Source organism: Butyrivibrio sp. INlla21, assembly GCF_900116875.1.
Classification (GTDB): domain Bacteria; phylum Bacillota; class Clostridia; order Lachnospirales; family Lachnospiraceae; genus Butyrivibrio.
Genome location: NZ_FPCC01000004.1, coordinates 173015 through 219307, shown reverse-complemented (window position 1 = coordinate 219307; position 46293 = coordinate 173015). Strand labels below are relative to the sequence as shown.

Below are 46293 nucleotides of genomic sequence, written 5' to 3'. Positions count from 1 at the left end.
TGGTCCTATGTCAAGATTTAGTACAAATTAAAATGAGAGGATTCGCCTGCTAAGCAGCAGACAAATCACTTACCCTTTCGTACAGCTTTTCATACTCATCAGGAGACATGTAGTCACAGTGGCTATGAATTCTGACGGTATTATAAAAGGTCTCTATGTATTCAAATACTAGAGAATAAGCATGACGATAGTCTTTAATTGTAAACCTGTTAAGCCATTCCCTTTTAATCAAGGAGTGGAATGATTCGATGCAGGCATTATCGTAAGGATAGCCCTTATGGGAATAGCTATTAGTCATCTTTTTGGTGGCCTCTCTCCAGGCCTCTGACACGTATTGACTGCCACGGTCAGTATGTATGATTAAAGGCTGGTCAGTTGATCTGCGAGCCTTGGCTTTGTTAATTGTTTCAATAACAGTAGATACTTCCATGGAGTCAGCTAGAGTCCATGCAATTATCTTTCTAGCATATAAGTCCATGACACAGTTGAGATAAACGAATCCATCCTGTGTCCAAATGTAAGTTATATCAGTGCACCAGACAGCGTTAGGACGATCTGGGTTAAATTGTTCATCAAGGATGTTATGAAGCTGCTTGCTGAAATCTGAGTCTTTGGTAGTAGCAATCCAAGGTTTAGTCCATTGGGCTCTGATACCCATTTCACGCATGTATTTACCTACTGTGCGTTCGGAGATGGTCTCACCAGAAGCGCGAAGTTCTTTGGTTATTTTAGGGGCTCCGTAGTTCTGTTTAGATTTATCATATATTTTCTGGATTTCCTTCTTAACAGCGTTTTTACGCTGCTTTGTGGGAGAAACTTTCCTGTTAAGGAAAGCTCGGTATCCAGAGCGAGACACGCCTAACAATTTCAGCATTCCAGAAGTAGAGACTTGGCGCTTAGAAACTTTAGATGCCTCCACTTTGGCAGAAACTTCGGTATAAATGGCTTCTGTCAGTCTTTCCCCAGAATGCTGATGGCTTTTTTTAACACATCAAGGGCGTCCTGAGCATCCCTAAGCTCACGTTTTAGACGAGCAATTTCCTTTTGCTCATCAGAACTATAGTTACCGGAACCTCTGACAGGTATATCACCGTCATTGTTCTTGAATTGGGATTGCCACCTAGCTAAAGTGCTGACACCTATTCCCAGGTTCTTAGCACATTCAGCTTGAGTTAAATCAGGATGTTCGTTGCAATAGTTGACAGCATCCAACTTAAATTGCTTAGTGTGTTGTTTGTTTTTTCTTGGCATAATGAGCTCCTCCATATTGGTTATTATATATTACCTGAAGGGGAATATCTCATTTTGCTTTGTACTATTTAGATGCTACCACCACACCGCAGATGATTGAGAAGGATACAATTCAATCAATGTTTTTGATGGAACTATCGAAGTCAGAATTACCTTTTGTATTTAAAGGTGGTACATCGCTTTCGAAGGGGTATGGTTTGATAGACAGATTTTCTGAAGACCTTGATTTGTCTATGAATGTGAAGCCTACAGAATCTGACAAGAGACAATCCAAATCTACGATAACAGAAATAGCAAATGGGCTTGGTTTGCAGTTGGATAATCCGGAAGATATTCAGTCTAGGCACAGCTATAATAAGTATGTGTACGATTATGAATCATTGTTCAGCGAGATTCCATTAGAACTGATAGTTGAAACCAGTTTTTATCAGACAGTGTATCCTGTAGAAAAGCATGAGATTAAAAGCTTTGTAGGGGATTTTTGTAAAAATAATGGAATTACGTTGCCTATACCGTTTGAGGCGGCAAGCGTTGAAATGAATCTTCAATCCCTGGAAAGAACATTTATAGATAAAGTATTTGCTATCTGTGATTATAGAATACAAGATATGCAGGATAGAGATTCAAGACATCTATATGATATAGCTAAGATACTTCCACAAATAAAAATCAATAAAGCATTGGATGATCTTATTGATGAAGTAAGAAATGACAGAATGCTATCTAAGAATAATCCATCAGCACAGTTGGAGTACAATATTCCTAAGATGCTTCATGAAATAATTGATAGTAGATTCTATGAGTCGGATTATAACAATATTACTAAAAGGCTTCTCTATGAAAATGTTTCTTATGATGAGGCCATTAGTAAAGGCATTGCAGTTATAGCAGATATGGATATCTTTGAGTATAAGAAGTAAAGAGGAAGAATGATTTATAAATGGACATAAATGAAATACTAACCGAATTCGTAAACCATGCAAAAGACATATTAAAAGAAAACCTGACAGGCATTTACCTTCACGGCTCAGCAGTTATGGGCTGTTACAATCCGAAAAAGAGCGACCTGGATCTTATAATTGTCGTAAATAATCCAATGACTGATCCGGAGAAAAAAGAAATCATGGATACGGTCGTTGATCTTAATGAGAAAGGCCCTGCGAAAGGCATTGAGATGAGCATTGTAAAAAAGGAAGTCTGTAAGCCCTTTGTTTATCCGACACCTTTTGAGCTCCATTTCTCTGTGATGCATCTTGGATGGTACAAGGACAATCCGGATGATTATATTAGGAAGATGAACGGAGCAGATTCGGACCTCGCGGCGCACTTTACGATTATAAAGAAAAGAGGCAAATGCCTATGCGGCGAGCCGATAGATGAGGTGTTTGCTGAAGTTCCGAAGGCCGATTACATGGATTCTATAAAAGACGATATCGCAGAGGCCGAGGACGATATCCTAGACAATACGATGTACATAACGCTCAATCTTGCCAGAGTCCTTGCTTATATTAAAGAGGAGAAAGTCCTTTCCAAAAAAGAGGGCGGCGAGTGGGCGCTTAACGTTATTCCAAAGGAATATCACAATCAGATAAAAGAAGCTATGCGTGAGTACGAGACCGGAGAAAACGGAGCCTACGATGCAGAGCTTGCCAAGCGCTATGCGGAATATATGTTAAAAGAAATTGGTTAAAACATACCGTAAAAAAGCCGGTGGCGAATAAACCCCTTTTATTTTTTCATAATCACAAAAATTAATATCTTATTTTTCCAAATTGGCTATTGTGTGATTACATGTTTTTGCTTTAGAATTACAAATGTATTAAGGGAGCTGTTAAAAAAACACATGTATAACAGCTGGAAAAATTCATAGTTTTGGAAGGAGATATTGAAAATGAGTGAAAACAATTTTGAGGGAAACAACGAGAACAATGTTAACGGCGTTGAAAATCAGTACAACGCGCCTCAGTATCAGGGACAGGCACCTGTAGTTGATAACGGAGGATTTCTTTGGGGACTTCTTGGATGCTGTATTCCTATCGTTGGTCTTATTCTTTTCCTTGTTTGGAAGGATACAAAGCCCAAGACTGCTAAGGCAGCCGGAATCGGTGCACTTGTTTGCGTAGGTATTTATATCGTTTATGTAATTATTGTTGCTATCTTCGGTATAGGTATAGCAACCATGGGATGATGAGAATCTGAATATGATTGAATGGATGTATCGTTGGTTACCAAGAATATTCGGTTGTCACTGTCGAAGCGACAGATCCTTTTATTATAAAGGACATCAGTTTCCGATATGTGCCAGATGTACAGGTGAACTGATCGGTGTTTTATCAAGTGTAATCTTGTTCTGGTTTTGGAAACCGTCGGTACTTATATCTTTTATCATGATGATACCGCTTATCGCGGATGGTTTTATCCAGCGCTTAACTAGTTATGAAAGCACAAACCTAAGACGAGTGATTACAGGGGTTTTGTTTGGAATAGGAATTATGGCGTTGCTTGCGCATTCTACTATTTTTGCTTTTAAGTTTGGATATGATTATGGCTTATCATTAAAAACAAGATAATACTGATTAAATTTTTACCCGCTTCTTGGATTATTTCCGATAAGCGGGTAAAATTATTTTATAAACATGACATATAGCTGTCATGTTATCTAAGTTATGATGTTTACGGAGAGTAGGAAATATGAAGATTGACAGGCTGATCGGAATATTATCGATACTTTTGCAAAAAGAGATGACGACTGCTCCGGAGCTCGCAGAGCACTTTGAAGTCTCAAGAAGAACGATAAACAGGGATATAGAAGCTCTGTGCAAGGCCGGGGTACCCATACAGACAACGCAAGGCACCGGCGGCGGAATCAGCATAATGAGCGGATATCGCATGGATAGGACAATTCTTACATCCAAAGATATGCAGATGATTCTTGCGGGGCTTAGGAGTCTTGATAGTGTGAGCGGCAGCAAGTACTACGGGCAGCTTATGGAGAAGCTTCAGACCGGTTCTTCCGAGTTTATCAGCGGAAAAGATTCTATGCTTATCGATCTTTCTTCGTGGTACAAGACATCACTTGCTCCGAAGATAGCAACGATTCAGGATGCTATCGAAAACAGGCACCTTTTGTCTTTTGAGTACTATGCGCCTTCGGGTGAGAGTAAGCGCACGATCGAGCCTTACTATGTCGTGTTTAAGTGGAGCAGCTGGTACGTTTACGGTTTTTGCAGGAAACGAAAAGACTACAGGCTTTTTAAACTAAACCGTATGGACAAAGTGAAGCAGACAGATAAGTCTTTTGTCTGCAGAAACGCCCCGTTACCCGATCTTGAGACCGAGAACATCTATCCTATGGAGATCAAGGTGAAAGCTCTTTTTACCCCCGATGTGAAGTGGCGACTTGTAGAGGAGTTCGGCCCAGGGTGCTTTGAAGAGACAAAGGATGGGAAGCTGTTGTTTACGGCAGATTACACCGACGCGGACTATTTTACCGATTGGATAATGACATTCGGGGACAAGGCGGAAGTGCTGGAGCCTGTCGAGGTACGAAAGAGAATCCGTGACATCGTCATCGCGATGAAGAAAATGTATGACTGAAAGCAGGAGGAGACACAATGAACAAAGACGAGATGATCAAGGCAATCAACTGTACATTCGAGGAACTAAAGGCTGCGCTTGAGGGAGATGATCTGGATAAGATAAAAGAGCTTACGCTTGAGCTTCATGCGATGGTGCACCCGGCGTTAGTTTCGGGTAGAAGTGAGAAGACGGTTGCGGACATTGTACTGGACTATGTTCTTTCCGGTAATCAGAATGAGATCGTCCAGAGAGAAACGTGGGATACGGATCTTCACTACGCGGGAAGTAAGACGGTTCCCATGTGCTGGCAGCTATGGCATACCTACAGGATTGAGGACCTTGTCAGTAATATACTTATGGAGAACGGCAATCAGATATTTAATGACGAGTGGCAGAAGAAGATAGGTTCATCCATAACTGACACCGGTAATGCGCTTGAACCCGATGAACTAACCGAATGGGCCAAGAACATAAATGCAAAAGAACTTAAGAATTACATGATAGAAGTAGGAAAGAACACACGCCGTATTTTGGCAGGACTATCTCTTGAGCAAATTAAGAACATGGTTCCCGAAGAGCGGGTTATGAGAATCCTTGAAGAGGGTGGTGTGACAACCGATTTCCGCTCTGTATGGCTCCTTGTATTCTGGGGAAGACTCACTATCGGAGGAATGATCTTAACACCTATGACATCGCACCATATGATGCATCTTCCTACCAGTATAGATAAGATTTGTAACAAGGAGTGACCTATGCATTTTGTTGATGCAAAAGGAATACTGACTTCAAACAACGGCCTTAACGGGATGAACATCTACAGGGGATGTACACACGGCTGTATATATTGCGATTCAAGGAGCAAGTGCTATCAGTTTACGCATGATTTTGAGGATATCGAAGTTAAGCGGAACGCACCGGAGCTCCTTGAAAAGGCGCTTAGATCCAAGCGAAAGAAGTGCATGATAGGAACGGGAGCGATGTCTGATCCGTACATGCACTGCGAAGAGCAGCTTGAGCTCACAAGGAAGTGCCTTGAGATCATAGCACGTTATGAGTTCGGCCTTGCGATACAGACCAAGTCTGACAGGATACTGCGCGATATAGATATTCTTGATGAGATAAACAAAAAAGCCAAGTGCGTTGTTCAGATGACTCTTACAACCTATGACGATGAGCTGTGCAAGATCATAGAGCCGAATGTCTGCAACACCAAACGCCGCATAGAGGTTCTTGATGAATTGCAGAAAAGAGGAATCCCGACCGTGGTTTGGATGACGCCTATCCTGCCTTTCATAAACGATACGGAAGAGAATATCATGCCGATACTGTCGGAATGCGCCCGCGTGGGCGTGAAGGGCATCATAATATTCGGCATGGGACTTACGCTTAGAGAAGGCGACCGCGAATATTACTACGCGGCTCTCGATAAGCATTTCCCGGGGATGAAGAAGCGGTATATAGAGCGCTACGGTAATGCCTATGAGCTTCAGAGCCCAAATGAGAAAGCTCTTATGACCGTATTCAACAGATTCTGCGCTGAGCACGGAATAATAGCAGATCCCTATAAGTGCTTCGGATATCTTAATGAGCTTCCCGACAAATACGAGCAGATATCTTTCATAAATTAATCAAATTGCTTCTGTAACACTCCTGTGCTACCATTGAAATAGAGGTAATTTGTATGCGAAATGATGTTAATGAATCAAGCCATCTTATTGGAGATGACGGAGTACACGAAAACGTCAAGATCACACAGGCCAAGCTGTTCATAGCGCTTTGCAGGATCATTACAGTGGCGCTTGCGATTCTTGGCTTTTTGGCGTTGTTTGTCGGAGCAAGGTAGGGATTGGTATGTACAACATCAAGAAGCGAATCTATGAAGTACTAGAAGTATCAAGTGTAGGTGACAAATCAAGTAGGGCCTATGACGTTATGATCACGGCAGCCGTCATTGTAGGTCTTCTTCCCATGACAATGAAAGGGGAGAATATGTACACCCGCATAATAGAGCTTTTTACTAGTCTTATCTTTTTTACGGACTATTGTGCGAGAGTCTATACGGCCGATTACAAGATGGGCTTTAAGAGCGTAAGGACTTATTTTGCTTACATCCTAACGCCTCTTGCGATCATGGATATTTTGTCCATCTTACCTGTTATAGCACTGTTTGTGCCTGTTTCCGGCTTTATCCGCCTTCTTAAGCTCTTTAGATTCTTTAGAATATTCAAACTAATCCGTTATTCAAAGACAATGATAATAATCGCCAATGTGCTCAGAAAGGTTAAGAAGCAGCTCTTTGCGGTCCTTATCCTGATCGTCATATATATCTTTGTATCCGCCATGCTGGTATTTCAGCTTGAGCCGGATCTTTTTAACACGTTCTTTGATGCCCTTTATTGGGCTACTATATCTATTACGACTATCGGATACGGTGATATCTCGCCCGTAACTCCGATAGGACGTATGATTACCATGATCTCTGCGCTTATGGGAATGGCTGTCATTGCGCTTCCCACAGGTATCATCACTGCTTCCTACATGAATGAGATCACCAGGAAAAAATCCAAATACGAGCTATAAAAAAGATGTGCGATTTTATAAAAAGTTAATGATTTGCCGATAAGATTTAGAATAAATTTACGAACAAAATGGTAAGATGTATATATAACGTTTTTAATTGTCAGATAATTATTCCCGGCATGTTTTTCTTTGGTGCGTCAAGGAGGCTGAGTAATGAAGAAGATCAACAATTTGAAGATTTACGTTAAGATGAGTCTTGTAATTGGTCTTGTTATTCTTATCGGACTTGGAGCTATTTACGGCATAATCAATACAACAACAAGATCTATTATGAGAAAACAGACAGAGGTAAGGCTGGCTGAGCTTACCGAGAGCCGTGCGATCATAATTGATAAGCACCTGACGGAATTGCAAAGACTCTGTAATACCTATGCAAGAGACCCTAAGGTCGTTTACCTCATGGAGCACGTAGACGACGCGGAGGCACAGCAGGATGCACAGAAGACTTTGGAGAGTCTTGTCACGACCAGATCCGACATAGAGAGTATGTACGTAGCCGATGATGCAACCAAAGTTTACACTCATACCGATACATCATTTGTCGGACAGATAGCCAATGCCGATTTGGCAGGATTCACTCAGATCATTGATACTCTGGGCGGACAGTTTGTCGCAGGTATTGTTCTTTCGCCGGCAACCAATACAAACGTTGCGATGGCTTTTTCAAATGTTTATAATGCTGCGGGCAAAGCCATTGGTTTTGTCGGAGGCTGCGTTTATGTTGAAGAGCTTCAGGATCTTATCGTCGGACTTAGTGCTGAGGGACTTGATGAGGCGCAGATGTATCTGCTTAGCAGTGGAGACCCCAATACCGAATCGCCTCCGGCTTATGTATTTGCACCCGATCCGGCACTCCTCGGAGTAGCGATCGAAGATCCAAATCACCTTGCCGCAATTGAAAAAATGCAGGAAACCCCCGAAGGATTCTTTATGTTTAACAGAGCGGGAACAGGCAAGATGATTATGTCATACAGAAGTATCCCCGCATTCGGATTCTGCTTCATAGTAGAAGATCCCGAAAGTGATTTCATGAGCGATATAAATGCTCTTAGTAATAAGATTCTTATTCTGACTATTATCGTGTTCATCCTTTCACTTGTAGGAGTCATCCTTGTATCCAAAGCAATATCCAAGGATATCGAGGGCGTTACACACGTTATCAAGGATCTCGGAACACTTGATATTACCAAGCAGGCCGCACTTGCCAAATACGACGGACGTAAAGATGAGGTCGGACTTATTGCGAACGCAACCAAGAACCTTTCGGGAGCGGTTGAATCGACGATCAGATCGCTTCGTACACTGTCCGGAAATCTGCAGTCGGGTTCCGGCAAGCTTCGTGAGAATTCGGAGTCCACGCTTGAATCCATCGGTCAGGTTGATGTAGCGGTTCACGATATTGCTCAGGGCGCAACCAATCAGTCTATCGAGACCAAGAACGCTACCGATTCCGTAAAAGAGATCGGAGTTATGGTTGAGGAGACCAAGGAAAAGACAATGCAGCTTAAAGAGGCTTCTCAGTCCATGCAGGATTCCTCCAAGAAAGCCGGAGAGATTCTCAGAGAACTTGGCGAAGTCAACGAAAAGACCAAGCTGGCTGTAGATGCGATGTACGAGCAGACGGCGGAGACAAGCCATTCCGCAGACCAGATTGCAAAGGCTTCCGAGCTTATTGCATCTATCGCAACCCAGACCAATCTTTTGTCACTGAATGCTTCTATTGAGGCTGCAAGAGCAGGAGATGCGGGACGAGGATTTGCGGTTGTTGCCGGTGAGATCGGTTCACTTGCTTCACAGACCGCGGATACAACGAAAGAGATCAACGATATCATCCAGCAGCTTATTGATAACTCCAAGAGATCGATCGAGGCTATGGATGACGTTAAGAAGATAATTGACAGACAGAACGAATATGTTCAGCAGACCAAAGAGATATTCGGATCTGTTGAGGGTGAGATCATCAATAACCTCGAAAGTATCGATGAGATCTCGTCAACGGTTCAGAGACTTGATGATATCAGAAGCTCCGTTGTCGGTGTTGTTGAATCACTGTCGTCCATCGCAGAGACCAATGCGGCAACGACTCAGGAGACAAGTGCTTCAACATCTGTTGTAAGCAACATGATGGAAGAAGTATCTTCAATTGCTACTCAGATTTCCGATATCGCCAACGACGTACAGAAGGATATCGATGTATTTAAGATCTCGGAATAAACAGAATATAGGTTAACTTGATTTATTAAGAAGTTGGGAGGCGGTAATGTTGTTTTCGTTACCGCCTCTTTATATCCATGAGGGGATTTATCTTAGTGAAGGGACATTTAAGTAAGAGCAAACAACTTCAAATAGAGTTTATTCGCTGGGTAGTAATATGCGTGGCAGTTAATATCATTGCCCTTAGAATCACGGCTTTTTTTAATCTTCCGATATATCTTGATACTATCGGAACTATTTGTATGGCGTTTGTGTGGGGACAATTACCTGCAATTTTGATAGCTGTCCTGACATATCTTAGGTACTGTTATCTGGCATTCACCGGAGAGCATTGCCATATCATGAATGCTTCATTTAATGATACGGGGCAGCAGATCGATGAAAAGTATATCCCGAGGATAGTGCAGGAAATAACCTATACCGACAAGATAGAGGGGGATATTCCCAATGTGCAGATAGAGGGGTATAGGAAGGCATATTCAAAAGCAATTCCGGTTATCAACGGAATGAGGATCAAGCTTAGAACAATGAGTCTTCCCACTGCCAATCTTATATGGCACTGTGCTTACATACTCCTGTTTTCATCAGATGACAGACTTCCGGAGGGAAGCGGATATACGGAGCATTGCTGTATCCGTCTTGACGGTGAAGATGCTACGGAAAATAACCTTGCGGACAATGAACTGAGTGTGCACAGAGGAGAAGAATTTAAGGGATGGGATGAATGGAAGAAGCTGAATAAAAAGGGATTTGAATGCACTTTGTCATTTATGAGAAGACGCAACAAGATCACGTTGGAGACCGAAAACTTCGGAATAAATATCAGGTGTACGACAAATGTTCCCAAAGGGAAAGAAGATGTGTATCTGGCGATTACGGGGGATCAATGTGTAATAACAGATATCAGAATTTTGTGATATTATTATATATATAATCGTTTATTGCCAAGGAGATCATATGCAAAAGAAACGTATTATGGTTATCGGGGAAAAAGAGACCTTTCTGGTTAAAGTACTCGTACAAAAGATAAATGAATCCGGAATGACCGGCGTTTTTGAACCTTTTGATGTCAACGCCATCGGAATGGACTGGGAAGGTAAAGACAGTGTAATGAGTGTCGTTTCACTTAAGCCGGAGGGATATCTTTTAAAAACAATAGATAAAAGAGAGCTTCTTGATAAGCTCGAAGAGTTCTTTATAATGAGTAGATAAGAAAAAAGAAAAATGTTGGGTCGGGGGAACACTTGAAAGCATTAAACATAAAAGTTTTTATTTTTCTTGTTATTTCGCTGCTTCTGCTATCCGTGCCATTTATAGAACATAAAGACAAGGATACGGAGGATAACTTTAGCGCGAGCTTTGATAATGTCGCGGTATATTACGGAAAGAGAGCTTTTGGCAACGAGATCTGTATGTGCAAAAGCTATGATCTTGATAATGCAGAATCGGGAAAAGATACCGAAAATGACAAGTGGTATCTCTTTTTGCCGTATTCCACGGACACGGTGGGAAGCTATAAATGTAAGCTTCCAAAGGGCACCAATCTGGAAATTGACGGACATATTTATCGTTCGGATTTTGAGATTCCCATTTCGTTACAAGATGCTAAGGTAAGGCTATTGGATCGTCGCAAAAATGTGTTGTGCGAGGGTCTTCTTTCGGTGAGCGTTGCAGATGGCTTAAACTCTGTTTTTCTTACAACCTCAGATGAGGATTCGGAGGCTGTTTTTACTGATAGGTATGCGCTCATAAATGCCGTGATGATAACGACGGATACAAGAGGGCAGCAGGATAAGATGATACACTGCGTTACCGGCGGAAGAGGTGGTTCGACCTGGGCTTCTTGTCCCAAGAGACCTCTTAGGATCAATTTATCCGATGATATTGGATTATTCGGTATGTCGCCGTCTTCCAAATATGCGCTTATAGCTAATTATATGGATCCTTCGAATCTTAAGGATGCTATTGTTTACAAGGCAGCAGATATGATAGGGATGAAGTATTCACCGCAGTTTAGGCATGTGAACCTTTATGTGAACGGGGAATATGCCGGGCTCTATCTCCTTTCCACAAGGATCAACACAAGAGGCGGAAGCGTTGATTTTGAGCATAATCTTGATGATGCCAATAAGATCGCCAACAGTGTACTTCTGACGGATGTGCCAAAGTCTGAGATTCTGGATGAAAAGACAAGGTATGAGATCAAGTACAGTATTCTTGATAAAGATCCCGAGGATATCACGGGCAGTTACCTTATGGAGTTTGATCTTGAGGGAAGACCTCAGGAAGAGCAGTACGTAAACAGCTGGTTTAATACCGAGAATAAGACCGTTGTGATAAATTCGCCGCAGTATGCGTCAAAAGAGGAGACTTTTTATATCGCGGATTATGTGAGGCAGGTCGAAAAGGCTGTGTACAGCGAGGATGGGATCAATCACGATACGGGGCTTTCTTACAAAGATTATCTCGATGTGGAGAGCTGGAGTACCATGTGTCTTATGCAGGATTTCTTTGCTCTGCAGGATTATTCGGACGGAAGCCTTTTTATGTACAAGCTTGCCGGCGATGACAAGATTTACGGCGGACCGATCTGGGACTATGACAAGTCCATGACTGATGATTTTTATTCGGATAAAAGATTTGCCTATAACGATAGTATCGAGCTTGGCGGCTGGTACGGACAGCTCAGTAAATTTACAGATGTCTCCGAAACTTCGAAAGCAGTTTACAGAGACAAGCTTTCACCTGCTCTGGAGGACATTATAGACGATTATCTTCCGAAGGAAATGTCAGCCATTGCTCTTTCTATGAAAATGGATGACATAAGATGGGCCCGTGATGAGGGCGATGAAGAAGATAGAGCCTGGGAAGTGTATACGTGGCTGATGAACAGAAAATTATTTTTTGACAACGTACTGTCAAAGTAATGCTATAATGTATGGTATGGGTAAAAAGCCACTTGGTTTTATAAGAAATAAACTTAATAAATCTAATGTTATTCTCTCACTTACAATTCTTTTTGTGATACTTGTAATTGTCGTGGGTCTTGTTGTGTTTAGGTTCAATATTCTTAAGTACAACGTTCAGACTGATGACAAGGAGTATGACAAGTACTACGTTATGATCACGGATAACTATAAGTCTGACTTCTGGCAGGAGATATATAAGGGGGCTTTTGAAGCAGCCCAGGAGCAAAATATCTATGTGGATCTTTTGGGAGACAATCTTCCCACGCAGTATTCCTGTGAACAGCTTATGAAAATAGCGATAGCGTCCAAGGTTGACGGTATCATGGTCTACGCAAACGAATCGGATAAGATGACGGAACTTATAAACAACGCTGAGGAAGACGGAATCCCTGTAGTTACGCTGTACAGCGATAATACACATTCCAACAGACTTAGCTTTGTCGGTGTCGGAAGCTACAATATCGGACGAGAATACGGCAAGCAGATCGTCAATATCATGAAGAATAAGGACAATAATGAGTATGACGAAGACGGCACGGTCAAGGGAGTTGCCACGACCGATATAGCCATTTTGGTCAATTCCGATGATCAAGAGACCGGACATAATGTCCTTATATCTGCCATAAAAGATGCTATTGAACAAGGAAAACCCGAAGGAACCGATTTTTCTTTTTCCATAATAACAATAGACAATACCAATGCATTCTCGGTTGAGGAGTCGATAAGAGATATTTTCCTTGCGGATGATATCCCGGATGTTATAGTGTGCCTTAATGAGCTCAACACGGTCTGTGCATATCAGGCACTGGTTGACTTTAATAAGGTCGGTGAGGCCGATATCCTCGGCTATTATGATGCTGACGCCATAATCAGAGAGATTGAAAAAGGCACTGTCTATGCGACTATCGAGATTGATACTACGCAGCTTGGCCGGTACTGCATAGAAGCGCTTTCCGATTTCTATGCCTTTGGCAATACCAACCAGTACTATACTGCGGACGTTACCCTTATAAACAGGGAAAATGTCGAGCGCTATCTTAAGATGAAGGAGGCGCAGCAGGATGAATAGATTTCTTGATAAGCCTCTTCAGTATAAGATCATAAGCGTTTGTGTGCTCGCCAATATCATTATCTTTGTGGTAAACATCTTTTTGCTACTTGGTATCAACAGTATGTCGGTTGAGATGGAGATGGTTTACCAGGACAACCGTAATCTTAACGAGCTGTCGACTTCACTTACAAAAGTTCAGGATTCGATGACTGAGTATCTAAGCGCCAAGACAACGGATTCACTAACGGGCTATTACAATAATGCTCAGCAATTTGTGATGATGACTGACAGGCTTGACGACAAGATCACCGAGTTTTCGTTCGGAAGAATGGAGAGAAACATCAAGTATATGTCCCAGAACTATCTTGATGAGGTATCAAAGACCATTGAAGCAAAGCGCGGACGTAACGTTGAGGAGTACCGTACATATTATGAGAACGCGACAGAGATGTATGAGTATATCAATAATTACATTACACGTCTTAACCTTGAGCTTTTTGTAAATAACTCCAAGCATTATTCGGAACTTAATACGGCGTTCAGACACTATGAGTTTATAAGCTTTATCGTTATCACTTTGGTCATGGCCGGCAATATTCTTATAATCACAAGCTTTGTGAGCACCATGATCATGCCGCTCAGACGCCTTGCCGATTCAGCCAACGGCGTTGCGGAAGGAAACTTCGATACGGAGCTTCCCGAGCTTACTTATAACGATGAGATCGGAACGGTGCTTAATGCCTTTAATAAGATGGTCATCAGTATCAAGCAGTATATCGAAAAACTTCGCGAGAGTATGGAGAAAGAGAGATATATGCAGGAAAAAGAGCTGATGATGGAATCCCATCTTAAGGATGCGCAGCTTAAATATCTGCAGGCGCAGATCAATCCGCATTTTCTTTTTAACACGCTCAATGCCGGAGCCCAGCTTGCCATGATGGAGGGCGCCGATAAGACCTATGAATATGTTCAGACGGTAGCTGACTTTTTCAGATATAACGTAAACGGCAAGAAGACCGAAGCTACCATAAGAGAAGAGGTTACGCTTGTAGATAACTACATAAGAATCCTCAATGTTCGTTTTTCGGGCGACATAGGTTATGATAAACAGGTGGATGAAAGACTTCTCGATGTTTCGATGCCCAATATGATCTTGCAGCCGATCGTTGAAAATGCCGTAAACCACGGTATCAGAGAGATGGGTGATAAGGGTAAGATCACGCTCAGGGTATACAGAGAGGACAATAGCGTTTGCATCAGCATATTTGATAACGGAAAAGGTATCAGTCAAGAGGATATCGATAAGATAATGAGCGGACGCTGGCAGCACAAGGAGCATCAGTACGACAATAACGGAATCGGAATGGATAATGTTATTTCAAGGCTTCGTCTCTTCACCGATAACAGTAACTCGTTTAATATAGAGAGTAAGGGTGAAAATCAGGGCTGCGAAGTCATAATACGACTTCCTTATATAGAGACACAATGACTACCGCTTCAAGGAGCTGTGTTATAAATTCAAGATACGGAGTTATTCAATGTACAGGATAATGATCGCCGATGACGAGGGTATCGTTATCGATTCAATGAAATTCATAATTGAGAAGGAATTCGGAAGTGACTGCGAGGTACAGTTTGCCAAGACCGGAAGAAGCGTAATAGAGCTTGCCGAGAGATTCAGACCGGATATTGCCGTAATGGACATTCATATGCCCGGTATCAACGGTATCGAAGCAATTAGAGAGATCAAGCGCTTTTCCGCAGGAACAGTTTTTATTGTCATGTCCGCATATGATAAATTCGATTATGCCAAAGAGGCCATAAAGCTCGGAGTACTTGAATATATCAACAAACCCATGGATAAGACCAAGGTTGTTGACGTTCTTAAAAAGGCAATGGCCAAGATCGACGGAGAGAGAGAAAAGAGAAGTAACGAGCTTAAGATAAAAGAAAAGCTCGAGACAATAGAACCTATCCTTGAAAACGGACTTATATACGACATCCTTCTTCAGGAGCACTTTGAAGAGGATTTTGACAACTACAAGACCATTCTCGGAATCGGAGAAAACTACGGCTATATGATGGCTATCGTCTGCGGTGATAAGCAGGAAGGCAATCACATGACCAACGCGATCGGAAGCTCGGTCAAGATATCTACCAGATATCAGGAGATAAGAGATGCGGTAAAAGACTATTTTTCCTGTAAGATAGGAAATGTCATGGCCAATAAGATAGCGGTTCTGATCCCTTTTGATAATTCCAAGATGGAATACAATGAAAGAACTGAGCTTATAGACAGAGCAAGAGAGCTTGCAAGAGGACTTAAGAAGAAAACCGATATCTCTTTCAGAATAGGTATAGGCGGAGTGAAACCTCTTCGCGAACTCGGAGATTCATACAGAGAGGCCCTTAATGCGCTTATCGCGACAACGGGTTCCGTGGCACATGCTGATGACCTTGTAATTGGCTGCGACTACGAGGACGATTATCCGATAGAGCTGGAGAAGCCGATGTTTGATGCGGTAAGTAACGGTGATCTCAATCAGATGCTTGTTACCGCGGAGAAGTATACCGACTGGATGTGTAAAAGAGCCGGAAACGGCGACCTTCAGTCGATGCGTATAAAGGTTCTTGAATTTGCGCTTTATGCAGAGCGCCTTTCATTCATGAACGGTGGCCAGACCTACAAATACTCCGCAAGAGACAATTATCTGCCGGAGCTTATGGCTATAGAGACAGCGGATGGGTTAAAAGACTGGTTTATAAATAAACTCTCGGAAGCTTGCAGAAATGTTATAAGTAAAAGAGAAGAAAAGAGTAACGACATCATTAAAAATGCGAAGATATACATCGCCGATAACTTCTCCAAGGAGATATCATTGGATGACGTATCGCGTTTTGTAAATATCTCTCCTTATTACTTCAGTAAGCTGTTTAAGGAAGAGAGCGGACTTAACTTTATCGAATATCTGACAAACATTAGGATTGATAAGGCAAAAGAGCTTCTTCTTAATTCCGACATGTCTATGAAAGAGATATGTGTGGCCTGCGGATATACCGATCCCAATTACTTTAGCAGAAGCTTTAAAAAGAATGTAGGAGTCACACCCACCGAGTACAAGGAGGGAAAATAAAGTAATGATGGTAAGACAAAAAATTGCTAAGAGATCAATATCTTTATTTTTATCCATGTTGCTTGTCTCGGTATGCCTTTTGGGCTGCAATAAAGATGCCGCCGAGAATAAGAGTTCCGGAAGTACAGAGGAAGACAAGATACAGATCGGAATGAGCTTTGATTCTTTTGTTATAGAGAGATGGCAAAGAGACAGAGACGTATTTGTTTCCATGGCCAAGGAGCTTGGTGCGGAAGTTAATGTGCAGAACGCCAACGGTGATATTGAAGAGCAGAAGAAGCAGATAGATTATTTCATCAAAAAAGGAATGGATGCGATAGTTGTCGTATGTATTGATTCCGATTCGCTTCAGGATTCCGTTAAAAAAGCCAAGGATGCCGGAATTGTGGTGGTCGCATATGACAGGCTTATAAATAATGCGAATGTGGACCTCTATATTTCTTTTGACAATGAAAAAGTCGGAAACATGATGGGACAGGCGTTTGTTGACGCGGGACTAAACGACGGAAAGGTTATTATGATATGCGGTTCCCCTTCCGACAATAATGTTCCTCTTGTTGAAAAAGGCTTTAGAGATGTCATGAACGGCAGTAATAACGAGATTATTGATTGCATATATGCAGACGGCTGGAAAGCTGAGATAGCATATGAATATATGTCCGACAATACGGGTATAGTTAACGAAGCAGATGCAATAATGTGCGGCAATGACGATCTTGCGAGCAGAGTCGTGCACGCACTTGCCGAGAGAAGACTTGCGGGTCGAAAGCTCGTAGTAGGTCAGGACGCGGATCTTGAGGCTTGCCAGAGAATAGTGGAAGGTTCGCAGCTTATGACAGTTTATAAGCCGATCGAGAAGTTGGCGAAACAGGCCGCTGTCAGCACAATAGAGCTTGTTCAGACACATGAGCTATCGGATAACGATGTTGATATATCCGAGATAGATGACGGAAGTTTTATCGTTCCGTATCTTAAGATTGAGCCTCAGAGTGTAACGGAAGATAATATCAATGAAGTTATAATCAAGAACGGCTTCCATTCAAAAGAGGACGTATATCGCTTTGTCCCTGACAAAATGCCGCAATAACGCGAGATTAAAATCACACATAGCACAAAATTAATATATCCGACTATGACAGCAATATAATGCTAGCATAGTCGGATTTCTATATTTTTTGATAGTAAAAATTTACAGAACATCATAAATTATTCCTATTTTATTTATGATAGATTGTTATTTGTAAAGAGCAGATATGAATCTGCAAAAAACTATATTTCATAGGGAGGAAATAACAGTTATGAAGAAAAAGATCATTGGCGCACTTCTTTCAGTTGCTATGGTTACTTCAGCACTTGTAGGATGCGGCACAGCTGCAGCACCTGCAACAGAAGCACCCGCAGCAGAGGCACCTGCTGAGACAGCAGAGGAAGCTCCTGCAGCAGAAGCTGAGGCTCCTGCAGAGGCAGCTGCAGCCGGCGGAAAAGTTGGTGTATCAATGCCTACAAAGGATCTCCAGAGATGGAACCAGGACGGTGCTAACATGGAAGCACAGCTCAAGGACGCAGGCTATGAGGTTGATGTTCAGTACGCTTCTAACGACGTACCTACACAGGTTTCTCAGATCGAGAACATGATCAGCTCAGGCTGCCAGGTTCTTGTTATCGCTGCTATCGAAGGTGATTCACTCGGAACAGTTCTTCAGCAGGCTAAGGAAGCTAACATTCCTGTTATCGCTTACGATCGTCTGATCATGAACTCTGATGCTGTTACTTACTATGCTACATTCGACAACAAGCTTGTTGGAACAAAGCAGGGTCAGTACATCGAAGAGAAGCTTGATCTTAAGAACCAGGCTGGTCCTTTCAACCTTGAGATCGTAACAGGTGATCCCGGTGACAACAACGCTAGATTCTTCTATGGCGGTGCTATGGAAGTTCTTCAGCCCTACATCGATGAGGGTAAGCTCGTTGTTAAGTCAGGACAGATCGACTTCGATAAGGTTGCTACACAGGGATGGGCTACAGAGAATGCTCAGTCAAGAATGGATGCTATCATCTCAGCTAACTACGCTGACGGCACAAAGCTTGATGCAGTTCTTTGCTCAAATGACTCTACAGCACTTGGTGTAATCAACTCACTTAAGGCTAACTACACAGGTGAGTGGCCTATCGTTACAGGTCAGGATTGCGATAAGCCCAACGTTAAGCTTATGATCGAGGGCAAGCAGTCTATGTCAATCTTCAAGGATACTCGTGATCTTGCAGCTCAGACTGTAAAGATGGTTGATGCTATCATGAAGGGCGGCGAGGCTCCTGTAAATGATAAGGAAACATACGACAACGGTGTTGCAGTTATTCCTTCATACCTTTGCGAGCCTGTATTCGCTGATAAGGACAGCTATGAGAAGCTTCTTATCGAGTCCGGATACTACACAGAGGATGATCTTAAGTAATTGATTTAAACAAAACAATATAAACAGGGGGGGCGGGCCTTATAAGACCCGCCTCTTTATAGGAAAAAAATGACTAATCTTAATTTATTTAATAAGGAGGGGTAAACTTGGCGAAGATATTATTGGAAATGAAGAATATCACCAAAACCTTCCCCGGTGTGAAAGCCTTGGATAATGTAAATCTTCAGGTTGAAGAGGGCGAAATTCACGCGCTGGTAGGTGAAAATGGCGCTGGTAAATCTACACTGATGAACGTGCTTAGTGGAATTTATCCTTACGGATCCTATGAAGGTGATATCATATATGACTCCGAGGTTTGCAAATTCGAAGATATAAAGAACAGTGAAGAAAAAGGAATAGTTATCATTCATCAGGAACTTGCACTTATTCCTTATCTTACAATAGCTGAAAACATGTTCCTTGGTAATGAGAGAGGTAATTCTTTCAAGATCGATTGGAACGAAACAAACGCTTTAGCTCGTAAATATCTGGATATTGTCGGACTTAAGGACAGTACTCAGACACTGATTAAGGATATTGGTGTTGGTAAACAGCAGCTTGTTGAGATTGCGAAGGCTCTTTCAAAGAACGCAAGACTTCTTATTCTCGATGAGCCCACATCATCACTTAATGAGAGTGATTCTAAGGCACTTCTTGATCTTATGCTCAAGCTTAAGAAGGAACAGGGCCTTACATCTATCATCATTTCTCATAAGCTTAACGAGATTTCTTATGTTGCTGATAAGATCACGGTTATCCGTGACGGTTCAACTATTGAGACTCTTACAAAGGGTGTTGATGACATCTCTGAGGCTAGGATCATTAAGGGAATGGTTGGTCGTGAACTTTCAGACAGATTCCCCAAGAGAGAGTCTCATATCGGCGAAATAATGATGGAAGTTAAGGATTGGAATGTTTACCATCCTTTATATACTGATAAGAAGATAGTAAAGAATGTCAATCTTAACGTCAGAAAAGGTGAGGTACTCGGCATTTCCGGACTTATGGGTGCCGGAAGAACAGAACTTGCCATGAGTATTTTCGGAAGAAGCTACGGAGAGAATATTTCCGGTCAGCTCTTTATTAACGGCAAGGAAGTTCACCTTAAATCGGTTAAAGATGCCATTAAACATAAGCTTGCTTATGTTACTGAGGATCGTAAAGGAAACGGACTTATTCTTACCAATCCTATCAAGATAAATACAACACTTGCAAATCTTGAGGAAGTAAGTAATCGTTCCGTTATTGATAAGGATAAAGAATTCTCTGTTGCGGTTGAGTATAAGGACAAGCTTAAGACAAAATGTCCTACCGTAGAACAGAATGTAGGAAACCTTAGTGGTGGTAACCAGCAGAAGGTTCTTCTTGCAAAGTGGATGTTTGCTAATCCTGACATTCTTATCCTCGATGAGCCTACAAGAGGTATCGACGTAGGTGCTAAATATGAAATTTACTGTATTATCAACCAGCTCGTTGCGGAAGGTAAATCAGTTATCATGATTTCTTCTGAGCTTCCTGAAATTCTTGGCATGTGTGACAGAATATATGTTATGAATGAAGGCCAGATGGTAGGAGAGCTTGATGGTAAAGACGCTACTCAGGAAAAAATTATGACTTATATCTTGCAGTCATCCGGAAATAAGGAGGTTAAATAATGAGCGGACAGCAAATTCTTGGATTTTTAAAAAAATATACAATGATCTTTGTATTGATCATAGTAGTAGCATTCTTTTCATGGAGAACAGGCGGAGCGCTTCTTCTTCCCATGAACGTTAGTAACTTGATTTCACAGAACGCATACGTATTTATTCTTGCAACAGGTATGCTTCTTTGTATCTTGACCGGTGGTAACATCGATCTTTCGGTTGGATCGGTTGTATGTTTCGTTGGTGCCGTTGGTGCAACACTTATGGTTAACAAAGGTGTTCCCGTTTGGCTTACGATCATCATCATGATCTTGGTTGGTACAGCAATCGGTGCATTCCAGGGCTTCTGGATCGCGTTTGTAAGAATTCCTCCTTTCATCGTAACACTTGCAGGTATGCTTGCGTTCAGAGGACTTTCAAACGTAGTACTTAACGGTCTTACAGTATCAATTACCAATAAGACTACATTCGTTAACCTCTTCGGTGGCGGAGCTGATTGCTATATTCACGATGTTTTCGGAAACGGAACACTTAACCTTACATGTCTTCTCGGCGGTCTTGTAGCTGCTACAGTATTCGTACTTACACAGTTCGGATCACGTATTAAGAAAAAGACAAAGAACTATCAGGTTGAGGCACTTTGGATCTTTGTTGGTAAGCTTGTTGCAATTGTAGCAGTTATCATGGCATTTGCTTATAAGCTCGCTCAGCACAAGGGTATTCCTACAGTTCTTATCTGGGTTCTTGCAGTTATTATCGTATATGCTTACATCACAGGTAACACAACAATCGGTCGTCACTTCTATGCAGTAGGTGGCAACGAGAAGGCTACAAAGCTTTCAGGTATCAATACTGACAAGGTTTACTTCCTTGCTTACACAAACATGGGATTCCTTGCAGCACTTGCAGCTATGGTTACAATCGCAAGACTTACATCCGCTCAGCCTACATACGGTCAGAACTACGAGATGGATGCTATCGGTTCCTGCTTCATCGGTGGAGCATCTGCTTACGGCGGAATCGGAACAGTTCCCGGGGTTATTATCGGTGCGGTTCTTATGGGTGTTATTAACCTTGGTATGTCACTTATGGGTGTCGATGCCAACATGCAGAAGGTGGTTAAAGGTCTCGTTCTTCTTGCAGCCGTTATCTTTGACGTAGTTTCAAAGCGTGGCGGTAAGCTTTTCGCAAAGAACTGATTTTTTAGAGAAAAAGGTTAATCTTATAGGGGTATATGGTTACAATATGGGAGCGCCTGTTAACGCAGGCGCTCCTCTTTTTTTGTGTTATAATGGAACGAAAGAAATGAAAGTAGGATTTAATTATTATGAAATTTTCAGAGTTTCCTTATGAGCGTCTTGATATGGATAAGGTAAAAGCTTTCTTTGAAGAGCTTATCCGAGACAGCAAGAACGCCAAGAGCGGCGAGGAGCAGTTTGACCTCCACATGAAGTACTATAAGATGAGAGGAGAGATCTGGTCCAATTTCGTTATCGGTAGATTCCGTTATGATATCGATACCACAGATAAGTACTACGAAGAAGAAAAAGAGTACATTGATGAGATTTCCCCTATTGTTGCACAGCTTCAAAATGATTATCTCAAGGTGGTATATGAGTCACCATACAGAGCTTATCTTGAAGAAAAGATAAGTAAGGTTGCATTTAAGAACATGGAGCTTGCCAACAAGTCCATAAACGATAAGATACTTCCCCTTATGCAGGAGGAAAACGCACTTATCGCCAAGTATGACAAGATAATCGCATCCGCCAAGATTCCTTTTGACGGTGAGATCTACAATATTTCCCTTCTTTATAAGAAGATGACCGACAATGACAGAGACGTTAGAAAGAGAGCATGGAAGGCTCTTTCCGACTTCTTTTTATCGGTTACGGATGAGATCGATGATATATTCGATAAGCTTGTAAAAAATAGAACAGAGCAGGCTAAAGAACTTGGCTATGATTCTTATGTTGAGCTTGGCTACAATCGTATGAACAGAAATTCATACAGAAGAGCCGAGGTTGAGAATTTCAGAAAGCAGGTCAAAGAGTCTTTTGTTCCTTTTGTTACAGGTATGCAGGAAGAAAGAAGAAAGCTGATCGGCGTAGATGAGCTTAAATACTACGATGACGATATGTATTTTAAAAACGGAAATCCCGCACCGATCGGAACTCCCGAAGAGATACTTAAGTCCGGACAGGAGATGTATTCTGAGCTTTCACCCGAGACCAAAGAGTTTTTTGATTTTATGATGAAGAGCGAACTATTTGATGTACTCGGAAGAAAGACCAAGAAGCAGGGCGGATATATGGAGTTTATTCCAAAGTACAAGGCTCCCATTATTTTCGCCAATTTTAACGGAACAAGCGGCGATGTTGATGTTATCACACATGAATGCGGACACGCTTTCCAAGGTTATATCACGAGAGATGAAGAAATTCTTGAGAAAAACGATATTACCATGGAGACTGCTGAGATCCACTCTATGTCCATGGAGTACTTTACTTACGGCTGGATGGATAAGTTCTTTGGAGAAAGAGCGGGTGATTATCGCAAGATGCATATGGCTGATGCCATCACATTTATTCCGTACGGATGTATGGTTGATGAATTCCAGCATATCGTTTACGACAATCCGGATATGACGCCTCTTGATAGAAAGAACGCATGGAAAGAGTTGGAAAAGACCTACAGACCTTGGCTTGATTTCGATGGTGATCCGTTTTTTGACGGAGGTGGTTATTGGCAGAGACAGGGACATATTTTCTGGAATCCTTTTTATTACATTGATTATGTTCTTGCGAGCGTTGTCGCTATGCAGTTTAAAGTTTGGATGGATAAGGATTTCAAGGAGGCTTGGGAGCATTATCTTGAGCTTTGTAAGTTATCCGCCAAGGACTTCTATGAGAATGAGCTTGCTGCCGTAGGCTTAAAGAGCCCCTTTAAGGATGGCACAATAGCTGAGCTTTCTGATGAAATGAGCAGAAAGATTTTTAAATAAAACAGGGATAGGTAAAAGAAATGACTATAGAGAAAGTTTCGGAAGAAGACGTGTCGCAGCTTTTGTCAATTTATGCTCCTTATGTGGAGAAAACCGCGATCTCTTTTGAATATGAAATTCCTTCACTTGAGGAATTTAGAGGACGAATAAGAGATATTTCGTCAAAGTTTCCCTACATCAAGGCTGTCAGAGACGGAGAGATCGTAGGATACGCGTATGCGACTACTTTTAAGGGAAGAAAGGCGTATGATTGGTCCGTTGAAACGACCGTATATGTCAGAGAAGATTGTAAAAGAGGCGGCGTTGGAAGAAAGCTGTACGATGTCCTTGAAAAGTCATTAAAGGATATGGGCATTCTTAATGTAAATGCCTGCATTGCTTATCTTGACGGCGACAGAACGGATGACAATCTTACCAATGACAGCTGCAGATTTCATGAGAAGATGGGCTACAGGATAGTCGGCATTTTTCATGACAGCGGTTACAAATTCGGCAAATGGTATGACATGATATGGATGGAGAAGATGCTGGGAGAGCATAATGATAATCCCGGTGCCGTTAGGTTTGGAGAATGGGATATAGACTGATAAACGTAAGTGATCTTAATAGTGACGAATTAAAGATATATCATGAACTTTCCGAGAACCGGCTGAGTCGTATCTATGAGCCAAAGCTTGGACTGTTTATCGCAGAGACTGCCAAGGTTATAGAAAGAGCAATGGATGCGGGGTATGAACCTGCATCCATTCTTGTCTTAGATACGGAGCTTGATAAAGAGGCACGAGAGCTTCTTTCTCGATGTGAGAATGAGGAAAGATTTAAAGATACAGATATTCCGGTGTACGTTGCGGGTGAGGAAATTCTGGAATCCATCACGGGCTTTCATCTTACAAGAGGTCTTTTGTGTGCGATGAAAAGAAGGGAGCTTCCGTCCGTGGAGGAGATATGCAAGAATGCGAAGAGGATAGCAGTTCTTGAAAATGTGACCAATCCCACCAATGTCGGGGCGATAGTAAGAAACGCTGCGGCTCTTAACATGGATGCGATCCTTTTTACATCGGGCTGCGCCGATCCATTGTACAGAAGAGCTGCGAGAGTGGCAATGGGAACGATATTCGGCATTCCCTGGACCTATATTCCCAAGGATAAGCCTGTCAGTGATCTGAAAAATTATGGCTTTAAAACAGTGGCGTTGGCGCTCAGGGATGATACAACAGATCTTGGCGACGAAGAGCTGTACAACGAAGATAAGCTTGCAATTCTCCTTGGTTCTGAGGGTTATGGCCTCTTACCGGAAACTATACGGGATAGCGATTACTGCGTAAAGATACCTATGAGTCACAATGTTGACTCGCTGAATGTAGCGGCCTGCAGTGCAGTGGTTTTTTGGCAGTTTGGAAAAAGATGATTTATTAACTAAAAAATGATAAAATATTGATATATGCGGAGGTTAATCTATGGATTATATTACGAGATATAATGAATGGCTTACAAATCTTAAGGACGACGATCCGTTAAAGGCTGAGCTCCTTGGAATCAAGGGAGATGACAAGGAGATCGAGGACAGATTCTATCAGGATCTGTCGTTTGGTACTGCGGGACTTAGAGGAAAAGTGGGCGCAGGTACCAACAGAATGAATTTCCTTACAGTCGGCAAGGCTTCTCAGGGTGTTGCCGCATACATTGTATCAAAGGGCAAGGAAGCAATGGACAAGGGTATCGTGATAGCGCACGATCCCAGACATTTTTCAAAAGAATTTTCTATGTTTGCAGCAGGCATCTTTGCGGCGAACGGTATTAAAGTATATACATTTCCGGATCTTCGCCCGACACCTGAGCTTGCTTTCATGATAAGGAGGCTCGGAACAACATCGGGAATCAATATCACAGCTTCTCACAATCCAAAGGAATATAACGGCTATAAGGCATATTGGGACGACGGATGTCAGGTTTCATCCGATGTTGCTGACGGAATGACGGAAGAGATCAATAAAGTTGATATCTGGACGGGAATCAAGACATCTGATTTCGATGAGGGTGTGAAGTCCGGCATGATCACGGTTCTTTCCGCAGATTATGACAGAGAGTATCTTGATAAGATTGAGGGAATGGCTATTCACGAGGGCGATGAGCTCGACCTTAGTATTCCTCTTGTTTATACGCCTCTAAACGGCTGCGGTTCCATTCCTTTCAGACAGATGCTTACTGACAGAGGATTTACAAACTGGAAGATCGTTCCGGAGCAGGAAAATCCGGATCCCGATTTTACAACGGTAGGATATCCCAATCCCGAGGATCCCAAAGCATTTAAATTAAGCGAACAGTACGGAAGAGAGTTTGGGGCAGAACTTCTTATGGCTACCGATCCCGATGCGGACAGATTTGCTATTGAGATACGTGATGACAACGGCAACTATATTCCTCTTAACGGCAATCAGACGGGATATCTTCTTGTAAATTATGTTCTTGAGGGACACAAGTCCGCCGGAACATTACCCGAAAAAGGAGCAATGGTAAAGTCGATCGTTACATCGACTCTTTCAACTATAATGGCGAGCGCGTACGGCGTAGAGATGTTTGAGACCTTAACGGGCTTTAAAAATATCTGCGGTAAGATACCTTATCTTCATGAAAACGGCTACACATATCTCTTTGGATATGAGGAGTCTGTAGGATATGCTGTATGCGAGGATATCCGTGATAAGGACGGAATTTCTGCGGGTATGCTTGTTGCGGAAGCGGCTGCATATTACAGAAAGCAGGGAAAGACTCTTTGGGACGTTCTTCAGGAGATTTATGCAAAGTACGGCTTCTTTGCAGAGGATGAACCCAATATCGTACTTGAGGGTATTCCGGGAGCTCAGAGAATACAGCGTATGATGAAGTGGTTTAGAGAGAATATACCTTCAGAGGTTGCGGGGGCAAAGACTGAGAAGGTAATTGATTATATTAATGGCTATGAGGATATACCGCCTCAGAACGCTATCAGAATCTTCCTTGATAACGGTTCGTGGTTTGCGATAAGACCAAGCGGAACAGAGCCTAAGATCAAGTTTTATTTCTATTCAAACAGAAACTCAAGAGAGAATGCTCTTTTGACAAATAAACAGATAAAAGAAGAAATTTTCGGACTTATCAATTCTGTAGAGTAATTCATTTACATAGGGCTATTGTAGTTTTTATTCAGCATATTTTATGAGGGTAAAATGATGAAGAAAAATTATGAGAATTCGCTTAAGTTCCACATTATTCTGGTATGCATGTTGATCATTGTGTTCCTGTGTCTGGTGCTGAGTGTTGTCAGCTTCTATATTTTCAGGACCAGCATGATGGACATGTATACCAAGAGACTTGAGGATGTTGTCAATATTACGCTCGATAGGATCGATGCGGAGGATCTTGATAATTGTATCGAGACTAAGCAAAAGTCCGAGAAATTTGAAGAGATGACGGTGTTCCTTGAGCAGGAGCGAAAATGGTCGAGGCTTGATTATATCGTTCTTACCAAGGCTGTTAAGGTTGATGACAAGTATGATCTGATGCAGGTTGTGTCGGGACTTAGCGAAGGAGAAAAGACGGGAGCCGATCTTAATCCCGATATTCCGATACCCGACCTTGGCGATCTTATCGGACAGTTTTTTAAGCCCGACGATCTGCCGCGCCTTTATGAAGAACAAAATACACTTACAGAACCGATATATAAGATTGAGCACAGTGATTTCGGTGATGAGTACGGAGCAGAAGCAATCATAAGAACTTCTGACGGTAAGCCTGTTGCAATCCTTTCAACGGGTGTCACCCTTGCCGAAGTTGATCAGGCATTAAAAGAGTATGTCATGGTCATAGCTCTTTTTGCTCTTATTCTTGCCATAGTATTTGCCGCCATCATGGTATTCTGGCTGCAGAGAAGAGTTATCGATCCTCTTCAGAAAATCGAGAAGAGTGCTTCCGATTTTGCAAAGAGAAGCCATTTACAAAAGGATCCTTCAATGCTTGTGCTTGAAGATCCCGGAATTCACACGGGTGACGAGCTTGAGTCCTTGTCCGATACGATAGTCAGCATGTCAAAAGATATGCAGAACTATGTTGAAGAGATCATTGTTTCGGCAAATAAGATTGACAATATGGCACTTGAGATGACCAAGGTTAATGACTTTGCGCTCAGAGATGCCTTGACCGGAGTTAAGAACAAAGCGGCCTACGACAAGACCGAGGTACGACTTAATTCCGATATCATTACTCAGACCGCCAGGTTCGGCATGATAATGGTTGATATTAATTATCTTAAGCGAATCAACGATACCTTCGGACATGAGTGCGGAGATCTTTATATCAAGAATATGTGTAAGCTTATCTGCGATACATTCGAACATTCACCCGTTTTCCGTATCGGCGGAGATGAGTTCGTTGTTCTTCTTGAGAACAGAGATTTTGAGCACAGAGATATGCTTATAGCCAAGATGAAATCCAGAATGGAAGAGCTTCAAAACGACAAGGAGCTTCAACCTTGGGAGAGAATCTCCGCTGCGATCGGTGTTGCTATTTATGATGATAATATCGATGAGACGGCTTACTCCGTGCTTAAGAGAGCAGACCGTGAGATGTATGAGACCAAGAAACAGATGAAGGCTGTTCGTCAGAGATAGATCAAAAAATAATAAGTCATCGCCTGAGAGATGTGATAGAATGTCTTTCAGGCGATATTTTTGAAAGAGTCCGGGCGACTCTTTTATTTTATGAAAACGGAGAATTATTATGAAAGTAGTAGTAGCAGATATTGACAGCGTAGGCTCAGACATGGATTACAGCCTATATGACGATCTTGGAGAGGTGACATATTATCCCGATAAGATCACCGATGATAACGCGGCGGAAAGGCTTAAGGACGCGGAAGTACTTATGATAAATAAGAGTGCGATATCCGATGTGATCCTGGATGCTGCTCCCAATTTAAAGCTTATATGCGAGTTTGCGACGGGCTTTGACAATGCCAATATTGAGGCGTGCAACAGACATGGAGTAAAGGTTGCCAATGTAGTTAATTATTCAACGGCATCGGTAGCGCAGCATACATTTGCACTTCTTTTTTATCTTATGGAGAATTCAAGACATTATGATGAATTTGTAAAGAGCGGAGGATATGCCAATCAGTCTCATTTTTGCTGCCTGGATATTCCGTTTGAAGAGCTTGACGGAAAGACCTACGGAATCGTGGGAATGGGTAATATCGGAAGAAAGGTAGCTCAGATCGCTACGGCTTTCGGCGCCAATGTTATCTTTTACTCGGCTTCGGGAAACAGCACTTGTACCGAGTATGAGAGAGTTGAGTTTGACGAGCTTTTAAGTAGATGCGATGTGATCTCGATTCATTGTCCTCTTACAGAGAGGACCAGAGAGCTGTTTAATAAAGATGCGTTTGAAAAAATGAAGGAAACAGCGATACTTATAAACGTTGCCAGAGGAGCGGTCGTAAACGAAAAAGATCTCGCCGATGCTCTTAAAGAGGGTAAGATCAAGGCTGCAGGTCTTGATGTGCTTAATCCTGAACCTATGGCAAAGAATTCGCCCCTTCTTGATATTAAGGACAGTGGGAAGCTCTTTGTGACACCTCATATGGCATGGGGCAGCACCGAGGCCAGAAAGAGATGTCTATCGGAAGTAAAAAAGAATGTTCTTGCGTTTATGAACGGAGAATCAAGAAACATAGTAAATTAAAAAAGCGGTCGCGGCTATATTGTCATAGTCGCGACCGTTTCAATATTTTTTAGTTATCACTTGATTCTGTTTCGGCTTCATCGGGAGCAGCGGAACTTGCTTCCTCGGCGGAACCGGCTTCTTCGGATGAATTGTCGCCTGCCGGTGCGGTTTCCGTTGCAGCTTCCGTCTTACCGTTTACCGAACTGTCAAAAGACGAAACACTGGTTACGTTCCAGGAATCAGTTTCTGTATTCTTCTCAAGAGAAAGAACAATTGCATATGTCTCAGGCTTAGCTTCCGAGATTATCTTGTTATATGTATCAACTACAATCTGAATTCTCTTTTGATATAACTGTGCTTCGGCTTCTTCTTCACCAAGGTCTTCGTACATTTTGGAAATTTCTTCATCGTGTTCTGCGTGATATTTCTCAGCAGCTTCCTTGATCTTGGCGGTTGTCTCGTCGCTTCCGAAGATATTTACCGGAAACTCGGTATTTATCTTAACTATCGCATTAGCGGTATTTTTCTTATCTATACTTACTTTGGTTATTTCATAGCCGGTGACCATTCCGGAAATCTTGGAATATAGCTCATTAAGAAGGGTAGAAGTCTCGGAATCAAGTTCTTCTGTTTCGATCCCCTGCTTGAACTGTTCGATCAGATATTCAGAATCGAAGGTCTTTACGAATTCGCCGCTTGTAACTTCCTTGGTGGCGTACTGTTCGATATTATCATTGGTGCCGCTCTTTACAATATCAAGGAATGCGGTTACAGTCTCCTTGGCAGCCGTTCTTTCCTGTGATGCGCAGCCTAAGAGCGCAGTTGTACTGAGAGTTAATACGATGGCTAAAGAGCCGATTTTTTTACATATATTCATGAACGGAAGTCTCCTATATCTACTATAATTATTATTACGGATTAGTTAACACAGAAATTAGTATAGCATATATAAGCAAAAAGTCCAAAGAATATCGCAATTACAATTATTTAATGATAAAATAGTGATACCACGAATTGTAAGGAGGGTAACGCTATGAGAGTACTTTTTGGAGAAGGAGTAGTCAAAGAAGTAAGTTCGGTGGAAGTCAAACCCATGGATCTGGGCGACGGTACGATCAGCGGAACACAGGTTAATTTTGTGCTTACAAGCGGAGACAGGATTGAGTATATCTACAGCGTTAATGTTCCGATCGAAGAATCGGGAAGAAGGGCAATAGAATTTGTAAAAAAACTCTATGAAGACGGAAAAGCAGACTTTTCACATGAATCTGTGGAGATGTTGTAAAAAGCTCATAATAGACAAAAGAAGAGGTCCTATGCTCACGACGGCATAGGACCTTTAATTTACCAGATCTTCCATTGTATTCTCCATTCATTTATTATAAATGATCAATGTTTTCCAAGTTGACCCTGGTGTTTGAGCTCAATGAGCATATCAAAAACAATTCCCAATGGTAAACCGGTAACTCGAGCTACTTTCTCGGGATCGGGATAATATTCATTATCGAAATCCTTTCGGATGCAGTCCATTACTTCTGTTCTGATGTCGTATGTAGCTGTCATACACGTATTTCCTCCTTCCGTAAATAGTCAGATAATTACATGACCGTATTTATCTGTTATTTATAATTATATCGTATTTTTAATTAAAAAGTTAACCTTTTTGTGTCAATAATTATGAAAATTTTATAAACGGAATTACGATTAATATTTTGCATAAAAAAGTGGCATTGAGATCCGGTCCCAATGCCACATATTATTATGCTTCTTGATATCAGTTTGTCTGCATATCTCTTAGCTTATTTGCTTCCTGGAAGATATTGAGAAGTATCATCTTAAATGCTTCGAATTTCTCAACTGCCTGCTCGGAAGCCTGAGCACCTTCATTGGAAAGAGAAGCAACTTCTTCACTTGTTGCGGAGAGATTGGATATGCTGTCGTTGATCTCGGCCGTTGAGGCTGCGATAGCTTTCATGCCTTCAGCAATCTCGGCAAAGCGTGAGAGCATCTCGGTTACGTTTTCATTGATGCTGTTGAAGCTTTCTCCGACAGATTCGATCATTTCGTTCTGTTCGCTTACTGTATTTACGGTTTCGTCGATACTTGCGATAGCTTTATGTACTTCTTCATTGAGCTCTGCAATGATGCTTGTTATCTCTGTTGATGCAGTATTGGTCTCGGCAGCGAGTTCACGAACGTTGTTGGCAACAACGGCAAAGCCTTTTCCGGCTTCTCCGGCTCTTGCAGCCTCTATACTTGCATTAAGAGCAAGCAGATTGGTCTGCGTTGAAATAGACATGATGGAACCGACAATGTTCTGAACCGCTTCAACTTTGTTCATAACGGCCTGAGTAGCATCAACGGTTATCCTGCTGGCTTTTGATACATCCTCTGATTTAACCTTAAGATCTTTAATGACACGAACACCTTCCGTGATAGCATTCTGCGTGCTGTCGGAAGCGGCACTCATTTCAATTCTGTGCTTCTCGGTAGAATCCGTCTGCTCCTGAATCTGCTGAACCTTCTCGGCCTGCTTTGTAATAGACTGGGCGGTGCTCTCCATGCTGGTAGCGATATCCGTCATACCTGAGTGCTGTGTTTCTATAATGTCCTGAAGGCTCATAAGATCTTCCTGTGAAGAATTGAACAGATCCGTTATACTGTTGGCAATCTCTGCCATGCTGTTGCCCGTTGCGAGTGTTTTCTCTGCGTTGGAGCTGATGACGAGATTGTTTTCTCTGTTAAAGCTGGTTAGAAGGCCTACAACCGAAAGGCTTGCCACAAAAGCAAGAGCCAGGGTGATGAACACGGGAAGAAGATTAACATCAAGTCCGCCCGTTGAAATAAATGTCTTTATGACCAGAACGATGTAAGAAAAGCAGATTGCGGATATTCCGACTCTGCACAGTCTTACGTTAAGGTAGATGATGCTGCAGATAAGTATCGGAAGTCCGAACGCGAAGTATAATATGTTGTCTTCCGCGATAAGAAATACCAGATAAAATAGTGTTGCACCGCCCATGATAAGGATGGAACCTGCTTTTACAGTGCTGAATTTGTAATTTCCTACGATGATCATAACGGCGGAAACGACTGTTGAAAGTATGATAGCGATACGCCCGATACTCGGTCCGTTATGTGCAAAAGAAAAAACGGTAAGAAACAGTCCGCAAGCCAGAACTATCATACATACAATAAAGCTGCATTTGTTTGCTCTACGATATTGTTCAGCATTCATATTATTTGATTCCTTTCGCAAAAGAAAAATTTATTTAGATATATTCAATTATATATCTAAAATTTTATCACAATAAAAGTATTCAAACCAGCACCGGCACTGAATATTTTGTATCATTTCTTGTCTTCTTGATGCTTATTTATGGTATAATGAGCCACAGATACAATTCTTATGAATGGAGGACTCTGCAGTGCTTTCTGTAGTTATACCCGCATACAATGAAGAGGAAATGATCCCAAAGACCTCACAGACAATAGACAAGATATTGAAAGAAGCCGGAATAGAACACGAGCTTCTTTTTATAAACGACGGTTCCAAGGACAATACCTGGACTGTTATAGAAGATGAAGCAAGTAAGAATCCTCTCGTCAAGGGTGTATGCTTTTCCAGAAATTTCGGAAAAGAATCTGCTATCTTTGCGGGTCTGTATGAATCAAAAGGCGACTGCGCGGTTGTTATAGATTGCGATCTTCAGCATCCGCCGGAAAAGATCGTCGAGATGTACAGACTCTGGGAACAGGGCTATGAGATAGTGGAAGGCGTTAAGGCCAGTAGAGGCAAAGAGAGCGGACTGCACAGATTTGCAGCCAAGAGCTTTTACAATATCATGACCGATGCTGTGGGCTTTGACATGTCCAGAGCTTCAGATTTCAAGCTCCTCGACAGAAAGGCAGTCAATGTCCTTCTTAATATGAATGAGAAGAATGCGTTCTTTAGAGCTCTTTCTTCCTGGATCGGTTTTAAATCCACAGAAGTTGAATACGATGTAAGAGAGAGGGAAGCCGGCATTTCCAAGTGGAGCACCAGAGCTCTTATCAAATATGCCGTGACCAATATTTCTTCGTTTACATCAGCTCCGCTTCAGATCGTGACATTACTTGGTGTTCTTGTATTCGGACTTGGGCTGTATTCAATAATAGAGGCTTTGATCAGATATTTTATGGGAACTGCCAAGGAAGGATTTACGACAGTTATCATCCTTCAGTGTCTGACAAGCTCAGCTATCATGCTCGGACTGGGCATCATAGGCTTTTATATTTCCAAGATATACGAGGAAGTAAAGGGCAGACCTAAGTTTATAATTGATAGAACCACGTACGAAAAATAACGAAATAATATAAAAAATCTTGGTTAAATCGCAATAATGGGTTAAAATATTAATGAGTGGTAATTTATCTTGTGTAAACGAGAAAGGAGAAATTAATGCTTGCAACGTTGATTCCTTTGTTTGACGAGAAAATGTCAGTATGTGCTTATTCTGTTTTTGCTCGAAAGGAAAACCACTTTTTAAACCCCGAAATGGAGGGTGGAGCGAGATTTGACGGTGCCGGTACGGTTCATGAGCTTGAAGTAGTAAGCAGTATGGGCGTAGGCACTCTTTCAGGCGGAAAAGAAGTATTTGTTCCGATAAATCAGTTTTCGTTATTTGCAGAGATTTCACTTCAGTGTACGGTTCCCGCAAATAAGGTTGTCCTTTTGATGGATAACTCCATTTTACCCGAAGAGAATTATATCAAGAGAGTAAAAGAGCTTAAGCAACAAGGTTACAAGCTTGCGATAAGGAAGCTTCCGATATCTTGCTTTGAGCCCTACAAACAGATCTTGAATCTGTGTGACTATATTTTCCTTAATCACGCCAAGATCGATATATCCAAAGCTAAGATCTATTTCAGTAATGTATATCCCAATATTAAACTTTGCGCTGTCAATGTGGATTCTCAGGAAGATTATGAGATGCTCACGAAGGACGGCGGATACGACATTTATGAAGGAAGTTTTTTCAGAATGCCGATCACGCATTCGGAGAAGCAGGTCAATCCTTTGAAGGTAAACTATATAGAGCTTCTTAACGTTGTAAATGCACCGGATTATGATCTTACCGATGCGGCTGATGTTATCGGAAAAGACCCGGCGCTTGTTATCTCACTTCTTGAGATAGTAAACAGAATGGCTCTTAATTCCGAGATCACATCGATAAGACATGCGGCTGCGATGCTCGGTCAGAAAGAACTTAAAAGGTGGATCAACACGGCAGTTACGAAAGAACTGTGTTCGGACAAGCCTTCTGAGATCACAAGGCTTGTAATGATAAGAGCCAAATTTGCCGAGAACCTCGCGGAAGTATTTGAGATGGCAATGCAGGCTCCTGAGCTGTTCCTTATGGGACTTTTCTCAGCACTCGATATCATGCTTGAGAAGACCATGGAGGAAGCGCTTGATATGGTAGTTGTATCCAAGAACGTCAGAAGTGCTCTTCTTGAGGGAAAGGGAGAGTTTGCACCCGTTCTTGAATTTATCAAGAAATATGAGGATGCGGATTGGACAGAAGTTTCAAGACTTATGGTTCTTGGAAACATGGATATGAAAAAAGTTTATGAAGCATATCTTTCGGCACTGAGATGGTACAGGGATCTTATTCCCGTATGACGAAGGAAACGCGACGTGGGGTAGCGTTATGTTTAGTGATCAGACATTCGGTGTAATTGCTTACAACCTGTCGGCACTTATTGTCAGTGTTACTTGCATCATTTACAAGCTGATAATTCCCAGCAGGCTCAAATTCAGAAACAGATTATTTAATTCGCTTATTATTATTCTCGCCATAGATGCTTTTTCCGCTATCTATGGCGAAATTATACGCGGTTACGATATGGCACGCGAGACTGCGCTTTTTCTTCGCAATCTAAACGAGATGCTCTACTTCTCAAGCCACTTTGCCATCGCTCCGATCATCGCAAGATACACCATGCTCAAATGCGGTGTGGAGCACAAGATAAGAGGCTGGAGAGTGGTCGCCGTCCATTTACCTTTTTTGATCTCGGAATTCATGATTCTTTCCAATCCATGGTTCCATCTTATCTATACCATCGACGACAATCTAGTATATTCAAGAGAATGGGGCGTCTATGTTGTTTACATCATAGGTGGTCTGTATTTCATATTGTCTGCCGTATTTATCTATTTATATTGGGATCTGTTAAAGAGACTGGAGCAGATCGCGGTAATCTTTTTTTACATCCTCGTTCTTATCGGAACCCTTATACAGATGGTCTTTCCCAATATAAGCTGTGAGTTGTTGTGTGAGGCAATAGGTGCAATGGGAATGATGGTCGTCCTTGAAAACGATGATGACAGAAGGGATTATACGACCAAGGCATATAACAGGAATGCTCTTATTAATGACATGATGATCTATTTCAAATATAAGAGGCCTTTTGATGTCATATTCATAGACATACTCAATGAGGAAATACTAAGAAGACTGCTTACTTACGCGGATTATGAAAAGATACTTACAGAGGTCGTTAAGTTCCTTAAATCCTTGAGTGAAAAGTATGACGTATACAGAGTCGGCGTAAACAGCTTCTTTGTGGTCTGTCCTGAGATCTCGGAAAAAAGAGCCGAGAAAACGGCCGAAGAAATATACGGAAGATTTAAAGAATTTTGGACCTACGGAGGCAGGATAGCTACGCTTAATGCGAAAGTCGTTCAGGCCGGAACCGAAGACGGAATAGGTGATATCGATAAGCTCTTTAAGGTACACGGAAGCGGTAAAAACGTCGAAAAAGACGGCCCGATCTTTTATGATGAGCTATAGATCTTTTTCTTAGAATAAAAAGGGAAAAAATATGCTTGAGGGAAATTTACAGGGAAGCCTTAATTTTGTAATAGCTTCTCTGGCAGTCAGTTTAACAAGTATTTTATGCATGGTTGTTATCAGGAAGAAAAAGAATGCTAGGAACCGTCTTCTTATTGCGCTTCTTTTTATAGTATTTTTGGATTCGATAACGGGAATAGTATCAACTATTTCTTACATTTCTTCCGCGCCGTATTTTATCAGGATAACTCTGTGCTATTTTCCCAAATATATTTATTATTCAACGCATTTTCTTATGATGCCGATCTTTTACTGTTACATTATAAGAGTTTGCGGCATTCATCATTTGTTTACCGGAAAGCTTTATTTGATAATCGGCATACCTGTGGCTATCCTTGAGCTTCTTGTATTTTCCAATCCGTTTACAAAGCTTACCTTTTATGCAAATTCCGATCTTATTTTTCACAGAGGAATAGCTGTTTATATAGCATACGTGATCAGTGCGCTCTATTTTATTTTGTGTATCGTTACGCTTGTGATGTATTGGACCAATATAGATAAACTTAAAAAGATAGCACTTGTCTATTTCCTTGCACTCGCCATTGTGGGAATCGTTGTTCAGATGCTGTTCCCTGCATTTAACTGCGAGCTTTTGTGTGAAGCAGTGGGACTGATGGGAATAATGATCATTCTGGAAAAAGACGATGACAGGGCGGATTCCATCACGGGTCTTTATAACAGGAATGCACTTATGACCGACCTTGATAAGAATATCTTATTGAAAAAAGAATTCCATGTTATCTGCATTCGAATCGAAAATGTCGAGCTCTATCAGACTATCGTAGGATACGACTGTTTTGAGCTTGTTAAGCATGAGATCGCCAAGTATCTGTTTGTTGCCGCCGATAAATTCGATGTTTATACCGATGAGATTTCCTGTTTCTACATCATCTGTCCCAAGGAGCATGAAAAGGAAGTCAAGAAGCTGATATTTGATATAAAGACAAGGTTCGATAAGAGCTTTAAGGTAAAGAAACAGGAGATATATGTGAATCCCGTTATCCTTTGCGTAAGCTCACCGGATATGTTTAAGAGCACAGAGGACATCTTGCTTCTTGGCGAATCTTCCATCAGTGACAATGACTACGGAAACGTCTACATGTGGCATGATCTTGATGAAGTTCAGAGAAGGATTGATATTGAAAAAGCAATCGTAAGAGGCATCAACACCAGACACTTTAAGGTAAAATACAAACCCATTTTTTCCAAGGAGGGTAGAAAGCTTAAGGGTGCGGAAGCACTGATCGCTCTTGAGGATACCGATATAGGTGAGGTTTCTTTTGAAGAGCTTATAAGTGTTGCGGAGAAATATAATCTGGAAGAAGTTATGCAAAAGATGATGATCGAGGACATCTTTGATTTCCTTGACGGCGAGTTTGAAGAGGCTGTATCAGGCTCTTTTGACCTGATGCTTATTCATGCGCTATCACAGAAAGTCCTCAATGAAGATATGACTAATGCAATTACAAGGCTTGTTGCGAAGTACAATATCGATGTTACGGGTGTCGCTGTCGACATAAGTCAGAATATTGTCGATGCCTATGCAGAGAAGGCTCTTTATGCCCAAAAAGAGCTTAAAAAGAGTGATATTCGAGTATTCCTCGGAGACTACAGGATAAGCTATCTCGATGACAAGGATGATAACATTCCGGGATTCGACGGAGTTATCCTTAACATGAAATCTTTTATTGAAAAGATGGGAATGTCGCAAGGCCGCATCACTCTCGGAAAGAAAGCACAGATGATAAAAGAGCTCGGGAAAAAGGTTCTTATTACGGGAGTAGAATCTTTGGAATACTATGATATGATAGAGGATATTTATGCTGATTATATTTTTGGCAGTTATCTGTCTGTTCCGCTTTCCAAGGAGCAATTTGTCGAGCTGCTTAAAAAGGAATGATCAGCTTTGGGGTAAGGAACTTAGTGTATGAAAAAGTGGGGTATTGCAGCTTTAGTTGTTATTTTGATCGCTGCGCTTGTCATATATATTGATTGGAGAGGAAGAAGCTATGAGGTTGAGGAGGGCGATAAGCTTGTTGTCGTTTCGCCGCATCCCATAGAGTTTATGATTCCTCTTATTCAGGAATTTGAAAACGAGACGGACATTTCCGTGGATCTTAAAAGTATGGGAACGTCCGCAGCGATAGACAGCATAGTTAATGATGAAAATGTTGATATTATGTGGGGCGGATCTCTTCTTTCGGTCGGCCCTTACTTAGATAATTTCTATTCTTATGAAACTCCCAACAAAAAAGATTTTATGTATGCGTTTACCAATGAGGCAGGCACGGTAACATGTTTTTCCGATGTGCCGAGTGTTCTTATGGTCAACACCGATCTTATAGGCGATATCAGTATATTGGGATATAAGGATCTTTTGAATCCGGCGCTTAAAGGAAAAATAGCGTTTGCAGATCCCGGAAGATCATCGTCTTCTTTTGAGCACCTTGTAAATATGCTCTATGCGATGGGTGACGGAGAGCCGGAAAACGGATGGGATTATGTGAAAAGCTTTATTTCGCAGCTTGACGGTAATCTTCTTGAGAGTTCTTCTGTCGTTTATCAGGGTGTTGCCAACGGTAAGTATGCGGTGGGCCTTACTTTTGAAGAGGCTGCAGTTACCATGCTTAAAAGCGATAAGCATGTAAGTATTGTTTATATGAATGAGGGAGTTGTAATGACTCCCGATGGAATCTATATTTCCAAGAATTCCAAAAGACTTGAAAATGCCAAAAAGTTTGCGGACTTTATGACATCCAAGGATGCGCAGCAGTATATGGCAAGCGACCTCGGAAGAAGGTCTGTGAGAAGAGACGTTGAATCATCGATCCTTGTTGTTCCGAGGTATAAGATAAACAATCTTCCCGTAGACAGAAATAAAGTTATTGAAAGTAAAGATACGTGGATAGAAGAATTTAACAGGATCCGGAAGGAGGACGACAATGGCTAAAGAAGTGCGCTCCTTTCAGGAAAACATAAGAAGAACCTTCATAAGATTTTCTATCGTTCCCGTCGCTGCGATCGTTATGGCTGCGCTGATACTGTTTGTCTTTTCCTGGCTTACCTTTATGGCATCATCAAATGAACAGGAAAACAAAGCGGCAAGCGAAGAGATTGCGGGTAAGCTTGATGTGTATTGCAGCATGGTTGATAAGGTCGCTTCCGAGATCAAAAAAGAAGACTATGATGTATCGGGGAACGATGTTTTCAGAATATTGTACGAGTGTACATCAGAGTATGGTGACATCGGAAATCTACTTATAATGTCGCCTTCGATGGAAGCTCTTTTTTCAAGTAAGGATCATGTACCGTCATTTCTGACGCAGTCCGAGTATTCGAACTGGGGAATCTGGAATGTGATAACTACATATAAAGGACAGACTAAGGTTACTTTGTACAGCGGTAATCTCTGCGTTTCAAAAGGTATTTATGAAGGCGGCAGATTGCAGGCTGCGGTTGTGTACATTATTCCGAAAGAAGTAATGTCATCCGTTATAAGTAATCAGAACAGATACGTTATCATCACAGACAAGCACGGATGGGTCTATACGGCAAATACCAGAGGACTTCAGGATGAGTTTGGACAGATAGACAATACGATAAGCTCCGAAGTCGGCTTTGTTAAGCTTGACGGCAATCTCTATTATTCGTACAGAACTGAGCTTAAAAAGGGACTTATAGTCTATACCGTAAACGACGTCAACAGAAGCGTACATTTGATATGGGCGATAATTGCCATTATCACTGTGATCTTCCTTGCAATCGCGCTTATCACTGTAAAGAGCACGGCCATAAGCTCTGTAAGATACACGAAAGATATCAAAAAAATCGAAGATGCTTTTGAAGAGGTCAAAAAAGGTAAGCTAGATGTCAATCTTGATATTCACAGCAGCAAGGAATTTCAGACAATCGGCGATGACTTTAACGAGATGCTGGAAGGACTTAAGGAGCAGATAGGAAGGAATAAAGAGCTTGCGGAGAATGTTGCTTTTTCGCAGGTTAAGCAGCTTGAGAGCCAGTTTAATCCGCACTTTATTTTTAATACGCTTGATAATATAAGGTTTATGGCAAGAATAGATGCGGCCGCAGCGGATAAGATGATAGTATCGTTATCAGGGCTTTTGCGCTACAGTATCAAAGAAGTAAGAGAAGAGGTAACGGTAAAAGAGGACCTTGATCATTTGCAGTATTACCTGAATATCCTGCAGATCAGATTTAATAAGCGTTTTGCGTATTCGATAGAGGTTCAGGATGATATTATGGATTGCCTGATCCCTAAGCTTCTTATACAGCCTCTTTTGGAGAATGCCGTTAAATACGGTTTTAACGGCCAGGAGAAATTGACGGTAAGTATCAGAGGTTACCAGATGCAGGAGAAGCTGATATTTATCTGTGAGGATGACGGCGCGGGAATTGATGAGGAGCTTCTTGAGGAGATCAGGAACAATCTTAAGGCAGAAAACAATACATCATCCCACTACGGTATTTACAACATTCATCGAAGGATCGGCCTTATGTATAACGGTGATTTCGGGCTTGATATTTCGAGTAAAAAGAATGAGGGAACGCTTGTAAGGATAACTGTTCCCAAGCGCGTAGGCGAGGAGAAGATTATTTGATTGATCACAGAGGTGTTTTACAATGTACAGAGTTTTGATCGTTGAAGATGAGGATATCATCAGAAAAGGAATTGCATATACGATGGACTGGATGGGCATGGGATGCACAATCGCGGGAGAAGCCTGCAACGGAAAAGAGGGGCTTGATAAGATAAAAGAGCTTGAGCCCGACATCGTACTTGCGGATATCATGATGCCTGTCATGGACGGTATCGAGATGATACGAGAAGCCAAGAAGACGGGTATAGGTGACTTTAAGAGTATCATCCTTACAAGTTATGCGGACTTTGAATACGCCAAGGCAGCAATAGACCTTGATGTCTCAGCATATCTTATGAAGCCTGCATCGGAAGATGAGCTGAAAAAAGATGTTGAGAAGATAATCTCTGAGATAGAGAAGGAGCATCAATACGAGGAATTTACCAAGAGAAGTAAGTCTGCAACAGACTTTGATACGGTTTACATTAAACAGGATAAAGACAACGACTACGTTAAGTACGTACTTGATGCCACCAAGGAGCACTACGCAGACAAGATAAGTATAGAGCTGTTTTCAGAACAGCTCGGTGTTTCAAGCAGCTATCTTTCCCGTAAATTCAAAGAGGCCACCGGTACCAGTTACCTGGATTTTCTTAACAAGTACCGCGTACAGCAAGCCATCAAGCTCCTTGAATCCGGCAAATACAAAGTATACGAGGTTTCCGACCTAACCGGTTTTACCGACTACAAGCACTTTAGCTCCGTCTTTAAACGCTACACAGATGTAGCTCCATCTGAATTTCTAAACTAAAGGTTGGGGGTGCCTTTGGCTTCCGGACACAGACGACTTAGCCCTAACTCTGTGCAAAAACAAAATTCGAGTATTTGGACGAGCCGATAATCCATGATCTTTCCGAAAATCCTTGGGAGCATTTTCGGAAAGACATGGATTACGGTGAAAACAACTTTCGAATTTTGTTTTTGCACAGAGTTAGGGCGGAGTCGTCAGTGTTTGGAAGTGGAAGGCGCCTTAGCCTCTCCAACTGTATAATTGTTAAAAAAGTTATGATGATTATTTTCTATAAATAGCTAGGCTTTCACTATTTTTGCTTTCATTTATATCGCTTTGCCCCAATCATGTATATTTTAATTGAAAAGGAGAACTTTGCATGATAACATATTAATTAAATAATTGTTAAGCGCTTGTTGTGAAGAAGAAAGAGGAATACTATGGGGAATAAAAGCGTCTTTATGGACACCAATATCTTTTCGGGCATTGTCGAGGATATAAGAGGATCAGCCATTGATTGTGCATTTCCTTGTAATGCTTTGAGTCAGGCACCTCATCTTGATACTTTTAGCGCAGGTAGAAGTATGCATGAGGTTCTAAAAACAATTCATGAAACAGATGAAGTATATAGGTCAGAATCGTCAGAGGCACTTCCGGGCGGGTTTCTAAAAATGAAGGACAGTATGCTTGCGGTAGATAAGGCTGCCAGTGAAGCCCTTGTGGTAAATGAAACAAATAATACTGATGGGGGTGTGCGCGAATTATGACCATAGGAGAATTGGAGCGAGAGATACAATGGTGTGATGATGCCCTTGATGACCTTGAAACTGAAGAAGGAATTATAAAAGAGCTGTATCAAGAAATAAGAGACGGTGCTGAGGAACCTATGAAGATATATGATATGACAGCAGCCGGTGAATTTAGGGGATATCTTGAAAACGAGGCAGAGCAAACTCATCATCAGGCATACACTGATGTGCATACCGCACAAGCTGACACATTAAGGCACTTAGAAGAAATAGCTCAGGCAAAAGAAAGGATTCGGGAGTATAGAAGACATTGCAAGGATGAACTGGAAGAGCTTAAAGCACAATTAAATAATAACGCTGAGCAAAAGGATGGAGAGGATAACTGATATGCTGATCTACGAGAAAAAGTCGTTAAGCGTTTACGGGGATAAAGAAGATATAAAATACGATGCCGAGAAAATGAGCTCATTCAATGAGCAATTAGATAGTGACTATGAATGGTTCAAGGACAGGGCTCGCATACTTGAAGGCAATTACATAAAATATTGCAACAATGAAACATTTGTTGGAGATGCGGCAGATGCTTCCAAAAAATTTATAATGGATGGACAGTGCGGAGAACTGCACGCCAAGAACATTTTAATCAAAAAAGAATTTGTAGAGACCTGTTTTGATATAGAGGAACTCTTCAAGGGAATGGTAGACTCCTCTCCTCATGCAAGAATAAGCACTAAAGTGTTACTGAAGATCAAAAAAGATTTTGGTGTTTACTATGCGCTAATAGATACAAAGGGCTTTGAGATAGAACGCCGTACGAGCAGGCTTGTAAATGATTACAGCAAGTGGGGGATAACCACTATCCCCAATTACAACAAGCCATATGTAGTGCTTGAAGCGTTTTGTGACAACGGTGGATTCCTGGACGAATGTATCAGAAAACTTGAGGATTTTGATCGTGATGCATACAATTATATAAACGGTAAAGACTTTATCACTAGAGCTGAAGCACTGAAAACAAAGATAAATAATACCGCCGGTGCGCTGGGTAGCATGACTGTTTATCAGCCCAATATGAAAAAGCAGTCTGTTTCGCTTGTTGCGCTAAGTTCAAATACTCAAGAAGACAATTTTTTGTATTGTCTTGGTTCTACGCCCGCCAATCAGGATACAGAAAACGAGTTAGAAATAAGTCATGTTATGGTTGAAAAGTATAGTTCAAAGTGGGATATTGAACTCGGAGATGCTGCATGGACAACTGCAGATATTGTTTATTGGAAAACGTTTGGAGGAAATGATTTTTTGTTTAAAAAGAAAACAGAATATCTAAAGAAATATAGTAACGTAATAAAAGATGCAGCACAAAAATATAAAATACCCGAAAAATTATTAGCCGGAATAGTTTTTAATGAGTATGGTGGAGATCCGTTATGGATAGATGATGTAGCTTATGGTATAAGGAAATATGATTGGAGTGGTAATGAAGAAACGGATAGTTTGACCATTACAAAGAAACCAGAACAAACATCTTTTGGAAATCTTAGTTTGCAAGTTCGCAGAGTAGCTGAAATGTATGGGTATGATCCTAACGAGTTAAGCCCTGAACAAGAGAAAGAAATAATAAATGACTTAAAAGATCCAGTGAAAAGTACATATGTTGCAGCAGCACATTTAAGAGATTTAAAGAATGTAGATTATGCGGAAGTCGCATCATGCGATATGGATGACAACATGATTCGAGATGTAGCTACTAGATATAATAGAGGTCCCGATATTCCATTAGACAAGATACATCAAAACACTTCATATGGTAACACTATATTTAAGCATGAAAAAGAAATAGAAAGTGCTTTGGAGGATTAAATGAAGATTGTTAGGTCTTTTTTCTGTTGTATAGCATTTTTAATTATTATTATTGGTGTTTTTATGCTAATAAACGGTTCTTTAGAAATGTATCCCACAAGCGAGCAAATAGAAAAATCGCGTATAACAGGATTGTTGTTTATTATTGTGGGGATGATTGCCGCTTTTTTACTAATCAAGAGAAAGCGCTAAAATAATTAGGAATAACGTTTATATTGATTGGACGGTTGATTTGCAATGAAGAAATATAGTCTGAATAACTAATATTGAAAGATGCCAATGAATGTATTATTGAAAAGCAAGGTAATAACTATAATAGCTATTTTAAATCGAATAATTGTAATGATATTATGGCTGATTGCAATGAAAGTCAACTGGATATCAATGAGCTATGAATACATAGTGTTTTTTTGCGTTATTGCATTAGATCATATATTGCTGAGAAACGGTTTGCGCAATTGTACCACAATTAAAAAAATATTAAACGTAATAGGAATAATAATTATAAATATTATTTTGAATTATGTATTTTCTTTTTTGGCTCCCCAAAAAATTGGATTAGAAATAGTGTATGATACGTATATAATATCTCAAGCGCTGATTATACTAGCTTTTATATATTTTTTGTCGGACATGTGTTTTAAAATAAAAACCAATTTGAAAAATATCGATAAATAAAAGGCAACTTTACGTCCTTTAATATGCTCTCATCCCCATCTACTGAATGTGCCATCATTGCGGTAATGTCCGACAAAGGGAATATACGTAAGATGGGCGGAGACGTGGTTGATGACATTGATTCCGCTATTGGTTATAAGGGTGATGTATACTCTGGAAGCATGGGAATAGATGCACCTGATCATTATCTTTGTATAGTGATCGGGTTTTTGTATTTAAAAATCCAGTTCAGAAATTCGGATAAGAAAACAGAAATATGGGTATTTAAAGATCTTTCTTTTTTCTAGAATAGTATTATCAAATTCTTGATTTGATGAAAGGAGAAGGATAATGAAAAAGAGATTAGCAATGGTATTGGCCGGACTCATGGCTATCGGTGTTGTTGGATGTGGTGTTAATTCAGCTCCCGCTGCACCTGAAGCAGCTCCTAAGGAGGAGGCAAAAACTGAGGCACCTGCTGATGGGGCACAGGAAAATGCGGAGGCAGAGGATGCAGGAGATGCTGCAAACCTCGATGAGCTTATTGAAGCAGCTAAGGCTGAGGGTGAGCTTGTTGTCTACGGTTCTTGTGAGGAAGAGTATTTAGCAGCTGCTTGTGAACACTTCCAGGAGCTCTATGGAGTAAAGGTTACATATCAGCGTCTTTCAACCGGTGAGGTTCAGAGTAAGATAGAAGAGGAGAACGGCAATCCTTCAGGTGATGTTTGGTTTGGTGGCACAACCGATCCTTACAACGTAGCTGCAGGTGAGGGCCTTCTTGAAGCATATGAAGCACAGAATGCAAGCCATCTTATAAGCGATACATATCGCGATAAGGACGGTTACTGGTACGGTATATACAAGGGAATCCTTGGATTTATGGTTAACATGGATGAGCTTCAGCGTATGAATATTGATAAGCCCGAGGACTGGAAGGATCTTCTTAAGCCTGAGTACAAAGGTCTCATCTGGCTTTCAAACTACAATACAGCCGGAACAGCTAAGCTTGTTATCAACACAATGATCCAGAAGTATGGTCATGACGAGGGTATTAAGTATCTTGTAGATCTTGATAAGAACATTGAAGTTTATACAAAGTCAGGTTCAGGTCCTTCCAAGAACGTTGGAACAGGTGAGTGTGTTGTCGGCATCGGATTCCTCCATG

General features: G+C 41.4%; 45 protein-coding genes (1 of these 45 running past the window's edge). 40 read left to right on the top strand and 5 right to left on the bottom strand.

Going from position 1 to position 46293, the window contains the following annotated elements; all coding sequences use genetic code 11:
- Nucleotides 1-49: 49 nt before the first annotated feature.
- On the bottom strand, nt 50-919 hold the full coding sequence (locus tag BM377_RS03605; protein WP_177223783.1) for an IS3 family transposase: 870 nt from the start codon (nt 917-919) through the stop codon (nt 50-52).
- 32 nt (nt 920-951) lie between these two features.
- Complete coding sequence (locus tag BM377_RS03600) at nt 952-1251, bottom strand: transposase (RefSeq protein ID WP_092243827.1); 300 nt, start codon at nt 1249-1251, stop codon at nt 952-954.
- 59 nt (nt 1252-1310) lie between these two features.
- Here BM377_RS03600 and BM377_RS03595 point away from each other — a divergent pair, with 59 nt between their 5' ends.
- The 26 genes from BM377_RS03595 (at nt 1311) to BM377_RS03475 (ending at nt 29596) form a co-directional block, all read left to right on the top strand.
- A complete protein-coding gene (locus BM377_RS03595) occupies nt 1311-2171 on the top strand; it encodes a nucleotidyl transferase AbiEii/AbiGii toxin family protein (protein WP_242948081.1) in 861 nt (286 codons plus the stop codon).
- A gap of 20 nt (nt 2172-2191) precedes the next feature.
- The gene (locus tag BM377_RS03590; RefSeq protein ID WP_092243824.1) at nt 2192-2941 is read left to right on the top strand and encodes an aminoglycoside adenylyltransferase domain-containing protein; all 750 of its coding nucleotides are present in this window, start codon (nt 2192-2194) and stop codon (nt 2939-2941) included.
- Nucleotides 2942-3142: 201 nt separating this feature from the next.
- Nucleotides 3143-3439: a zinc ribbon domain-containing protein gene (locus BM377_RS03585; RefSeq protein ID WP_092243821.1), complete on the top strand. Its 297-nt coding sequence runs from the start codon at nt 3143-3145 to the stop codon at nt 3437-3439.
- A gap of 13 nt (nt 3440-3452) precedes the next feature.
- Nucleotides 3453-3821, top strand: a complete 369-nt coding sequence (locus BM377_RS16710) for a DUF2085 domain-containing protein (RefSeq protein WP_092243818.1) — start codon at nt 3453-3455, stop codon at nt 3819-3821.
- A gap of 121 nt (nt 3822-3942) precedes the next feature.
- On the top strand, nt 3943-4848 hold the full coding sequence (locus tag BM377_RS03575) for a helix-turn-helix transcriptional regulator (RefSeq protein ID WP_092243815.1): 906 nt from the start codon (nt 3943-3945) through the stop codon (nt 4846-4848).
- A 17-nt stretch (nt 4849-4865) separates the two neighbouring features.
- On the top strand, nt 4866-5579 hold the full coding sequence (locus BM377_RS03570; RefSeq protein WP_092243812.1) for a hypothetical protein: 714 nt from the start codon (nt 4866-4868) through the stop codon (nt 5577-5579).
- A gap of 3 nt (nt 5580-5582) precedes the next feature.
- Nucleotides 5583-6458, top strand: a complete 876-nt coding sequence (locus tag BM377_RS03565; RefSeq protein WP_092243809.1) for an SPL family radical SAM protein — start codon at nt 5583-5585, stop codon at nt 6456-6458.
- A gap of 53 nt (nt 6459-6511) precedes the next feature.
- Nucleotides 6512-6673 carry a hypothetical protein gene (locus BM377_RS16275; RefSeq protein ID WP_177223782.1) on the top strand — a complete coding sequence of 54 codons (162 nt, stop codon included), beginning with the start codon at nt 6512-6514 and terminating at the stop codon, nt 6671-6673.
- An 8-nt stretch (nt 6674-6681) separates the two neighbouring features.
- Nucleotides 6682-7410 (top strand): ion transporter, encoded by a 729-nt coding sequence (locus tag BM377_RS03560; protein ID WP_092243807.1) that lies wholly within the window; start codon nt 6682-6684, stop codon nt 7408-7410.
- Nucleotides 7411-7563: 153 nt separating this feature from the next.
- Nucleotides 7564-9624 (top strand): methyl-accepting chemotaxis protein, encoded by a 2061-nt coding sequence (locus BM377_RS03555; protein WP_092243804.1) that lies wholly within the window; start codon nt 7564-7566, stop codon nt 9622-9624.
- A gap of 95 nt (nt 9625-9719) precedes the next feature.
- Complete coding sequence (locus BM377_RS03550; protein WP_143104454.1) at nt 9720-10541, top strand: hypothetical protein; 822 nt, start codon at nt 9720-9722, stop codon at nt 10539-10541.
- 40 nt (nt 10542-10581) lie between these two features.
- Nucleotides 10582-10836 (top strand): hypothetical protein, encoded by a 255-nt coding sequence (locus BM377_RS03545; protein WP_092243798.1) that lies wholly within the window; start codon nt 10582-10584, stop codon nt 10834-10836.
- A gap of 32 nt (nt 10837-10868) precedes the next feature.
- A complete protein-coding gene (locus tag BM377_RS03540) occupies nt 10869-12551 on the top strand; it encodes a CotH kinase family protein (RefSeq protein ID WP_092243795.1) in 1683 nt (560 codons plus the stop codon).
- 16 nt (nt 12552-12567) lie between these two features.
- Complete coding sequence (locus BM377_RS03535; RefSeq protein WP_177223781.1) at nt 12568-13662, top strand: substrate-binding domain-containing protein; 1095 nt, start codon at nt 12568-12570, stop codon at nt 13660-13662.
- Nucleotides 13655-15133 carry a sensor histidine kinase gene (locus BM377_RS03530; protein WP_092243789.1) on the top strand — a complete coding sequence of 493 codons (1479 nt, stop codon included), beginning with the start codon at nt 13655-13657 and terminating at the stop codon, nt 15131-15133. Before BM377_RS03535 ends, BM377_RS03530 begins: the two co-directional genes overlap by 8 nt.
- A gap of 49 nt (nt 15134-15182) precedes the next feature.
- Nucleotides 15183-16778: a response regulator transcription factor gene (locus tag BM377_RS03525; protein ID WP_092243786.1), complete on the top strand. Its 1596-nt coding sequence runs from the start codon at nt 15183-15185 to the stop codon at nt 16776-16778.
- A 4-nt stretch (nt 16779-16782) separates the two neighbouring features.
- Nucleotides 16783-17865 carry a sugar ABC transporter substrate-binding protein gene (locus tag BM377_RS03520; protein ID WP_242948080.1) on the top strand — a complete coding sequence of 361 codons (1083 nt, stop codon included), beginning with the start codon at nt 16783-16785 and terminating at the stop codon, nt 17863-17865.
- Between the two features lie 211 nt (nt 17866-18076).
- Nucleotides 18077-19231, top strand: a complete 1155-nt coding sequence (gene chvE, locus BM377_RS03515; RefSeq protein ID WP_092243783.1) for a multiple monosaccharide ABC transporter substrate-binding protein — start codon at nt 18077-18079, stop codon at nt 19229-19231.
- 107 nt (nt 19232-19338) lie between these two features.
- Nucleotides 19339-20886, top strand: coding sequence for a multiple monosaccharide ABC transporter ATP-binding protein (gene mmsA, locus BM377_RS03510; protein ID WP_092243781.1), 1548 nt, complete (start codon nt 19339-19341; stop codon nt 20884-20886).
- Nucleotides 20886-22076, top strand: coding sequence for a multiple monosaccharide ABC transporter permease (gene mmsB / locus BM377_RS03505; protein WP_092243777.1), 1191 nt, complete (start codon nt 20886-20888; stop codon nt 22074-22076). Before mmsA ends, mmsB begins: the two co-directional genes overlap by 1 nt.
- 128 nt (nt 22077-22204) lie before the next feature.
- Nucleotides 22205-23881, top strand: a complete 1677-nt coding sequence (locus tag BM377_RS03500) for a M3 family oligoendopeptidase (RefSeq protein ID WP_092243773.1) — start codon at nt 22205-22207, stop codon at nt 23879-23881.
- Nucleotides 23882-23901: 20 nt separating this feature from the next.
- Nucleotides 23902-24468, top strand: a complete 567-nt coding sequence (locus BM377_RS03495) for a GNAT family N-acetyltransferase (RefSeq protein ID WP_092243770.1) — start codon at nt 23902-23904, stop codon at nt 24466-24468.
- On the top strand, nt 24453-25289 hold the full coding sequence (locus tag BM377_RS03490) for a TrmH family RNA methyltransferase (RefSeq protein ID WP_092243767.1): 837 nt from the start codon (nt 24453-24455) through the stop codon (nt 25287-25289). Before BM377_RS03495 ends, BM377_RS03490 begins: the two co-directional genes overlap by 16 nt.
- Before the next feature lie 49 nt (nt 25290-25338).
- The gene (locus tag BM377_RS03485; RefSeq protein WP_092243764.1) at nt 25339-27033 is read left to right on the top strand and encodes a phospho-sugar mutase; all 1695 of its coding nucleotides are present in this window, start codon (nt 25339-25341) and stop codon (nt 27031-27033) included.
- Nucleotides 27034-27087: 54 nt separating this feature from the next.
- Entirely contained in the window at nt 27088-28527 is a 1440-nt protein-coding gene (locus tag BM377_RS03480; protein WP_092243761.1) for a GGDEF domain-containing protein, read from the top strand.
- Between the two features lie 109 nt (nt 28528-28636).
- Nucleotides 28637-29596 (top strand): NAD(P)-dependent oxidoreductase, encoded by a 960-nt coding sequence (locus tag BM377_RS03475; RefSeq protein WP_092243758.1) that lies wholly within the window; start codon nt 28637-28639, stop codon nt 29594-29596.
- 49 nt (nt 29597-29645) lie between these two features.
- Here BM377_RS03475 and BM377_RS03470 read toward each other — a convergent pair whose 3' ends face one another.
- On the bottom strand, nt 29646-30455 hold the full coding sequence (locus BM377_RS03470; protein WP_092243755.1) for a hypothetical protein: 810 nt from the start codon (nt 30453-30455) through the stop codon (nt 29646-29648).
- A gap of 156 nt (nt 30456-30611) precedes the next feature.
- Between BM377_RS03470 and BM377_RS03465 the strand changes: the two genes are divergently transcribed.
- Complete coding sequence (locus BM377_RS03465) at nt 30612-30863, top strand: hypothetical protein (protein ID WP_092243752.1); 252 nt, start codon at nt 30612-30614, stop codon at nt 30861-30863.
- A gap of 104 nt (nt 30864-30967) precedes the next feature.
- On the opposite strand, the gene BM377_RS16270 is transcribed toward BM377_RS03465, so the two are convergent.
- Together BM377_RS16270 and BM377_RS03460 are read right to left on the bottom strand one after the other, a co-directional pair.
- The gene (locus tag BM377_RS16270) at nt 30968-31141 is read right to left on the bottom strand and encodes a hypothetical protein (RefSeq protein ID WP_158588790.1); all 174 of its coding nucleotides are present in this window, start codon (nt 31139-31141) and stop codon (nt 30968-30970) included.
- A 211-nt stretch (nt 31142-31352) separates the two neighbouring features.
- The gene (locus BM377_RS03460; RefSeq protein WP_092243749.1) at nt 31353-32816 is read right to left on the bottom strand and encodes a methyl-accepting chemotaxis protein; all 1464 of its coding nucleotides are present in this window, start codon (nt 32814-32816) and stop codon (nt 31353-31355) included.
- A 190-nt stretch (nt 32817-33006) separates the two neighbouring features.
- Here BM377_RS03460 and BM377_RS03455 point away from each other — a divergent pair, with 190 nt between their 5' ends.
- From BM377_RS03455 to BM377_RS03390, 13 genes are all read left to right on the top strand, one after another.
- Entirely contained in the window at nt 33007-33924 is a 918-nt protein-coding gene (locus BM377_RS03455; RefSeq protein ID WP_330392938.1) for a glycosyltransferase family 2 protein, read from the top strand.
- Nucleotides 33925-34019: 95 nt separating this feature from the next.
- Nucleotides 34020-35243 (top strand): EAL and HDOD domain-containing protein, encoded by a 1224-nt coding sequence (locus BM377_RS03450; protein ID WP_092243743.1) that lies wholly within the window; start codon nt 34020-34022, stop codon nt 35241-35243.
- A 28-nt stretch (nt 35244-35271) separates the two neighbouring features.
- Nucleotides 35272-36414 carry a nucleotidyl cyclase domain-containing protein gene (locus tag BM377_RS03445; RefSeq protein WP_092243739.1) on the top strand — a complete coding sequence of 381 codons (1143 nt, stop codon included), beginning with the start codon at nt 35272-35274 and terminating at the stop codon, nt 36412-36414.
- 31 nt (nt 36415-36445) lie between these two features.
- Nucleotides 36446-38374, top strand: coding sequence for an EAL domain-containing protein (locus tag BM377_RS03440; protein ID WP_092243736.1), 1929 nt, complete (start codon nt 36446-36448; stop codon nt 38372-38374).
- A 27-nt stretch (nt 38375-38401) separates the two neighbouring features.
- Nucleotides 38402-39424: an extracellular solute-binding protein gene (locus tag BM377_RS03435; protein WP_092243733.1), complete on the top strand. Its 1023-nt coding sequence runs from the start codon at nt 38402-38404 to the stop codon at nt 39422-39424.
- Nucleotides 39417-41093 (top strand): sensor histidine kinase, encoded by a 1677-nt coding sequence (locus tag BM377_RS03430; RefSeq protein WP_092243730.1) that lies wholly within the window; start codon nt 39417-39419, stop codon nt 41091-41093. Before BM377_RS03435 ends, BM377_RS03430 begins: the two co-directional genes overlap by 8 nt.
- Before the next feature lie 22 nt (nt 41094-41115).
- Nucleotides 41116-41883: a response regulator transcription factor gene (locus BM377_RS03425; protein ID WP_092243727.1), complete on the top strand. Its 768-nt coding sequence runs from the start codon at nt 41116-41118 to the stop codon at nt 41881-41883.
- 419 nt (nt 41884-42302) lie between these two features.
- The gene (locus tag BM377_RS03420) at nt 42303-42629 is read left to right on the top strand and encodes a hypothetical protein (RefSeq protein WP_092243724.1); all 327 of its coding nucleotides are present in this window, start codon (nt 42303-42305) and stop codon (nt 42627-42629) included.
- Nucleotides 42626-42997, top strand: coding sequence for a hypothetical protein (locus tag BM377_RS03415; RefSeq protein ID WP_092243722.1), 372 nt, complete (start codon nt 42626-42628; stop codon nt 42995-42997). Before BM377_RS03420 ends, BM377_RS03415 begins: the two co-directional genes overlap by 4 nt.
- Nucleotide 42998: 1 nt before the next feature.
- Entirely contained in the window at nt 42999-44471 is a 1473-nt protein-coding gene (locus tag BM377_RS03410; protein WP_092243719.1) for a hypothetical protein, read from the top strand.
- The gene (locus BM377_RS03405) at nt 44472-44663 is read left to right on the top strand and encodes a hypothetical protein (RefSeq protein ID WP_092243716.1); all 192 of its coding nucleotides are present in this window, start codon (nt 44472-44474) and stop codon (nt 44661-44663) included.
- Between the two features lie 578 nt (nt 44664-45241).
- The gene (locus BM377_RS03395) at nt 45242-45436 is read left to right on the top strand and encodes a hypothetical protein (protein WP_092243710.1); all 195 of its coding nucleotides are present in this window, start codon (nt 45242-45244) and stop codon (nt 45434-45436) included.
- Between the two features lie 43 nt (nt 45437-45479).
- A protein-coding gene (locus tag BM377_RS03390; protein WP_092243706.1) for an ABC transporter substrate-binding protein crosses the window boundary here: on the top strand, nt 45480-46293 show its 5' portion. 368 nt of this gene lie beyond the right edge of the window; only the first 814 of its 1182 coding nucleotides appear in the window; its start codon is at nt 45480-45482; its stop codon lies beyond the right edge, outside the window.

Excerpts from the sequence above, each read along its gene's own strand:
- BM377_RS03600 (WP_092243827.1), bottom strand. The coding sequence starts at position 1,251 with ATGCCAAGAAAAAACAAACAACACACTAAGCAATTTAAGTTGGATGCT.
- BM377_RS03590 (WP_092243824.1), top strand. The coding sequence starts at position 2,192 with ATGGACATAAATGAAATACTAACCGAATTCGTAAACCATGCAAAAGAC.
- BM377_RS03585 (WP_092243821.1), top strand. The coding sequence starts at position 3,143 with ATGAGTGAAAACAATTTTGAGGGAAACAACGAGAACAATGTTAACGGC.
- BM377_RS16710 (WP_092243818.1), top strand. The coding sequence starts at position 3,453 with ATGATTGAATGGATGTATCGTTGGTTACCAAGAATATTCGGTTGTCAC.
- BM377_RS03575 (WP_092243815.1), top strand. The coding sequence starts at position 3,943 with ATGAAGATTGACAGGCTGATCGGAATATTATCGATACTTTTGCAAAAA.
- BM377_RS03570 (WP_092243812.1), top strand. The coding sequence starts at position 4,866 with ATGAACAAAGACGAGATGATCAAGGCAATCAACTGTACATTCGAGGAA.
- BM377_RS03565 (WP_092243809.1), top strand. The coding sequence starts at position 5,583 with ATGCATTTTGTTGATGCAAAAGGAATACTGACTTCAAACAACGGCCTT.
- BM377_RS16275 (WP_177223782.1), top strand. The coding sequence starts at position 6,512 with ATGCGAAATGATGTTAATGAATCAAGCCATCTTATTGGAGATGACGGA.
- BM377_RS03560 (WP_092243807.1), top strand. The coding sequence starts at position 6,682 with ATGTACAACATCAAGAAGCGAATCTATGAAGTACTAGAAGTATCAAGT.
- BM377_RS03555 (WP_092243804.1), top strand. The coding sequence starts at position 7,564 with ATGAAGAAGATCAACAATTTGAAGATTTACGTTAAGATGAGTCTTGTA.
- BM377_RS03545 (WP_092243798.1), top strand. The coding sequence starts at position 10,582 with ATGCAAAAGAAACGTATTATGGTTATCGGGGAAAAAGAGACCTTTCTG.
- BM377_RS03535 (WP_177223781.1), top strand. The coding sequence starts at position 12,568 with ATGGGTAAAAAGCCACTTGGTTTTATAAGAAATAAACTTAATAAATCT.
- BM377_RS03530 (WP_092243789.1), top strand. The coding sequence starts at position 13,655 with ATGAATAGATTTCTTGATAAGCCTCTTCAGTATAAGATCATAAGCGTT.
- BM377_RS03525 (WP_092243786.1), top strand. The coding sequence starts at position 15,183 with ATGTACAGGATAATGATCGCCGATGACGAGGGTATCGTTATCGATTCA.
- BM377_RS03520 (WP_242948080.1), top strand. The coding sequence starts at position 16,783 with ATGATGGTAAGACAAAAAATTGCTAAGAGATCAATATCTTTATTTTTA.
- chvE (WP_092243783.1), top strand. The coding sequence starts at position 18,077 with ATGAAGAAAAAGATCATTGGCGCACTTCTTTCAGTTGCTATGGTTACT.
- mmsB (WP_092243777.1), top strand. The coding sequence starts at position 20,886 with ATGAGCGGACAGCAAATTCTTGGATTTTTAAAAAAATATACAATGATC.
- BM377_RS03500 (WP_092243773.1), top strand. The coding sequence starts at position 22,205 with ATGAAATTTTCAGAGTTTCCTTATGAGCGTCTTGATATGGATAAGGTA.
- BM377_RS03495 (WP_092243770.1), top strand. The coding sequence starts at position 23,902 with ATGACTATAGAGAAAGTTTCGGAAGAAGACGTGTCGCAGCTTTTGTCA.
- BM377_RS03490 (WP_092243767.1), top strand. The coding sequence starts at position 24,453 with ATGGGATATAGACTGATAAACGTAAGTGATCTTAATAGTGACGAATTA.
- BM377_RS03485 (WP_092243764.1), top strand. The coding sequence starts at position 25,339 with ATGGATTATATTACGAGATATAATGAATGGCTTACAAATCTTAAGGAC.
- BM377_RS03480 (WP_092243761.1), top strand. The coding sequence starts at position 27,088 with ATGATGAAGAAAAATTATGAGAATTCGCTTAAGTTCCACATTATTCTG.
- BM377_RS03475 (WP_092243758.1), top strand. The coding sequence starts at position 28,637 with ATGAAAGTAGTAGTAGCAGATATTGACAGCGTAGGCTCAGACATGGAT.
- BM377_RS03470 (WP_092243755.1), bottom strand. The coding sequence starts at position 30,455 with ATGAATATATGTAAAAAAATCGGCTCTTTAGCCATCGTATTAACTCTC.
- BM377_RS03465 (WP_092243752.1), top strand. The coding sequence starts at position 30,612 with ATGAGAGTACTTTTTGGAGAAGGAGTAGTCAAAGAAGTAAGTTCGGTG.
- BM377_RS16270 (WP_158588790.1), bottom strand. The coding sequence starts at position 31,141 with ATGACAGCTACATACGACATCAGAACAGAAGTAATGGACTGCATCCGA.
- BM377_RS03460 (WP_092243749.1), bottom strand. The coding sequence starts at position 32,816 with ATGAATGCTGAACAATATCGTAGAGCAAACAAATGCAGCTTTATTGTA.
- BM377_RS03450 (WP_092243743.1), top strand. The coding sequence starts at position 34,020 with ATGCTTGCAACGTTGATTCCTTTGTTTGACGAGAAAATGTCAGTATGT.
- BM377_RS03445 (WP_092243739.1), top strand. The coding sequence starts at position 35,272 with ATGTTTAGTGATCAGACATTCGGTGTAATTGCTTACAACCTGTCGGCA.
- BM377_RS03440 (WP_092243736.1), top strand. The coding sequence starts at position 36,446 with ATGCTTGAGGGAAATTTACAGGGAAGCCTTAATTTTGTAATAGCTTCT.
- BM377_RS03435 (WP_092243733.1), top strand. The coding sequence starts at position 38,402 with ATGAAAAAGTGGGGTATTGCAGCTTTAGTTGTTATTTTGATCGCTGCG.
- BM377_RS03430 (WP_092243730.1), top strand. The coding sequence starts at position 39,417 with ATGGCTAAAGAAGTGCGCTCCTTTCAGGAAAACATAAGAAGAACCTTC.
- BM377_RS03425 (WP_092243727.1), top strand. The coding sequence starts at position 41,116 with ATGTACAGAGTTTTGATCGTTGAAGATGAGGATATCATCAGAAAAGGA.
- BM377_RS03420 (WP_092243724.1), top strand. The coding sequence starts at position 42,303 with ATGGGGAATAAAAGCGTCTTTATGGACACCAATATCTTTTCGGGCATT.
- BM377_RS03415 (WP_092243722.1), top strand. The coding sequence starts at position 42,626 with ATGACCATAGGAGAATTGGAGCGAGAGATACAATGGTGTGATGATGCC.
- BM377_RS03410 (WP_092243719.1), top strand. The coding sequence starts at position 42,999 with ATGCTGATCTACGAGAAAAAGTCGTTAAGCGTTTACGGGGATAAAGAA.
- BM377_RS03405 (WP_092243716.1), top strand. The coding sequence starts at position 44,472 with ATGAAGATTGTTAGGTCTTTTTTCTGTTGTATAGCATTTTTAATTATT.
- BM377_RS03395 (WP_092243710.1), top strand. The coding sequence starts at position 45,242 with ATGGGCGGAGACGTGGTTGATGACATTGATTCCGCTATTGGTTATAAG.